The sequence below is a fragment of the Roseovarius aestuarii genome (assembly GCF_019966515.1).
In the GTDB taxonomy this organism is placed as follows: domain Bacteria; phylum Pseudomonadota; class Alphaproteobacteria; order Rhodobacterales; family Rhodobacteraceae; genus Roseovarius; species Roseovarius aestuarii.
On record NZ_JAIMIB010000013.1, the window covers coordinates 1 to 57,671 of the forward strand.

Genomic DNA, 57,671 nt, shown 5'->3' on the forward strand with positions numbered 1-57,671 from the left:
CCGGACACACGTCTGCTTCTGACCAGTGCCAAATTAGTTCAAAAAATGTCTTGCTATGCAGGAGCTATCCACACAGGCCATTCGGCCACTTCCAATTTCCTCTAATCGGTTTCCCAAAACCGGACCTTCATACATCCCGCAGCATTTTTCAGTGACTGAACGGTAAAGACGCAGACTTTGCCGACTTGTGCACATACAGCTATTGCTGACGCAGCATTCGTTCGCCCGCGCAGCACACCCATCGCAGCTTTCTAATCAAGTCACCAAACCGGCCATTGAAAGTCATACGGAGACGCCGCTTCCAAACCACTCCTTCGCTGCAACAGAGATCGACAATCGAGGCGCAGACAAAGCACCAATTCGCAGCATTTGTTTCCGATGGCCGCTTTCGGCTTACCGGGCATTTTGTTCGTCGAACGTTTGGCGATCAGCGATCCTTACTTTATGGTTCCGAAGTAAGTGAATTGGGATTTTTGACCCTTCATCGGTTATTCGTGGTGTTTGTCTGACTCAAGTGTCGCGGTTGCTCCTAAGTCAAATCTTCTGGCGACGGACATGCCAGATGCCACAGTGCGGCATGACTAACCGAGCCTTGATGCACAGCACGGAAATTTTTGACTAAAAGGAGCCCCTTCAGCGGCGTAAACAGTGAGGCCGCTGCGCCTCAACTTCACTTCTGATTTCCAAGATTAGCGGAAGTAGTCATATTGGTTTTCAATTGGCAGACAGTAGGGTTTAGCTTTCTCGGCGACGTTCCCAACTTAGCGATTTACCGGCAGAGATCCGATGACGCGTATTGAATGCGCTTCGAGCAACTGAAATCAGCATTATTCCTTTACTCGATACACCTCAGAAATACTGCTAATCTGTCCGAAGTGATGGGGACATTTTAATTTGAAAAAGTTTTTGAAATTTCGAATTCGCGCATATCTGGTCATGGCTTTTCTTTTGACCTCCGGACTACCGCTTGCGGTATTCTGGCTTTGGCCGCATTCGGCAGCCCTGCAAAGCCAAATCGACGCGGTGCACGAACGTCATCTGCTGATCGCAAAGAACTTGAGCTCGACGTTGCAGGTTTACCATCGTGATCTGACAACGGCATTTGGATCTTTCGCTCCCCAGATTTCCAGGGGGCAAGCGATCGAAGCAAAGGACGTTTTCGAAGCTCTTCACTTTCGGCACATTTGCGTTGCTTCTCCGGAAACGGGTGACGTCATACACGAGTATTTCGGCACTCAGTATGCCTGCCCGAAATTTATCCCAGAGGACCGGCTGCAGAATTTTTTACGCCTGGCGCCGCAAGAAGGGATAGGCATTTCGCGCGTGGTAGCGGTAGAAGGCGAGCCACCCCGAATATTCCTGGTAACGCGCGAAAACGGGTTGCTGGTTGTTGGGGCGATTCATACGACATACTTTAGAAACCTCCAGGCAGATATCAGTTTCGGCGAGCGGGGCCACGCGGCAATCGTCGACCGATCAGGGCATATTCTCGCCCATCCAAGCGCGGAATGGACCGATAAGGCGGCTGACCTTTCCAGCATTTCCATAGTCCAGCGGATCATGGCTGGCGAGACTGGTGTCGCCAGATTTTACTCTCCGGTCATGCAGACCGAGATGATTGCCGGATTTGCGTTTGCTGAAGGAACGGGCTGGGGCGTTATGGTGCCGCAGCCTGTTGACGAGTTGCAGGCGTTTGCCGATCATATCAACAAAAACGCGCTCCTGGTATTGATCGCAGGACTGTTGTTTTCGTGGTTGGTGGCGTTGGTTATATCTTCCGGACTTTCCCGCCGCGTTAGACATATTGAGCGAGCGGTGGAAGCTGTTGCGGATGGCAAGAGTATCCAACCGGCACTTCTCGGCAAATCGATAGCAAGCATCAGAGAGTTTGAAAATCTGGAGCAAGGTGTGGCCCGCACTGCTGCTGAAATTGCGGGCGCAAAGGCAGCGGAAGCAAAAAGGTCCGAAGATCTGGCTAATGCCAACGAACGGCTCCGCAACGAGATCAGCGAAAAACTCAAGGCCGAATCCGCTTTGGTCGAAAGCGAGAAACGATTCAAAAGCCTGTTCGAAAGCCAACCGATATCAGTCCGTGAAGAGGATTTTTCGAAAGTCAGGGAGACACTGCATGCTCTTCCAGTGACCAGCGCTTCAGAATTGTCGATGTATTTCAAGAAGCACCCCGAATTTGTTCTGGAGTGCGCGTCCAGAATTATCGTACGCAACGCCAATCAGAAAGCCCTTGAACTGCACGGATACCCGGACAAATCGGCGTTCACCGCATCGGTTACAAGAAATTTGAGCACCAGCGCGCAATCAGCGCTGAAAAAGATCTTTCTGGCCGTTTTTAACGGTGAAGGGCTTGTTGAATATGAAAGCAAAGTGGTTCGAAGGAGCGGTGAGGAACGGACAGTTATGGCCAGATGGTCAGTCGTATCGGGGTGCGAAGAAACCTATGAGCGGATCATTCTCACATCGATTGACATAACTGACTACCTGAAGGCTGAGGAGCGCCTGCGACAAGCCCAAAAGATGGAAGCAATCGGTCAACTTACTGGGGGTGTCGCGCATGATTTCAACAATTTGCTGGCTGTAATCTTGGGCAATCAGGAGATGTTGCGGGATCAGGTACAAAGCGATTCCCTGAGTGTTCCAGTTTCAGTCGGCCTGATCGATCGCACGGTCGAAGCGACGAACAGAGGGGCAGAGCTGACTCAGAACATGTTGGCATATGCTCGCAAGGCGCAGTTGGTCCCCGAAAAGATTGATCTCAACCAGGTCGTGAAGGAAACAGAGAACTGGGTTGGTCGAACAATCGAAAGCCGGGTCGAAATCGATACCATCCAACAGGACGATCTCTTGCCGACGATGGTCGACAGGGCTTCTGTACAAAGCGCACTGGTCAATTTGCTCGTAAATGCGCGCGATGGAATTGATGGCTCCGGTCGGGTGGTCGTAGAGACCAGCAACGTTCACATCGGTGTGGCTGGTGCCAAAGAACGACACAAGGACATACCACCCGGCCGGTACGTCATGCTGGCCGTAACGGATAATGGCAGCGGTATAGAGCCCGAGATTCTCGATCAAATATTCGATCCATTTTTCACGACAAAGACTGTTGGCAAAGGCTCAGGTTTGGGTTTGTCCATGGTGCAAGGATTCGTGAAGCAATCAGGTGGTGTCATCAGGGTCGAGTCGAAGCCGGGTGTGGGAACGAGCGTCAGAATTTATTTTCCTGCAGCAGAGGATAACCCTCTCAAAAGCAGTGCGCAGGACAAGGACGAGCCCATCTATGTCGCGAGTGAGCGATCCGGAAAGCGACTTCTTCTGGTGGAAGATCAGGAAGATGTGCTGGCCGTGATGGAAAAGACGCTGGTTGCCGGTGGATTTGAGGTGGTAACTGCCACCAGTGGCGATAAGGCTTTTGAGATTCTGTGTGACGACGATCAGTTTGACCTGGTTGTGACTGACATCGTCATGCCCGGGCGGCTTCAAGGTCCGTCTTTGGCCAGGGAGATTCGTGCTTTGAGGCCTGGAATACTGTTCATATTCGTTTCCGGGTACGCCAGTGAAACGACGGTTCAAGACAAAGACCTGAGACCCGATGATGTTCGGCTGATGAAGCCGGTGTCGCGCAAGACGCTGCTTAGAGCGGTCGAGACTGCCATTTCAGATCTGTGATAAGAACCTGCGTAGTTTTCTGGGCATATGTGCTTATCTGAGAGCCTCTTTCATAGCTCTTGCGAGTTGAGCGACTCGGAAGGGTTTGTTCAGCAGCACGCTGTCAGAGCCGAGAAAGCCGTTTTTCTTTGCGGCTTCAGCCGGATAGCCGGACATGAAGATGACCTTTATCTTCGGATAACCGGCCCTGAGTTCTTCCGCGAACTCCGGGCCGCTCGCACCTCCCGGCAATATGACATCCGACAACACGAGTCCGATCTCGTTTCGCCCAATGACAATTTGCCGTGCTTCATTCGCGTCTTCGGCGCAGATGACATTGTACCCCAGGTTCCTGAGCATCATCTCGGCCAGATTCCGAACTGCCGGATCATCTTCGATCACCAGAATGGTTTCTCCATTCCCGCGCGGCACGGCCTCGTCTTTGGGCTTTACTGTGCTTTCCGTTTCGGAATACGCCCGCGGCAGGTACAGCTTGACCGTCGTGCCCTTACCCTCTTCGCTGTAAATTGTAGCCTGACCACCTGATTGCTGGGCAAAGCCATAAATCATGGAAAGGCCAAGGCCGCTGCCCTTGCCAACCCCTTTCGTTGTGAAGAAAGGTTCAAAAGCGCGTTTGCGTACCTCCTCGGACATACCGACCCCGTGGTCCGATACCGAAAGTACCACATAGTCGCCGGCTGTGATCTCAGAGCCATCAATGTTGCTGTCTTCATCCAAAGTGACATTTGCGCATTCAATTATCAGTTTGCCACCATGTGGCATCGCATCCCGGGCGTTGATGCCCAGATTCAAGAGCGCGGCCTCTACCTGGCCAGGGTCGGCAAGAGCGCTCCAGGCGCCGTTTCGTGAACCCACCGAAACCACGATAGTTTCCCCAAGCATGCGCTGCAGAACATCGGACATGTCTGAAACAAGTTTGCGTGTGTCGATCACCTCCGGTCTCAGCGGCTGTTTCCTGGAATAGGCCAGCAGGCGCTGCGTCAGTTCGGCGGCGCGTTGCGAAGCATGGACGATCGCCGAAGTCATGGGTTTGGCGTCCTCGCCTGATTTCAGTTCCTCCAACAGTTCGGCATTGCCCTGAATCACCGCAAGAAGATTGTTGAAATCATGAGCGATACCGCCGGTCAGCTGGCCAATTGCCTCCATCTTCTGGGCCTCGGCCAACCGCTTTTCAGAGCGGCGCTTTTCTTCGCTCGCCTCGGTTCTGGTCTCGGCCATCAGTTTTTCAATCGACTTGTTGCTCTCTTCAAGGTCGAGCTTTGCCACGAATTCCGAGACGAATAGCTGTGCGTGCCGTTGGATGACCTGGAAGAAAATGAAGAAAAAACTGGCCGCGATGACAGAGAGGCCGATCGCCACTGGATTCGATGCCAGCACCATTCCAACCAGGGCGCCGACAGTAACCGGGCCGGAATAGGAGACGGCCGCGAGCGGAATGGGATAGAGCGTTATCGCACCGCCACATATCATTCCGGTGATCAACGCGGCTGTGAAAACCTGCGCTCCGCCGTCCACTGATGGCAGCACGAACATGCTCGGATAGACCCAAATCAGGCCGAACATGACCGAGCTGCGAACGACCTTGAGTATGGCGCGTCGGCTGACGGTCTCAGGCGCCGCCTTTCGGCGTTGGCGCAGGCTCTGAAGCAGCGTTCGTACCGAGACAAACCCAATCACCAAGGTCCAGATTGCGATCCCGAGAGTGAAATGCGCGGTGATGTAAAGCACCAATATCAATGCGGCAGCATTCACCAGGTTCACAATCATCAGCGCGGGCATCAATCGAGATAACGCATAAACCTGTTGCGCCCGGATGCGAGCGGGAATTCCAGAATGCTGAAAATTTGTCAAAGACCAGTCGTTCCTTGTCTAAAATGCGTACCCTGTTTTACCCAACTATGATTGAGTCACCTAGTCGCAATCACTGCGAATTGTTATCTTCACAATAACGGTTCTGTCGCGAATTTTGTTATCAGACCCAGATAGGCTAATCGTTCTACGATGATGTTGCCGCGCCATGCACCATTTCCGTTCATGCTGAACTAGATGTCAGCGTCCTTACACTGCTTGATCTGATTGGCATGCCGATCAAACTAAATTGCAAGTTCAATGATCGCTCTGTCACCCTTCAAAAAAGCTAACGCAACTTTCAATCCGGACCATTCTATTGGGGTTGCTCAGCTCATCATATTCAGACATTCGGACTTTTCGTAGCATTGGTCAGAATGGACTCGAAGCAGCCACTCGACCCGCGCCGGATTTCCCTCCACAATGCCGAAAAAACAGGAATCACACCATGACTCATCTCTGGGTTCGCGCCGAACAGCGACCGAACGAAGAACGCGTTGGGCTGACGGCCGAAGGGGCTACCGCTCTGATTGCAGCGGGGCTTAAGGTTACCGTCGAAGAAAGTCATGGTCGCGCGCTTCCGATTGGCGGCTACCGCGACGCGGGCTGCAACATCGCACCGGAAAACAGCTGGCCCGACGCGCCCGCTGACGCGATCATCTTTGGCCTCAAGGAACTGCCCGAAGACGGCACGCCCCTGCCGCACAGGCACATCATGTTCGGTCATGCCTTCAAGGGTCAGCACTCAGGCCGTGCCCTGCTGGAGCGGTTCAAGGCCGGTGGCGGGACGCTTTATGATCTGGAATATCTGGTAGATGACGGCGGTCGCCGCGTGGCCGCCTTTGGCTATTGGGCGGGTTATGCGGGGGCGGCGGTGTCCCTCAAATGCTGGGCTGCACAACAGCGCAGCGCCCCCTGCCCGCCGGTTACCACCTACCCCGGCAAAGACGCGCTTCTAAAGGAGCTCTCCAACGACCTCGACGGCACTGGTAAGCCTCGCCCCTCGGCCATCGTTATCGGCGCCCTCGGTCGCGTGGGCACCGGCGCGTCGGACCTTTGCACCGCGATGGGCATCACGCCGACCCGCTGGGACATGGACGAGACCGCCCACGGCGGCCCGTTCCCGGAAATCCTGCAGCATGATCTTTTCATCAACTGCATCTTCGCCCGACCGAGCACGCCGGTTTTCGTGCCTAAATCCGCATTAAGCACCCCCCGCAACCTCAGCGTCATCGGTGATGTCGCCTGCGACCCCGACAGCGATTACAATCCGGTTCCGGTATATGATGCCGCTACCACCTGGGACACGCCTGCCATCCGCGTCCATGAGACGCCGCCACTCGATGTGATGGCAATCGACAACCTGCCCTCGCTCCTGCCGGTCGAATCCTCCGAGGACTACGCGGCACAGCTTCTGCCTTCGCTAATGACCCTCGGGGACCTCGACACAGGCGTCTGGAGGTGCGCGTTCAAGATATTCCAGGACCACATCAAAGATATCTGAGCCGAGAACGGTTTCCCTCTGGCGACCCTTTGCGATAGGGATAACCGGTAACAAATATCACCGGACGACTGAGGGACACGAACATGACAATCCACTGGTGCGGCACCGGCCTTTCGGCCATCCCCGGGTTACGCAGGCTGATCGAGGCGGGCCATGAGGTCACGGTCTGGAACCGCACTCTCGACAAGGCCGAGAACGCGGTGGGCGACCTGACCAGACGGATCATGGTGTTTGACGCTGATGCGCTGGCAGCGGAGGTTCAGGAAGGCGATATCGTCGTCTCGATGCTGCCCGGTGACTGGCACGTGCCACTGGCCGAGATGTGCATCAACAAAGGTGCGCATTTCGTCTCGTCTTCCTATATCGCGCCCGAAATGCGCGAGTTGCACGCCAAGGCGCTTTTGCGCGGCGTGTCGTGCGTTAACGAGGTCGGGCTGGACCCGGGCATCGACCATCTGATGGCGCATCATCTGCTTGCCGATTATCGCGCCTCGGACGCCTTTGAAGCCGAAAATGACCTCAGCTTTATTTCCTATTGTGGCGGCATCCCGAAACATCCCAACCCGTTCCGCTACAAATTCAGCTGGTCGCCATTGGGTGTCCTGAAGGCGCTGCGCTCACCGTCAAAGTCGATCCGCAACTATACCGAGTTGAACGTCGCCCGCCCTTGGGACGCGATCAGCAGCTACATGGCGCCCCTGCCTACACCCGAAACATTCGAGGTTTATCCCAATCGCGACAGCCTGCCCTTCATGGAAGATTACCAGTTTGAACCCCACTGGCGGGTCAAGGAATTCGTTCGTGGCACCTTGCGCCTGAACGGATGGAGCGAAGCCTGGAAAGACGTTTTTGCCGAAATCGAAACGCTTGACGGCGCCACCGGTGACGCCCGCCTGAAAGAGATGTCTGATCAGTTCTGGGCCGAGAATGCCTATGACGAGGGCGAACCTGACCGCGTGGTGCTCTGCGTGGCGCTCAAGGCCGAGCGCGAAGGCTTGCCCGTCTGGCACAAGACCTTCGTCATGGATGCCTGGGGCGATACCCGTGGCACCGCGATGGCGCGGCTGGTCTCGGTGCCCGTCGCACTGGCCATCGAGGCGGTGATGAATCGCGAAATCCCCGCCGGTGTCAGCCCTGCCCCGCATGATCCCAAGCTGGTCGGCCGTTTCCTCGGAGAGATCGACAAGCTGGCGCAGCATCTGCAGGTGGTGGATCACCTCTGACCGGCGCCCTGATCATCGGCGAAATCCGACCCGGGAATTCGAATTGAATTGCCACCCCAGAGACTTTATCCAGCTTCCAACTCGCCAGCGAACAGCAATGCCGGGATCATAAATGTCCAATAAAAAGCAATCATGCATCCTGCACTTTGGCACCGCCAAGACCGGCACGACGGCGCTTCAATTCGGTCTGGCGAATTATGATGATGGCGAGACCACTTTTGCCAGGCTACCGATTGCCCCCGACAACCCAAACCAGAGCGAACCCCTTGTTCTGGCTGGTTTCGGTGAGGCCGATATTCAACAATGCATCGACGATTATCCCAACTGGATGGCCAGCGGCGACAAGCTGCGCTGGCCAAACTCGGTCCCGATGAAGTTCATGCTGCGCACGAAACGCCCGCCCGATGTGCAGATATACAAAACCGCCCTGACCAAGAGCATTACAAGCATGCCCCATCGCAGGCTGATCTACTCGGGCGAGGCGCTTTTCGGCAACCCCCGTTGCGCCGGCGGGCTGATCGGCCAGTTCCGGGAGCATTTCGACCGGATTGACGCGGTCTGCTATCTGCGCACCTGCGCCGGGGCCTTCCTGTCGAGATTCAAGCAACGCCTGACGGCCGCCGATCCGGTGATGTTCTACTCGGACGGGATGAGCCAGGACCTGAACGAGTTAATTTACCGGGATGCCTTTTACCTCAAACAGTGGAAAGAGGCTCTGGCGGATGAAAATCTCCACCTCGCCATATATTCCACTAAAGCACTGAAAAACGGTGATATTATCGACGATTTCTGCGACCGGATGAGCCTTGACGCCAGCCGCGTGCGCCGGATCAGAACCAATGTCAGCTTCGGGGCCGAAGCCACGGCCGTGCTGGCGACAATTTCATATTTCGGGGATGTGCCGGCGGACAATACTTATTTCGAGAGAAACAAGCGTTATTTCAATGTGTTAATGTCTCAATTCGGTACGGGAAAACTGTCACTTTCGGATGCGTTTGCCGACCGGTTGCACGATGCGAACAAGGATGCGCTGGACTGGATAGACCAGCAATGCGGGCAGGAATTTACCCGCGCCTACAGCAAAGGCACCCATGTTCTCGACAAGCATGAAGATCTGCTGGACATATGCCACGGCCTGATCCCGGAACTGACCGAATTTCTGGTCGCCCGCGCGGGCAGGAAGTTCAGGAAATTACCGCGCGATATCAAACGCTTCGGTGAGCATATGAGCCGAATTCTGAGCGAACCGGACCCGTTTCCGACCCGCCAGTTGCCGGATGATTTCAACGGCGCGCAGTACCTGGCGCTCAATCCCGATCTGGCGCGCGCGCAAGCAGATCCCGAGCAGCATTTTCTGCATCACGGATGCTTCGAGGGCAGGTTTTACTGATCCGTTTTATCCGCCGCGCGCTGATGCAGAGTTATGTACGACATGTACGTCCTGTACGCGGGTTACGTACGTTTCGCCCCGCGTGGCCATGTCCCGCCACGGGCTTTCGGCCCGGTCACACACTCCCCGCGACGCCGTGATCGGATGTGTGGCACCTCGGGGTGTTTGTTACAGCCGGTCATGCCCACATCAGTGTCATCGCAGGGCATACCGTTCTGCGGAAAGCACCGCAGCCCGGCATGGGCTGCCTGGAAAGGAGACACGCTATGATACGTGTAATTTTGCCAACCGTTTTCGCCTTTATAACGATGATGAGCCTTTGGGGCGTGATGTCAGTTGTGGCCTGAACGGCCCTCGTCAGCAAAAACCCGATGGGGGCGCTTCCGGCGCCCCTTTGTATTTCGAAAACCCGGGTGGTTCGCAATCCGCTGACCGGCCAGGTTTATGACCTGCCCGGCCCCGGGCCCGCAAGTCACCGCACTTTGTTCACGGTGACCATATCGCCGTTGCGGCCAAAGAAATATTCGGCGACGTCACGCCCATCTGCCTGACGCTTGACCTGCACCTGCACCCGGCCCGAGGTTGCCCCGATCTTTGCGTTCGGTCCGCCCTGGCAGGTGGTGGTGAATTCCTGGCGGACAAACCCCCAGCGGCGCTTGTATTTCTGCTTGCCCAGTTCGATCTTGCCGATCTTGCCGCTAGCGCAATCCTCGGCGATGAATTTCGAGACCCGCTTGAGCGAATAATGCGCCGGAATGGTCTGTCCGTTCTCTTTCAGCGCCACCTGCATCAGGCCGGTGACCGTGCTGGTATCATCCTTGAGGTAATAGGTTACCCAGACCCCGTCACGCTCCTGAGCATAGGCCGCACCGGCGAATCCAAACACCATGCAAACCACGGTCAACATATTTCCAAGACGCATCATGCACCCTCCTTCAGGTTGTTTGAGGCCCGAGTGATCACAAGCAAAAAGCGTCGTCAAGCAGAGAGTGAGGTGACGCGGGAGCAGGTGAAATCCGTCATTCCCGGATGATGGGGAATGCGTGGGTTTCGACCACCCACATCGACGGTTTCAGATTGGGGGGAATGCGTAAGGCCAAAACTTCGCCCGGGACGCTTGCGACACGGGCAGCGCCCGACTGCCCCCCACCACACCGCAGGTGTGCCTATGATCGTGGCGCCTTTGGCGCGACGGCGGGCGCTTCGCTTCCGCCCGCGGTCAGGCGATGCCCTTTGGGTGTAGTACGGTGCGCGCAAGCACACACTCTACGCTTGCTTCAAATGACAAAACCAATAGCGTCGATAGGTATGACTGCAGAGTCTTCCGTTTCGTCTTTTCCACCGAGTTTTTCCAATCCTGTTACGCACACGCCAACAACTTTGCCGTCTTTGCCGAGTGCTGGTCCCCCGCTCATGCCCGCCACTATAGGAGCATTGGTCAATATTCTACGTATTGAAGAAACAGTTCGAAATCCCACTGCGATACCGGGTGAAGCCACCGGTGTGTCGCCGTGACGAAAGTTGGGATGGCCCGCAACCAATAAATGATCATGATAGGAAATCGAATCGCCGGAGCCTTTTTCAAGGAAGGATGGATTCGGAAAATCAATCTCGCAAACTGCCAAATCTATTATTTCGTTTACAGACAATCTTTTGACAACAAATCTTTCGCTGGGGCTGTCATGGCGAAAGGCCCTAGTTTTTGGGCCTATCGAGTGTGCACAGGTAATCAACCCTACTCCCGACAGGTGAAAAGCGGTACCTTGCGTCGAGCTTTCTTCGCATTCCAGCACCCAAAGACTACGCGAAATATCTTGAATCTGAAAAATTGGCGGCTGAGGGAGCGCGAGTTGAACACGCTCTCTATTCTGTTTCAGTAGGTGGGGAACGCAATATTCATTCAACCAAAAAGCCGCTGCTTTTTGCATTGACCCCCAATCTGCAAAGTTTGAATCGCGTTGCCCGATGAATGTCATGGTCGACGCATCCGTAAGTCCATCTTGTGGGGATACAACTAGGCCATTTTTTGTGCTCGCACGCAGCCTCTCAAAATTCTTGGAAAAGAATTCAAGTTCGCCCCCCTTTGCATTGCCACCTGTGTGAATTTGCAGTTCCGGGCTGTATCGTACTTTGACCAAGAATTCACGTTCTGAGTGTAGATAGAAAACGTGGTGAATTTGCGCCCTAAGGTCGCTCAACCCAACCAATGATGGCGCGTGTTCCTCAAGTAGAGTCCTTGGGTGATTTGCTAGAGCTTGGGCAACATGGAACCCCCAGTTTGAGAGGTTGTCATGCTCAAATTCATGGGGAATTTCGAAATTGTGCTTCAAACATCCAACTCCTCCACGAACCGGGCGTTCTCCTGAATATACTGGAAGCGCAGTTCGGGTTTTTTGCCCATGAGGCGCTCGACGAGGTCTCCGGTTTCGCCGGGTTCGTCCTCGTCTATGGTGACGCGGATCAGTTTGCGGGTTTTCGGGTCCATCGTGGTTTCCTTGAGGTCCTTGGCGTCCATCTCTCCCAGACCCTTGAAGCGCTGCACGTCGATCTTGCCCTTGCCGCCGAGGCCCTTTTCCATCAGGGCGTTTTTCTCGGCATCATCAGCGACATAGACGCGTTTGGCCCCCTGCGTCAGGCGGTAGAGCGGCGGGCAGGCGAGGTAGAGGTGGCCTGCGTCAATGAGCGGGCGCATCTGGGTGAAGAAGAAGGTCATCAGCAGCGAGGCGATATGGGCGCCGTCGACATCGGCGTCGGTCATGATGATGATCTTTTCATAGCGCAGATCGTCGATGTTGAAGCGTGTGCCCATGCCGCAGCCCAAGCTCTCGCAGAGATCGGAAATCTCGGCATTCGAGCCCAGTTTTGACGAGGCCGCGCCGAGCACGTTGAGGATCTTGCCCTTGAGCGGCAAAAGCGCCTGGGTTTCGCGGTTGCGCGCGCCCTTGCCAGAACCGCCCGCGCTGTCGCCCTCGACAATAAAAAGCTCGGTGCCTTCGCGGGTTTTCGAGGAACAATCGGTCAGCTTGCCCGGCAGGCGCAGCTTCTTGGTGGCGGATTTGCGTTGGGTTTCTTTCTCCTGCCGTCGGCGCAGGCGTTCCTCGGCCCTGAGCACGAGGAAATCGAGGATCGCACCGGCGGATTTGGTATCCGCTGCCAGCCAGTTGTCGAAATGGTCGCGGACGGAGTTTTCGACCAGCCGCTGCGCCTCGGTCGTGGCGAGGCGGTCCTTGGTTTGGCCGACAAATTCCGGCTCGCGGATGAAACACGAGACCAGCGCGCAGCCGCCGGTCATCAGGTCGTCGCGGGTGATCTGGGCGGCCTTGCGGTTGTTGACCAGCTCGCCGTAAGCCTTGATGCCCTTGACGATCGCGGCCCAGAAGCCCGCCACATGGGTGCCGCCCTCGGGCGTGGGCACGGTGTTGCAGTAGCTTTGCAGGAAGCCGTCGCGCGAGGGCGTCCAGTTGATCGCCCATTCGACCTTGCCGGGCACCTGGAAGCGCTCCTTGAAATCCACCAGCCCGGAAAATGGCTGCTCCGCATAGGTGCTGGCCGATCCCATCGTTTCCTTGAGATAGTCGGTCAGGCCGCCGGGGAAATGGAAGGTGGCCTCGGTCGGTGTTTCGCCATCCTCAATCGCCGATTTCCAGCGGATTTCCACCCCGGAAAACAAGTAGGCCTTGGAGCGAGCCATCTTGAACAGCCGGGCGGGTTTGAATTTGAGCGAACCGAAAATGTCAGGGTCGGGGTGAAAGGTAACGGTCGTGCCCCGGCGGTTTGGCGCGGTTCCGATTTTTTCCAGCGGAGCCTGCGGGATGCCGCGACGGAATTCCATGGCATGGAGTTCCTTGTTGCGGGCAACCTCGACCCGCACGTATTCGGACAGCGCGTTAACGACAGACGAGCCGACGCCATGCAGGCCGCCGGATGTCTCGTAACTGTCGCCGGAAAACTTGCCACCGGCATTCAGCGTGCAGAAGATGATTTCGAGCGCGGTTTTGGACGGATCCTTGGGGTGGGGTCCGATGGGAATGCCGCGGCCATTGTCGCGGACAGTCACATGGCCGTTTTCGTGCAATTCGACCTCGATGCGGGTGGCGTGTCCGGCGACCGCCTCGTCCATCGAGTTATCGACGATTTCGGCGACCATATGGTGATAGGCCCGGTCGTCGGTGCCGCCGATATACATGCCGGGCCGGAGCCGGACGTGTTCCATATCTTCAAGAACTTCGATGGAATGGGCGTCGTAGTCGGAGGGGTCGGGCTGCCCGGAGAGGAGATCGTTCATACCGCTGCTCTTTGTTTTATTGATTATCGGGTATTATGGCAGAGCAAAGCGAAGTCGAAAAGCGGCTTCGGACAGAAGTTGACAGTATTGCGGTATAGGATTCGGCAAAAAGGAGGGGTGTATGCGCAGCTTTCGGGAGATTTTCGAGATCAGTGCCGGGCGGCATGGCGGGGCCGAGGCGCTGGAGGCGAAGTTGGGCAGACCGAAAAGCGCGGCGGAGCTGGCGGCCATACCCGAGGACCGCTGGCTGGCGGAGATGTCGAAATACATCTTTGCCACCGGGCTGAACTGGACGGTGATCGAGAAGAAATGGCCGGGGTTCGAGGAGGCGTTTCACGGGTTTGACGTGGGCCGCTGCGCGATGATGGATGATGTGATGTTCGACGGCCTGCTGACCGATACGCGGATCGTGCGGCACGGGGCCAAGATCGCCTCGGTCCGCGATAATGCCGCCTTTCTGCTGGAGCTGCGCGACGAGGGTGGCGTGGGCAAGGTGATCGGCGAATGGCCTTCGGCGGAGTTTGTGGCACTTCTGGAGATGCTGAAGAAGCGCGGCTCGCGGCTGGGCGGAATGACTGGCGCCTATTCGATGCGAATGCTGGGGCGGGACAGCTATATCCTGTCGAGGGACGTGGTGGCGCGCCTGATCGCGGAAGGGGTGATCGACAAGGCGCCGACCTCGAAAAGTGCGATGAACGCCGTCCAGGAGGCGTTCAACACATGGCAATCTCAATCCGGGCGATCGCTGACCGAGATCAGCCGGGTCCTGGCGATGAGTATCGGGTAGACCGCAATCGCTTTCTAGAGCTTGGGGCGGTTGTTGATAGTCGTTAACAACGGGTTCGCCTGCTGCAACGCCTGCCCGACGCGGAAAACCCGTGCGTCGTCCAAATGCCGTGCAACGATCTGAACGCTGGTCGGCAGCCCGTTTCCGCCGATACCCGAGGGCACCGACAAAACGGGGCAGCGGCCCAGCATGTTGAACGGATGGCAGAGCGTCCAGCCATACATCGGGTTGACGGCTTTGCCATTAATCGCAAGCCTGTCTGCCGGGTTCTGATCTGCCGGGATTTCATGGTGGCCGAGGGTCGGGCAGATGAAGGCATAGCAATCTTCCAGCACAATCCCGAAGGCGCGGCCCATCTCCATCTGCGCCTCGTAGGCATCGTAGAATTCAGTGCTGGAGGTGTTCTGATTGGCCTTGACACAATAGGCGGCCCAGGGCGAGGCCAGCGACGGATCGGTTTCGACAACCGATGCCATGTAGCCGCCGAAGAGGTGATCGAGATAAACCTCGACCGCTCGTTCCGCACGGGCCGTCCAGCTTAGGTCGACCTCCACCAGCTCTGCGCCGAGGTCTTTGAGAATATCGAGCGTGCGCAGGGTGTTGGTGCGAACATGGTCATCAATCTCGAAAAAATTCAGATCCATCGACCAGGCGATTTTCAATCCCTTCAGGCCCTTATGGGTCAGCGGCAGTTCATATTTCGGTCGAATCGACGCGTTATCAAGAGGATGCGGCCCGCACATGATGTTCTGCATCAGCGCCACATCTTCAACCGTACGCCCCATCGGTCCGACAACCGCATACATGTCATAGGCAAAGGCGGTGTTGTCGGGGTTGCGACCATAGGGCGGTTTATATCCCACGACCCCGCAACAGGCGGCGGGGATGCGGATCGACCCGCCGATATCCGAGCCGGTCGCCAGCGGTGTACTGCCGGCAGCCAGTGACGCGCCCGAGCCGCCGGAGGAGCCGCCGCAGGTATAGTCGAGCCCCCAGGGCGTGCGGGTGGTGCCGTGAATGCGGGAATCAGTGACCCCAGCACAGCAGAACTCGGGCGTTGTGGTCTGGGCATGATAAAACGCGCCCGCGTCGAACAGGCGTTGGGCGGCAAAATGTGTTTCGGTTGCCACCTCGTCCTTGTAATAGAGCGAGCCTTGCGTGACGATTTCCCCTGTCAGATCAACCTCGTCCTTGATGGCGACGGGCAATCCTTCGAGTGGACGCAGGTCACCCGTACCCTTCGCATACCGCGCTTCGGCCGACTTAGCCTGCACCATCGCTTTGTCGAAATGCGTGGCGGTGAAGGCGTTGATCCTGGGTTCGACCTCTTCCGTCCGGGCGATCAGATTGTCGAGATACTCCACCGGCGAAAGGCTGCGCGCACGGAACTTTGCCAATACGTCAGTGGCGGACATGTAGCACAGGTCAAGATCAGCTTTGTTCAGTGTCGTTACCATGGTTATATCCCTTTCCTCAGAGGTTGGGCCGACGCGCGGCGCAGTCAAAAAATGGCGTCACCTTTTCCAGCGCCGCGGCAACGCGGAAGACACGCGGATCGTCATAAGAGCGTCCGACGATCTGCACGCCCATCGGCAACCCGCTATCGGCTATGCCCGTCGGCACGGCCAGTGCAGGCAGCCTGTTCAGCATGTTGAACTGCGGCAGCAGATGAAATTCGTAATCGGTGTCGATCTCGCGCCCACCCACGGTCATCGTATCCCATAGCGCCTGGTCAGCGCGCACCTCGTGGGTGATGAAGACCGGGCAGATCAGGGCATGGGCGTCGTCCAGTACAGGCGCGAGGCTGGCATACATCTCGCAAGCCAGTTCCTGCGCGCGATAGACTTTTTCGGCAGTTGCAGTCTTCGACCGTTCAGCCAGGAATTTAGTGTAGTCACAGACCAGATCGGGATGCGCCTCGATCTCTTGCCTCAGGTAGTGGCCGAGGCCGAAGTCCAGGTAGTCACGAGCGGCATAGGTCGTCTCGCGTGTCCAGCCCAGATCGACATGTTCGATGAGGGCACCCTGCCCCGCCAACCGGTCCAGCGCCTGCATCGTATGCGCCTTGACATCATCGGCCAGCACCTCGTTGCCGACATCCAGCGTATAGGCGATTTTCAACCCCTCCACGCCGTCATGTCGCAGCGGGATATCCATTCGGTCGCGCAGGCTGGCGATGTCACCCGGGTGGTGACCCGAGATGACATTCTGCATCAGCGCGCAATCGGCGGCATGGCGCGCCAGCGGGCCAACGGTGTTGTAAGGGTCAAGATTGAACGGCGGATCATCCGGCACCCGGCCATAAGGCGGCTTGTAGCCGACAACACCACAGGCGGCGGCGGGGCCGCGGATCGACCCCGCGATATCCGAGCCGGTGGCAAGGCTTGATGTGCCCGCCGCCAGTGACGCCGCCGACCCACCCGAGGAGGACGAACAAGTGTAATCCCGATGCCAAGGGTTCGTGGTGGTGCCGTGCAGACGGCTGGAGGTCACCCAGGCACAGCAGAATTCAGGCGTCGTGGTGCGGGCGTGGAAAATCGCTCCTGCCGCGCGCAGACGTGCTGCGACAGGATGATCCGTTGTCGCAAGCTGATCCTTGTAGATCAGTGACCCGCTGGTGTTGCGCTGCCCGGCGACGTCCATTTCATCCTTGATGCCCACGGTCAGCCCCTCCAGTGGGCGCGCCTCATCCGGGCGGTTTGCATAGGTTTCTTCCGCCGCGCGGGCCTGTTCCCGGGCCTGATCAAAAAACGTCTCGGTAAAGGCGTTGACGACCGGTTCAACGGTCTCAGCCCGGGCGATCTGCGCATCCAGCACCTCGACCGGTGAAATGTCGCGGGCACGAAACATCTCGATCTGCCGGAGGGCCGGCAGGTAACAAAGTTCCAGATCAGACATGCTAAAGCCTTACTCCGTTTCAGAAAACTCAGGTAATTCGTGTTGCGAAGCGGCAATCAGCGCGCGCGTGTAATCATGCTGGGGCGCGTCGAAAATCCGGGCGCAGGGGCCGGTTTCCACGACCTCGCCTTTCAGCAGGACAACAACGCGATCGGCGCAATGACGCACGACGCTCATGTTGTGGGTAATGATCAGGATCGACACGCCTGTGCGCTCCTGAATTTCATTGAGCAGGTTCAGAACCTCGCCCTGAACGGAGACATCAAGCCCGGCGGTAGGCTCGTCCGCGATGATCAGTTCCGGGTCAAGCGCCAGCGCCCGGGCCACGCCGACGCGCCGCGCCTGCCCGCCCGAAAGCTGATGCGGATAGCGACTGGCGAAACTCACCGGCAGGCCGACATTTGTCAGGAGCCGGTTGAGCGTCTCCCGGCGATCCAGATCGCGGCGGCCCTGCACAATCAGCGGCTCAAGGATCTGTTCGCCGATGGTCACCCGCGGGCTGAGCGAGCCGACCGGGTCCTGAAACATCATCGAGGTGCAGGCGCGCACGGATTTCAATACCTGACTGTTGCCACGATCCACCGTGCGTCCGGTGACCGTGACCGAGCCGCTGTCAGCACCGACCAGCCCCAGAACCGAGCGTGCTATCGTCGTCTTTCCCGAGCCGCTTTCGCCGACCAGCGCCAGGGTTTCGCCCTTGCGCACCGACAGGGAAACATCGCGCACCGCGCGGATAAGCTGTGGCCTGCCGCCCAGCCATTTGGGCAGCATGTCGGGCTTGGTGAAATTGACGCAGAGGTTGGCCACATCCAGCACCGGTGCCTGATCAGCTTTCACCCGGTCCTTTGGGCCCGAAACGATTTTAACCGGTTTCGCCAGATCGTCGGCCATTGACGGCAGGCGGCGGGTGGGTTGCTCGATCCGCGCCGGGTCGCAGCGCAGCAGCATCCTGGTGTAGTCATGCGCCGGGTTGGCGAAGACCTCCGGCACCGGGCCAGCCTCGACAATGTCACCGTGGTTCATCACCAGCACGTCGTCACAGAGGCTTGAGACGACGCCAAGGTGATGGGTGACGAAGATCACCGCGCTTTCGGTCTCGTGCTGCAACCGGCGCAGCAGGTCGAGGATTTCCACCTCAAGCGTGGCATCAAGCGCGGTTGTCGGCTCGTCCGCGATCACCAGATCGGGTTCCAGCATCAGGGCCATCGCGATCGAGACCCGCTGACGCTGCCCGCCCGACAGTTCGTAAGGGTACATCTTCATTCGCGCCGCCGGGTCCGGCAGGCTGACCCAGTCGAGCGCGTCGATACAGCGCGACCATTTCTCCTTCTGGCTCCACGGCTCGCGATAAAGCACATCCATCATCTGCTGACCGATGGGCAGCGCCGGGGTCAAGGCGCTCATCGGATCCTGAGAGATATAGGAGATCCGCGTGCCGCGTAATCTTCGCAACTGATCGGGGGGAAGCCGCAACAGATCCTGCCCTTCGAAATACACCGAGCCGCTAGTGATCGTCGCGACATCCGGCAACAGCCGTGTCAGCGCCCAGATCAGCGTCGATTTGCCCGAACCGCTTTCGCCGACAATGCCCAGCACGCGGTTGCGTTCCAGCGAAAAACTGGCCCAGTTGACCGCCGGCAGTGACCCGTATCTGACCGCCAGCTCGTGCACTTCCAGAAGGGGTTCCTCCGCCATGACTCAGACCCCCCGGCGCAATTTGGGGTCGAAGGTGTCGCGCAGCGCCTCGCCCAGAAAGGTGAACCCCAGCGTGGCGGTAATCAACGGCACGGATCCCGCGATCACCAGCCAATAGGTCTGGCGAATGAACTTGTAGCCGTCATCAAGGATCAGCCCCCAGCTTGATTGCGGCGGCTTGACGCCCACACCGAGAAAGCTCAGCCCCGCCTCTGCGGCGATGAAAACAGGGATGTCCATCGAGGCCAGGATCAGGATCGGGCCGATGATATTGGGCAGGATGTGGCGCGCCAGAATGCGTGCGCGGCTCATGCCCATCGCCATCAATGCCTCGACATAATCCGCTTTTGACGCCGCGATAACCGAGGTGCGCACGATCCGGCCATAATAAGGCACCGAAGTGACCACCAGAATGCCGATGACGGTATTCAACCCCGCGCCAAAGATCGGGCCAACCGCCAGGGCAAGGATGATCACCGGATAGGCACGCACCGTGTCGAAAGCCAGAACAATGGGATTATCCAGCCATTTCGGACCGAACCCGGCAATCATGCCCAGAATGACGCCAAACCCTACCGCCAGCGCGGTCGAGATCAGCGCCACGCTTAGTGCAATCTGGCCGCCGTAGAGCGCGCGCGACAGCACGTCGCGGCCCAGCTGATCGGTGCCCAACCAATGTTCCCAAGAGGGCGCCTGCAGCTTGGATGGCACGTCTATGGCCGCCGGATCATAGGGGGACAGGACACCGGCGAATACGGCCGAGAGTACCAGTAGCGTGACAAGCACCACGCCAATCGCGCCCATTGGATCGGACATCAGGCGCAGAAACCCGTCCAGAAACGCGCCGCGCTCGGCGGGAGGGTTGGTCTCGGTGACACTCATTCGCCCGACTCCATGAACCGCGGGTCGATGAGGGCATTGAGGATATCTGAAATCGTGGTCGCCACGATCAGGACGCCCGACGCCGCCAGCACCGCCCCCAGAGAAACCGGGTAGTTGCGCAACAGCACCGCCTCGTACATCAGCTTGCCGATGCCGGGGCGCGCAAAGACGATCTCGACAAACACCGCGCTGCCCATCATCACGCCGACACCGATGCCAATGACGGTGATCGTGGGAGCGACGGCGATGCGCAGGGCGTAGCGGTAGATGATGCGGCGTTCCGGCAGACCGAAGGCGCGAGCGTTGCGGACGTAATTGGCCGACAGCACCTCGATCATCGAGGCACGCACCAACCGCGCGATATAGCCGACCCAGCCGATGCCCACGGCGATGGCTGGCAGGATGAGGTGGTGCAGGAGGCTCAGCAGTCCTTCATCCTCGCCCGCGCCGATGGCTGGTACCCAGCCCAGCCCGGCAGCAAAGATCAGCATGCCGAAGATGGCGATGATCACGGCGGGCACTGCGATCACGCTGACCGACAAGAGCCCGATAGCGCGATCAAAGAGGCTGTTACGGCGCACCGCGGCAATGCTGCCCAGCGGAATACCGATCAGCGCCGCCACCAGCACCGAGGCACCGAGTAGCTCCAGCGTGCGCGGCAGATGAATTTTGAGCGTGTTCAGAACCGGCTGTTTGCTCTTCAGATCGGTGCCCAGGTCTCCTTGCAGCACGCTGATCAGGTAGTTGAAGACCTGAACCGGCATCGGCTGATCCAGCCCCAGCTTCTCGGTGATCGCGGCCTTTAGCGCAGGTGTGGCGCGGGGCCCCAGCATGGCGCTGGCCGGATCGCCCGGTGCAGCCTGGATCAGCATATAAAGGCTCGAAATCGCCAGTATCAGGACCAGGATGCCAAGACCGATGCGCTTCAATGAGTAGACAAGCATCTAAAGAGCTTTCGCGGGGGTGAAGGGGGATCAGGATGACCGGGCGCAGGGGGAGATTGCGCCGCGCCCGGTCAAGGGTTTCGCGGTTACTTCACCTTGCGAAACGCGTGGAATACCGGACGGCCATCGGGCAGGATACCGGGCTCAAGCGTATCGCGATGCAGGATCACCGTCGGCTCCTGCGAGACAAAGACAAAGCTGCCGCTATCCTCGAGCATGGCCTGCATCTTCTTGTAGATCTCACCGCGCGCCGTATCATCGACGGTGATCCGGGCCTCGTGCAGCAGCGCCACATAATCGTCGCTGGCATAGCCTTCCCAGTTCCAGTATCCGATCTGGTCTTCGACGAAATACTGCATCGTATAGTAGCCGTCGGGATTGCCGGTCCAGGCTTTCAGGTGCAGCTGAAGATCGGCGGCGCGGATTTCATCGAGGCTCCAGAACGTCCCTTCATCCTGACCATTGAGTTCCAGCGTGATGCCGGCCTCGGCCAGGTTGGCCTGCATGATCTGGGCGGCGGTGTCGCGCTCGGTATTGTTGACATAGTCAAGCCGCACGGTCAGCCCTTCGGCACCGGCCTCCGCCAGCAGGTCACGCGCCTTGTCGAGATCGCGCGTCAGCGCCTCGCCATCGCGATGGCCGACCAGACCTTCGGCCACAAAGCCCGTCGCCTGTTTGCCGTAGCCGCTGGTTGTGGCCTGAATGACAGTGGGGATATCCAGCGCCAGCTGGATCGCCCTGCGTACCTTGATGTCAGACAGTTTTTCGTTTGTCTGGCTGATCCCCAGAAAGAGCGGATCAATGGTCTGCGCCAGCTTGACCACGGCACCCTCGGGTGGGTTTGCCACCAGCGTATCGTAGTTCCCGGCGGAGGAGCGGGTATAGTCGATCTCACCTGCGGCAAAGGCCAGTTCCGCCGCGTTCTCGTCGCCAATCGGCAACAGCACGATCTGGTCGAAATCCACCGGCTCGCCAGTCCAGTCGGGGTTCAGCTCGAGCACCAGCTTGTTGCCCGGCTCGAATGTGCCCAACTTGTATGGCCCCGTGGTGGCAACCGGTGTGGCTTCGAAATAACCACCGGCTTCCTCGGCCGCTTTCTTCGAGATGATCGCGCCACTGGTATAGACGAGAGTGGACGTCCAGAAAGTCGTCGACGGCTCGCTGAGATGGATGATGCCGGTATAGGTTCCGGTCACTTCGACATCTTCCAGCAGCTCGAATTCGGTCACAACACCCGATTCCAGATCGGGATCCAGGTGCCGCTCCAGCGAAAACTCCACATCCTCGGCGGTCAGTTCGCCATAGCCACCGGTCCACATGATCCCGGGCTTCAGCTCGAATTTGATATGCTGTGGGTCGCTCAGGTCAACCGATTTCGCCGCGTCGAGTTCGATTGTCCATTCGTCACCGGGCGCATATTTGGCAAGGCGTGGATAAAGATTGTCGATCAGGAACTGATCAACGGTCGATCCCCAATAGGCCGGATCAAGATACCCCGGGTCGGATGGCACCGCGATGCGCAGTGTTTCGGCGGACGCCCCCACAAGACCCGTCGCCCAGACACAGCTTGCGACAGCGACCGTCCGCGCCGCCCGCTGGTATGATTTGGATAACTTACCAATCTTCGAATGGAACATGATTTTCTCCCGGCTGAATGGTTTTCGATTTTGATTACCGGGAACGCTAGGGGGTCGCGCCGCAATTGAACATTGAAAACACGCCTCAGAAATTGCGCTTGTTGACTGCAATTAGCATAAAGTGGCATAAAAAACCATGTCATCGGAGCATATCCACGAAAACCTGCGCCTATTGTGCAGCTATGGGAAATCCACGTCAGACATCTGTCGGCGGGCCGGTTTCAATCGCCAGCAGTTCAATAAATACCTCAATGGCCACGCGCAACCATCGCTGGCGACATTGCGCAAAATCTGCGACTTCTTCGGCGTCGACGATCATGAAATCCTGCTACCACATGACGCGTTCAAGGCCATCGTCCGGCTGCGCCCGCCGAAGCTGGGCGTAAAACGGACCCATTACGAGGCGGTGCTTGCCAACCTCACCCAGAGCTCTGAGACCAACCATGAACTGATGGAGCGGCACGCCGGATATTACCACGCCTATTTCGCGCCCGAACCGGCGCGGAACATTCTGCTGCGCACCCTCGTGCATCTTTATCGTGAAAACGATGCCTGGCTGACCAAAACCATTGACCGAAAACTGGACGAGGCGTTCTTTGTGCCCTCTCGCGTCAAGTATCTCGGCGTTGCAATGGAAGCGTTTCAGCGCATCACCATCTTTGAACGCGAGGTTGGCAGCGGGCGCAGCATCTGGGCGATGATGCTGTATTGTTCGGAACAGGAGACACCCAATTACCTTTCAGGTTTGTGCATGTGCGTGGAAACCGAAGCCCGCCACGATATCAGTTGCATTCGAGGTGTCTGGCAGTATCTGGGAAAGAAACCCGATCTGCGGCGGGCGCTGAAAACCTGCGGGATCGTGGATCAAAGCGTTGAGACGGTCCCCGACATCATCCTTGAAGGTACGGACAATTCCCGACGGGAAGGCGAGTTGATCCTGTTTCCGCGGATTTGAAGAAACCCCGAAACGGCGCGATGACCGGCCTTAGCCTGCGTCGGTCTTGCCGCGCCGGTCGAGCCTAAGGGCGGCGTAGAGGACATGGGTGCGCCAGCGGCCGTTGATCTGAAGATAGCTCTGGGCCACGCCCTCGTACTTGAAACCGCATTTTTCCAAAAGCGCGCGCGAGGCCTTGTTTTCGGGCAAGCAGGCCGCTTCGACCCGGCTTAGATCAAGCCGTTCATAGGCGTAATGCACGACGCTCCGGATTGCTTCCTGCATATAGCCCTGCCTTGCATAGGCTTCGCCCACCCAATAACCCAGCGTACCCGCCTGCGACGGGCCGCGCCGGATATTGTCGAGGGTGATCGCCCCCAGCAGGTTCTGATCGCTGCGCCGTACAAGAAACAGCGGCACCGCCGAGCCGTTGCCGATGGAGCGTTGCGCCCAGTAAACCCGGTTGGTGAACCCCTTGCGCGACAGGTGATCGCTGGCCCAGACCGGCTCCCACGGGGTGAGGAAGGTGGAGGATTGTTCGCGTAGAGTGCTCCACGCCCGGAAGTCGCTCAGGATCGGTTGGCGCAATGTCATGCGTTCGGTTTCGATCTTGAGCTTCCGGCGGGGCATGAACATCAGGCAGCGCGCCTTTCCTGCAATGCCTCCAGTGTCGGCGCGGCCTCAACCGGACCATAGAGCGCCATCGCCGCCGGGGCCTTGCTGGCAAGCTGTTCCGCCAGTGTCCGGACATCCGCAAGCGTCACCGCGTCGATATTGGCCACGACCTCATCCAGACCGGGCACCCTGCCCCAGATCTGCAGCATCCGCGACAACCGTTCCGCCCGGTTCGAGGGGCTTTCCAGCCCCATCAGCAGCCCCGCCTTCATCTGGGCGCGGGCGCGTTCAACCTCAACCGCGCTCAGATCTCCGGCAGCGCGCTTCATCTCGTCCACGGTGATATGCGCCAGATCGGTCATCTGTTCAGCAGACGTGCCCGCATAAATCGTGGTCATCCCAGTATCGGCATAGGCCCCCGCCTGGGCGTAGATCGTATAGCAGAGCCCGCGTTTCTCGCGCACTTCCTGAAACAGGCGCGACGACATGGAGCCGCCAAGCGCGCTGGCATAGATCTGCGCCGTATAGATTGCCGGGTCGCAATAATTAGGGCTTTCAAAGGCCAGGGCGAAATGCGCCTGTTCCAGCTGTTTCACATGGCGGCTTTCGCCACCCGAAAACCGTGCCTCGGCCGCCTGGATCGTGGGCGTCGCGGCCATGTCGCCGAAAAGCGCCTCGGCGGCCTTGACCAGTGTCGCGTGATCCACCGCCCCGGCTGCCGACAGAATCATCTGACCGGGTCGGTAATACTGCCCGACAAAGCCCTCCAGATCGGCGCGCGAGAACGCCCTCACCCGTTCCTCGGGGCCCAGAATGGTGCGGCCCAGCGGGTGATCTGGGTAGGCTTTCTCCTGCAGCCAGTCGAAAATGATATCGTCGGGCGTATCGAGCGCCTGGCCGATCTCCTGCAGGATCACGCCGCGTTCGATCTCGATCTCGTTTGCATCAAAGACCGGGTTGCGCAGGATATCCGCAATCACATCGAGCGCCAGCGGCACATCGTTCTGCAACACGCGGGCGTAATAGGCGGTTACCTCGCGACTTGTATAAGCGTTGATGTAACCGCCAACATCCTCGATCTCTTCGGCAATCTGCAACGCGCTGCGCCGCTTGGTCCCCTTGAAGGCCATGTGCTCCAGAAAATGCGCGATGCCGTTCTGGGCCACCTCTTCGTGGCGCGCGCCGGCCAGCACCCAGATGCCGATCGAGGCTGATTGCAGCCCGGGCATATGTTCGGTGACGATGCGAAACCCGTTTGAAAGTGTCGTAAGGTTGACGGTCAATTCCCGGTCCGTTCCCTGATAAGTGTCTCAATGGCCCCCAAATCATTCGCAACCCGGGTAATCCGTTCCTCTCGCTCATACAGGTCCGACATGGCAGGCGGCAAGGGGGGATGGAGGCCGCTGGCCGTTTCCACTGCGTCAGGGAACTTGGCCGGATGCGCCGTGGCAAGCGTGATCATCGGCGTGGCCGCATCGCGCTGCTCTTCCGCCACCTTGACGCCAACGGCGCCGTGGGGGCACAGCAACTCTCCGGTGCGCGTATAGGCGTCGCGGATCGTGGCACGGGTTTCATCCTCGTCGCACCGCCCGCTGTCATAGTTTTCGCGCAGCGCCTGCAACGCGCCTTGCGAAACATTGAAGGCCCCTGCCCCAAGCTCCTCCATCAACTGGCTGACGGCGGCCCCGTCGCGGTCGTAAGCCTCGAAAAGCGCGCGTTCGAAATTGGAACTCACCTGAATGTCCATCGACGGGCTGATCGAGGGGATCACGCCATCGGGTTTATACTCCGATGTGCTGAGGCAGCGATGCAGGATGTCGTTCTGGTTCGTGGCCACCACCAGCCGATCGATGGGCAGGCCCATACGTTTGGCGATGTAGCCCGCGAAGATATCGCCGAAATTGCCGGTGGGCACGGTGAAGCTGACCTTGCGATGCGGCGCACCCAGACTGACCGCGGAGGTGAAGTAATAGACCACCTGCGCCAGCACCCGCGCCCAGTTGATCGAGTTGACGCCGGCAAGCCCGACGGCATCGCGAAACTCGAAATCGTTGAACATGTCTTTGACTCGCGCCTGGCAGTCGTCAAAATGCCCGTCAAGCGCGATGGCGTGTACATTGTCTTCCGACGGTGTCGACATCTGGCGGCGCTGGACCTCGCTGACGCGACCATGCGGATAGAGGATGAACACGTCCACGGCTTCAAGCCCGCGAAACGCCTCGATCGCCGCGCTACCGGTATCGCCGCTGGTGGCGCCCACGATGCAGACACGTTTGCCCGAGCGTTTCAGCGACGCCTCGAAAAGCTGACCGATGAGCTGCATCGCGAAGTCTTTGAACGCCAGCGTTGGGCCGTGAAACAGCTCCAGCAGGAAATGACCGCTATCGAGCTGCTTGAGCGGCGCGCGGGCGGCGTGACCGAAACCGGCGTAGGCCCGCGCGATGATGGCGCGGAATTCGTCTTCGGTGAACGTGTCACCGACATAGGGCTGCATGATCCGATAGGCCGCTTCCTCGTAGGAAACGCCAACCAGTGCCGCGATATCTGCCCGGCTCATCTGGGGAATGATCTCGGGCAGGTAAAGCCCGCCATCGCGCGCCAGCCCGGTCAGCATCGCCTCTTCGAAACTGAGGATCGGGGCCTGCCCCCGTGTCGAGATATATCTCACGTCTCATCGTCCTTCGGTTTGCGGGTGGTCCGCCAGAGGAAATATCCGGTCATCACCAGCCAGATCGCAGCCAGTGAAAACCATGTGATTGCATAGCTCAAGTGATCGTTGGGAATGGCGGCCGTGTCCACTGGCAACGGCGTCGCGACAGGGTCTGTTTCCGACGTGTTGCGCACAACCAGCAACACCGGTTCGGCACCAAGCATCCCTGCCATCTCATCGACATCGCGCGCGAACCATATGTTCCCCGCAACATCGTTTTCGGGTGTAGAACTATTGCGGTCATCCGGCCAGTTCAGATTGCCGGTAACCGTCACCGGCGCATCGGTGAAGGCGGGGATGGGCTGATCCACCTTGATAAAACCCAGATCGACGAGGATCGTACGCTTATCCGTGCTGAGCGTCGTGATCAGACGGTACCCCGCACCAATCTGTTTCCGGCTGACCAGAACACGCAACGGCGGCTGGCCCAGCATTCCGGTGATCCTGACCGGCAAGTATTGATCGGCGTCTGGATTGGGGTTCTCCGGCATCAAAACCGGCTCCGCCGCGATCCGTGTCTCGATACCCGTCAGCACACCTTCCTTCCAGGCCAGCCGCTGCACCTGCCAGACCCCCAGCGAGATCAGCATGGCAGCACCTGCAAGGCCGAATATCAGCGGAATAAGAATGCGGCGCACGGGCCTGCTCCGTCAGAAAAGGAAAAGCGCGCGAGATCTCCGCGCGCTTAGATTTTAACGTAGGATGGGGTTTCACCCCTCCATTCAGCCGCCCCAGATATAGACCGCGGCGAAGAGGAACAGCCAGACCACGTCGACGAAGTGCCAGTACCAGGCGGCGGCCTCGAAGCCGATGTGTTTCTCGGGGGTGAAGTGGCCGCGATAGACCCGCATCAGGCAGACAAACAGAAACACAGTTCCGATGATCACATGCGCGCCGTGGAAGCCGGTGGCCATGAAGAAGGACGCGCCATAAATGTTGCCCGAGAAGCCAAACGCCGCATGGCTGTATTCATAGGCCTGAAAGACCGTGAACAGCGCACCAAGGGCGATCGCGATGATCAGGCCCCATTTCATGTCTTCGCGGTTGTTTTCATGCACCAAAGCGTGATGCGCCCAAGTGGCGGCACAGCCCGAGCACAGCAGGATCAACGTGTTGATAAGCGGCAGGTGCCACGGGTCGAATGTCTCGATACCAACCGGGGGCCAGACCGCATCCTTGATCGGGCTTTCCGGACCCATCGGATACATGGCGTGTTTGAAGAAAGTCCAGAACCAGGCCGAGAAGAACATGATCTCGGACATGATGAACATGATGAAGCCGTAGCGCAGGCCAATCCGCACCACCGGTGTGTGATCGCCCACCTTGCTTTCGGTCACCACATCGGCCCACCAGCCATACATCACGTAGCAGACCCCGACGAAGCCCATCAGGAACACCCAAGGCTGGTTGTTGTCGATCCGCGGAGAAATCCACAGAACCGCGCCAAAGAGCATCACGAACCCGAAGAGCGCACCCAGGAACGGCCAGAGTGAGGGGTTCAGAATGTGATAATCGTGGTTTTTTTCATGTGCCATCTTGGGTTCCCTCGCAGGCGATCTTAGTTCTTGTTTTTATCGGTTTTGACGTCCTGCGCAAGGGCGGCGTGCTCTTGCGGCAGGTCGATTTCGTAGAAAGTATAGGACAGTGTGATCGTGTGGGTGTATTTCGCGTCCCGGTCGGTGACGATTTCCGGATCGACATAGAAGCTGACCGGCATTTCCACCCGCTCGCCGGGCTGCAGCACCTGCTCGGTAAAGCAGAAACAGTCGATCTTGGTGAAAAACCCGCCGGCCTCGTAAGGCGTCACGTTGTAGCTTGCCTGCCCCGCAATCGGCTTGTCGGTCGGGTTGTAGGCTTCGTAGAAGGCCAGCCCGGTCTCGCCGATGCGCATTTCGACTTCGCGTACCACGGGTTTGAACTCCCACGGCATGCCGCGTTCCTTGCTGGCGTCAAAGCGTATCTTGATCGTCTGGTCCAGCACCGTATCGGTGCCTGCGCTGGCGACGCCCGGCGTGCCGCCAAAGCCGGTGACGCGGCAGAACCAGTCATAAAAGGGCACCGAGGCCCAGGCCAGCGCGCCCATCGTCACCACCACACCCACAAGGCGCGTCACGGTCTTGATTTTCGGGTCCATCGCCATCAGCCGTCCGCCTCACTGCTGGGCACCGCGAAATCCTCGTTCGACACCTTGGCGATGGTCAACCCAAAGACGAGTGCTACAAATCCGGCAAGCACCAGTCCCAGACCCAGATTGCGGCTGAACCGGCGTTTGTGCATCTCATGCTGCTTCGACAGGCTCATCCCCAACCCCCGATACCGTAGGGCGCGAGCACAGATTGCAGCAGGATCGCGGTGAAATGGCCGAAGAGATAGAAGAGCGACAGCGCAAAGACCTTCTTTTCGGTCCGGTACTTGTCGGACTCGGCCTGCACCTCATCACGGCGCCAGATGTCCCAGGCACCTTTCAGGAAAAGGGCGTTCAAAACCAGCGCCACCGCCAGATAAATCGGTCCGCCGATGCTGGTAAACGCTGCACCAATCGCGATCGGTGCAAGAAGGATCGTGTAGACCAGTATATGTTTGCGGGTCGATCTGCGGCCATGGGTGACGGTCAGCATCGGCACGCCGGCCTCTTCGTAATCGGATTTCATGAAGAGGCACAGCGCCCAGAAATGCGGCGGTGTCCACATGAAGATCAGCGTGAACATCAGCACGCTTTCGACGCTGATGCCGCCGGTTGCCACCGCCCAGCCAATCATCGGCGGGAAAGCCCCCGCCGCGCCGCCAATGACGATATTCTGCGGTGTCCAGCGCTTCAGCCACATCGAATAGATCACGACATAGAAGAAAATCGTAAAGGCCAGCAGGCCAGCAGCCACGAAGTTGGTTGCCAGCGCCAGCATCACCACGGACATCACCGACAGGGTCATGCCAAAGGCAAAGGCTTCACCCTCGCTTACTTTACCCGCGGGGATCGGACGGCCCTTGGTGCGTTTCATGACCCGGTCGATATCGGCGTCCCACCACATGTTGAGCGCGCCTGAGGCACCACCGCCCACGGCAATGAACAAGATCGCGGCCAGACCGACAATCGGATGCACGCCCACCGGCGCGGCCAGCAGGCCGACCAGCGCCGTGAACACGACCAGAGACATCACCCGTGGCTTCAACAGGGCGAAGAAATCGCCAAAACCGGCGTCGCCGGTTTGCGCTGTCGTATTGTTGAGGCTCGCGTCGCTCATTGATTTCCCCGGATGGTGGAGACACCCCCACCCTACAGCAGATTGGCAGGGCGGGCCTTCAGCCCACCCCTGTCACTTTATTCAGCCGAGGCCAGCTTGACCGCATCCGGCAGCGTCGACGGATCGCCGGCATACTCGTCAATCGCGCCCTTCAGCCATGCGTCATAGGCTTCTTCGCTGACCACCTTGACGGTGATCGGCATGTAGGCGTGGTCCTTGCCGCAAAGCTCGGAACACTGACCGAAATACACGCCTTCCTTTTCAGCCTTGAACCAAAGCTGCGCCAGACGGCCCGGTACAGCGTCCTGCTTCACACCGAAGGCGGGAATAGTCCAGGCATGGATCACGTCCGCACCGGTCACGGTCATCACGACGGTCTTGTTGACCGGCACAACCACGGCCGTGTCCGTGGCCAGCAGAAATTCATCGCGGGTGTAACCGGCGGCTTCCAGCTCGGCCACGACCTCGTCATTCAGCACCTTGCCTTCGCCAATGAGGAAGCTTTCAAAGCCGAACTCGTGGTCGGTATATTCATAGCCCCAGTACCACTGGTAGCCGGTCACCTTGATGTTGATCTCGCCCTCGGGGATTTCCTGCTGCTTGAACAGAACCGGCAGGGAAAAAGCGCCAATAAAGACCAGCACCACGATCGGGATGATCGTCCAGGCCACTTCGATCGGTGAATTATGGGTAAATTTCGCGGGCTCGGGGTTGGCGCGGCGGTTGAAGCGCACGATGGCAAAGGCCATAAGCGCGGTCACAAACAGCGAAATCGCGGTGATGATGATCAACACCATGTTGTCCAGCCACACAATATCGCGCATCAATTCAGTAACTGCGGGCTGAAATCCAAGCCCACCTTCTTCCGGTTTTCCAATGATTTCAAGGCCTTCCTGCGCCGCGGCAGGGAGGGCGGAAAAGGCGGCCAGTGCGGCCAGCAGCTGAGAGGTAAGTCGCATATTGCACCCTGATCGGTTGAAGCGGCTCCGGCACATCTGTACGGATAATTCCACACAGATATCGGAATCCCTTTGTTTCGTCGCCGCTAGAAACCATATTCTGGCAGATGAGACAAGAAAGACCATTGCGGCAAACGGACGCTTTTCTTGATTTAGATCAAAAAAATGCTCCGCAACAATGTAGGAAAGCCCCTTATGAGCGATGACAGCTTCCGCCCCTTTGAAACCACGCTGGATCGTGAGGCCGCGCTGGCACAGCTGCGCGAGGCCACACGCGGCGCCGAGGATGGCGAACTTTTCCTTGAACGCCGCCGGGCCGAGGGGCTGCTATTTGACGATGGCCGGGTGAAAACCGCAAGCTACGACGCCTCGGAGGGATTCGGTTTACGCGCCGTGCTGGGCGAGGTCACGGGCTATGCTCATTCTTCCGAGATTTCGGAAGCGGCGCTGACCCGCGCAGTCGAGACCGCCCGCCTTGCGGTTGGTGATGGCGGCGGCACCCTCGCCGATGCACCTGCCCGCACCAACAAGCGCCTCTATACAGATGCCGATCCGATCACCGGGGCCGAATTTCCTGTCAAGCTTGACACCTTGCGCCAGATCGACGCTTTCTCCCGCGATCTCGATCCCCGCGTGGTGCAGGTTTCCGCCTCGATCGCCGCCTCGCATCAGGAAGTGACGATCCTGCGCCCCGACGGCTCCGAGGTCCATGACAGCCGCCCGATGACCCGCGTAAACGTCTCGGTGATTGTCGATCAGAACGGCAGGCGCGAAACCGGTTCCGCCAGCGGCGGCGGGCGCATCGGCCTCGATGGGCTGCTCGATCCGTCGGACTGGCAGTCCAAAGCGCGCGAGGCACTGCGCATTGCCGTGGTCAACCTCGATGCCGTCCCGGCACCTGCGGGGGTGATGGATGTGGTGCTTGGTCCCGGGTGGCCCGGCATCCTGCTGCACGAGGCCATCGGCCACGGGCTGGAGGGTGATTTCAACCGCAAGGGCAGCTCGGCTTTCGCCGGCCTCATGGGCCAGCGGATTGCCGCCCGGGGTGTGACCGTGCTGGATGATGGCACGATCCACGATCGGCGCGGCAGTATCACCGTTGATGACGAGGGCACGCCCTCGGGCAAGAACGTGTTGATCGAGGACGGTATCCTCGTGGGCTATATGCAGGACCGGCAGAATGCGCGCCTGATGGGGGTGAAGCCCACCGGCAACGGGCGCCGCGAAAGCTATGCCCATGCGCCTATGCCACGCATGACCAACACCTACATGCTGGGCGGCGATACCGAACCGGCGGACATGGTTGCCGATCTGAAGGACGGCATCTACGCCGTCGGCTTCGGCGGCGGTCAGGTCGATATCACCAACGGCAAATTCGTTTTTTCCTGTACCGAGGCCTACCGCGTCGAAAACGGCAAGGTCGGAGCGCCGGTGAAAGGTGCCACGCTGATCGGCGACGGCGCTACCGCGCTCAAACAGATCCGCGCGCTTGGCAATGACATGGCGCTTGATCCCGGGATGGGCAATTGCGGCAAGCAGGGGCAATGGGTGCCAGTCGGCGTCGGCCAGCCTACGGTGATGATCGGCGGGCTGACCGTGGGCGGTTCGGCCTCGTAGGGTCAGGCAAGGCTTATGCCACCGACACCAGGTGATTATCCCAGGCCACCCACTCGGATGCCATTTGCCGCGATGTGCCTGCGTCCTCCAGAACCAGTCCCTGCCCCGTTGTAAAGACGAAACCCGATGCGCCCGGCGCGGCGCCGCAGATATCGGGCTGCTCGATCAGTCTCTGGGGTTGACCGCTGGCATCGGTGATCAGGGCCACACCACCCCGTGGCCCGGTGACCGCGATCTCAGCGCCTGAGCCGGAAAACGACACACTGCCAAGATACCCTTGCATGTCGCGCCAGATGTCGGTGCCCGGGTCATGAAAGGCAAGATTCTGACCACGGCGATGTGTTGCCAGCAGCGGGGGCGTATCGGTCGGATTGCCCTGCCATTGGCAGGCGATCGCCACAAGCCCGTCCTTGCGCAATGCCAGATGGCGGATCGAGTTCTGGTGCCATTCAGGCGGCGGTTGGTGTTGGTCCAGCGTCGCCCCATCCAGCGAGACATAGCTGAGATTAGGGCGCATCTCCGGCAGGTTGAGTTTTTGGCGGCCTGCATCTGGATGGGTTTCAATGCCGCCATTGGCGACCACCAGCGTCTCTCCGTCGGGCATCAGGCGTAGCTCATGCGGGCCAATGCCGCCCGACGGAATCGCGCCCAGCCGCGCAAAGCCGTTGCGCACATCCCAAAGCCCGATCATTCCCCTTGCGTTATTAAAATCGTTTTCGCTGGTGCATAAAACCGACCCGTCCGCCGTGAACGTGCCGTGGCCGTAGAAATGAAACCCCGGTGGGGCGTCCAGCCGTGTCTTAACCGTGCCATCAGCGCAATTGATCACCAGTGCAAACCGGCCGGGGCGACGGGCAAACGCCACCGCCAGCGGCTGGCTTGGATGCGCGGCCGCCGCGTGCCCACGCCCGGGCAGCGGTATTTCGAACACCACCTGCCCACCAGCGTTCAGCCCAAAGAGCGCATAGGCGCCCGACGGCAGGCGCGCGGCCGAGAGATATGCCGGGCTTCCGGCATCCGCCCAACTGGCCCGGGGCGCCACCCCCGACGCCAGCAATCCGGCCAGGAACATGCGGCGCGACGGCATCTCAATCACCGTCCAGCGCGTTGAAACCGGCTGACACGCCCAGATGTGGCCCCAGTTCCTGATCAACGATCCGGCGGATCGCCTCAAGATCCTCGCGCAGTGCCTCGATGCGTATCCGGCTTTGCGGCGCGCTCACCCCGGCAAACACGGGATCGTCCAACTCGGCGGCGCGGGCCTCGAAGCGCCGCAGTTTCCGGTCAAGCCGCGCCGACAATGCCGCATCACCCGCTGACAGGCGCAGGGCAAGGGTGCCGCTGCCACGCACGGCTTCGGTCAGCAAATGCAGGCTCAGGCGCGACCGCCATGCCTCGGCCCGTTTCGGGCGCGGGTTTTCGAATGTCCCGAGGGGGCGACCAAGGCGCAGCTCCGCGCTGAACTGAAGCCCGGCGGAGGCGGCTTTGAACAACTCTCGCAAAACCTCGTCTTCGGTTCGGTAAACGCCGTCAGGTGCGGGGTCCGTCAGGTTGGGTGCAAATGCCGACCAGCGATCATCCAGCTGTTGCGCGGTCGTGGCAATGTCGCGCGTCACCGCCTGAACAAGCGCGCAGTGATATTCCGCCATGCCCGCCGATTGTATCGTGTCATCGAACAGCAGGAGGTCCAGCGCATAAAATCCACGGGCGGCCACCGACATTTCCCCGAACTTGTCTGGCGACAGAAGGTCGGTATCCGATGTTGCAAGCAGCTTTCGCAGCGATTTTGGCGTCTGCCCGCGTGGGTCAGGCCAAAAGGCCAGTGCGAAGGCAAGGTTGTCTTCTTCCGACGGGCCAAAGCGCAGATGACTGACCCGCGCCCATGCGGAAAACGCGGCAACGTAATTGTACCGAAAATCCGGATGTTCGCAGGACAGTTCGGCCCAGCCCGCCATGCGGGCACCCGAGCGGGACAAGGCGGCAAAACCGGGCAAGACCTCCTGGTCAACGATCTGCCGGATAAGTGTCGTGCGTTCGCCGGTCCAGCCCATGACGGGCAGGCACATCGCCACAAGACCGGCAAGCATCCATCTCATCACAGGCTCTCCAGAAACCGGATCAGCGCGGCGCGATCCCCGGCTGGCATGTCAATTACGGCGTCGCGCGTTGCCTGCGCCTCACCACCATGCCACAGGATCGCCTCAAGAAGCGATCGGGCCCGACCGTCATGCAGAAAATAGCTATGTCCCGATACCTGTTCGGTCAACCCGATCCCCCACAGCGGCGGCGTGCGCCATTCGCGCCCGGTGGCGCGGGCCTCGGGTCGGTGATCGGCCAGACCATCACCCATGTCATGCAGCAGCAGATCGGTATAGGGCCAGATCAACTGGAAGCTCTGCTCGGGCTGATCTTCCAGCCGATGGGTCACGTAGGATGGTACATGGCACGATGCGCAGCCGGTGGCGTGGAACAGCTCTTTGCCGCGCAGCACCTGGCGGTCGTCCACGTCCCTGCGGGCGGGCACGGCCAGGTTGCGGCTGTAGAATGTCACCAGATCCAACCCTTCGCCGTCGATCTCGTAAACGCGATCATCCCGGTCGCCGTGGGGCGCGGCGCGGCAATCGGATTGCCTTGACGTGCATTCGCCCCAGGGATCGGTAAAAAGCGGGTTGGAAATGCCGATATCCCCGGCAAATGCCCCGGCGGATTGGTGCCGCACCGTGGGCGCCCCGGCCTTGAGCCCGAACCGGCCCAGCATCGGCATGTCGAATTCCGCCGACCAGACGATATTGGCTCGGCCCGATATACCGTCGCCATCGTCGTCATTCGGGTCGGTATGGGCCAGGATATCCGCTGCCGGGATCGCCTCCAGCAGCCCCAAACCGATCATCTGCGGCGCGACGCGGGGGCTGAGCATGGCCTCATCATGTAATGGCCCATATCCCAGATCAGCGGCGGTATAGGTCGGGCGGCGCAAGGTCGCGACCTCGCCATCCGACAGCGCGACGGTGACGTCCTCATACTCGATCTGCAGCCGGTATTCTGCCGCGTGACCGGGCAGGCTGAAATCCTGAAGCTGGGTGCCGTAGGTCGGCTCCGGCGCGGTGGCGATATAATCTGCAATCTCGGCCATCGCACCTGGGTCACCGCCAGGGATCGACACGCGCAGGAACATCGAAATTGCATTGTCATCCGGGCCTTCGGGCGGATGGCCGCGCCCGTCTTTCAGATGACATCGCTGGCAGGAGCGCGCGTTGAACAATGGCCCCAGCCCGTCCGAAGCCAGTGTCGACGACGGCGAGGACACCCACAGTTTGCGAAACAGCCCATTGCCCACCTTGAAGTCCAACTCGTCGGCGAAGGGCATGTTGGCCGAGGGTTGCGAAAACGCATCGGCCGTATCGCGCGCCCGCACAGTAGCGGCACCGGCGGGCATCTCTTCGAACGGCTGCGCTACACTGAAATCAGCTGGCGGAGACAGAATTTTGTCGATCCGGACCTGCTCGCTCACGGTTCTGGGAATGATGTTCAGATGCGGCTCGTCCAGCGGGCCCGGCATAGCCGCTGCGGGGATCACGGCCAGTAAGATTGCCAGACTACCGGGCCGCATCCAACTGATAACGGCCCGAGGGTTGAGATCTGCAGTATTCTGACAGTAGCCGACGATCATGGTTCTCCTCAGAATGCATAGGCGAAGAGCGTACCGACTGTATGGCTCTCCTCGCCGCCTTCATCTCCATAGCGATAGCCGATGGCGGCGGTGAAATTCTCGAACAGTTCCATCTCGGCCGTCACGGTGGCCAGATGGTCAGTCAGCATGGTCTGCACGTCGCGAACCGAATAGACGGCGGACACCGTCACCGGCCCGACCGGCGCGGCGATACCGAGCGTGCCGTAGGTGGCCGAATTGCGGGAGCCATCGAAATCATCGAACCAGGCGACCTCGGCCAGGAGTTCCAGCGGGAAGGATCCGGCCTCAACCGCATGGGTGGCGCCCAGCACCACACCGGTCTGATCCGCCGCATCGCCGCGACCGCGCGCCTGATGCTGAACCCCCAGATTGTACGCCGTCGCGCCGAATTCGCCCGCAAGCGAAAGCGCGAAAGACTCAAGACCGCTGGTGTTGGAGACACCGCCCGCCGGCAGGCTGCTCTGACCACGCTCGGTAAAGGCTGAATCACTCAGGAATGTCCGGTCGGCCTGAAAAACGGCCAGCGACAGTTCGTGCTCCCCACCAGCAGCAGCAAAGGGAATGATCACGGCGGCGCCCAGCTTTTCGGCGATCTCGTAATCCTCGGCGAAATCAACACCATAAATGCCGGGTGCTGCATCCCAGGCCACGCCGAAGGCCGGGTTGAACTTGCCCAGCACCACCTCGGTCCTCCCAAAATCATGGGCAAGGAATAATTCCTCGGCATATAGCCCGTGATCCTCCAGGAAACTGTCGCTTGTCGGGTCGATAACCTGCTCAAAAACCAGTGTCGCATTCACCGACGTGCGGTCACTGAAGGCGTAGGACAGCCCGCCCTCGATCGTGGCGAAGGTGTTGTCGATCTCAGCCGCCGGATCGGTTGAATCGTAGGTGAAGTCGCTTTGCAACTCCACCGAAATATCCGCTGAAAACGGGCCTCTGCTCGCTTCTTCGTCAGCCTGCACGGCTGTTGCCAGGCCAAGCGCCATCGCGCTGGCCATGAATTCCTTGATGTTCATGTCGTCTCTCGTTGTCTTGGTATAGCTGGCTGACATCAGAACGATCTGGCGCGCTTTCTTGTTGTGATAACCGCGCCCGTGATCCGGGCGCGGCGATATTGGTCATTATTGGAAAACAGCCCCCGGATCATCGAGGCTGTCGGACCCTTCGATGTTGACGGCGTTCAGGCCAAGGGCCGCAACCACGCGTTCAATCGAGCGCGTCTGGTCGATCAGCCCGTTGACACCCCCCATCACCAGCGCTTCACCGGCTTTGTTGCCCGCTGCAAGCATCTGGTCATAGGCAAACCCGGCCTCGGCCGCCGTTTTGATCCGCCCGAGCGCCATCATCGTCGCCGACAGCTTGCTCTGCATCTCGGCATCCAGATTAGCATCGGTCGCGGCCACCAGATCGGACAATGACGTGCCGGAAACCAGCGAGCCGTCAACGCGAATGTATTCACCCAGATAAACGTTTTGTATGCCAAGCCCGTCATAGTAATGGCTGTTATGGGTGTTGTCGGAAAAGCAATCATGCTCTTCTTCCGGATCGTTCAGCATCAGGCCAAGACGCATACGCTCGCCTGCTTGTTCGCCGTAAGACAGCGATCCCATGCCTGTCAGAATGGCGGTGATGCCCGCATTTTCGTCTGCGATAAGCTGGGTGCGGGCGGCGCCCCCTTCCTGCCATTGCGCTGTCATCCATTCAAGATCCGACACCAGCAAGTCTGCTGCCGCCGTCAGATAGGCCGCGCGGCGGTCGCAGTTACCGCCTGTGCAGGCATCATCCTGGGCGAAATCGGTCCAGGGGCGATTGCCGGCACCCGGGGCATGACCGTTCAGATCCTGGCCCCAGAGAAGAAATTCGATAGCGTGATAGCCGGTGGTGACATTCGCCTCGATCCCGTCTGCCTCGTGCAGCGTATCCGACAGAAGTGCGGGCGTAATCTGCGCCGCGTCAACGGCTTTGCCAGACAGCTCAAAACGTGGATTGGCCACGACATTCAGTGCCGCAAAGGCGTTTTCATCGGACGGGCCGCCATAGGCAGTGTCTACGTAATCGATCAGCCCTTCGTCCAGCGGCCAGGCATTCACCCTGCCCTCCCAGTCATCGACAATGGCGTTGCCGAACCGGTAGACCTCGGTTTGCTGATAAGGCACACGGGCCGCCAGCCACGCCGCGCGCGCAACCTGCAATGCCTCGGCAGAGGGCGACGCCACCAGCACCTCGACCGCGGCTTTCAGCGCCTGCGCCGTGATCAGGCTGTCCTGGTATTTCGCCGCGGCGATGTCGGCGTAGGTATTCAGGACGCGGGCCTTATCAACTTGTTGAGCGATCAGAGCGGTGGCGCCGCAGCCGATACTCAACGCCAGAACGCTGGTGGAAAACATGCGGGATATCATAAATTTGTGTTCCTTCGTTAATGCGACAGTGCCGGGTTTGGTTGGATTGCAGCGCGTTTGCCGGCCCGTATCGACAGGCGTTTCAACGCCATACCAAATTCTTCTGCCAACCCCGCCAGCGCGCCGGCCATATCGGGCCGAACCATGTTGGCCGCCAGCAGCAATGCATCTTCGCGCGCGCCCTCACTGGCGTAGCCGATCAGGTTGGCAAAACAGGATTCGTCAGCCCCCACGCATTCGCAGGTCACACTGTGCCGCATCAACGGGCGGCGACCGTATCGCGCGCAAAGCTCGCATAGCGCTTCGAACGATTTCAGTGCCTCCCGCCCACATGAGGGCCCCAACAACGTGGCGAAATCATTCCAGACCTGGCCTTGCGCCTCGGGACCGTCAGCCCAGAGCCGAAGATAAAGAACCGCGCCGGTTTCAATCGGTCCGAGTTCGGCCAGATGCCCGACGGGGGCGCCACCTCGATATGTTTGCTGCGTGCTCATTTGGTCAAGATCAGCTTGCCTGCGCGGGTGATCCGCAAGGTGTAGATCTGATCGTGGTGACAAATATGGGCAAGCTGTCCGTTTTTCGTCAGATCACTGGCGAAATAGGCAGGGGTGGTCGTATCGGTCGAAACGTCAACCTGACGCGGAGCCGCATCCACGCCTTTGAGTGTCGTGGGAAATGTCACAGACATGTCTCTCTCCGATTATGCTGTTCGATGGCATCCAGCAGCCACTCAAGCTGCATGAAAGACGAAACATCAGATTGGAAAATCCTACTGAAAATCTCTGAGCGTTCTTCGTTGGAAGTAGCGGTGTCCGCGACCTTTTGTTGACTGGTTTGCATCTGCCGCTCCGACGAATATCTGGCATGAAATTGGCTTGCCCGAACGCATTGGGTGGCTGATATCTTATATCTGAGTTATTTAGTCTGATATGTCAACTTGACTTTTTTAGTCAGCTTTAATATCAATTGAAATCCATGCGCCACGGCGCCGACGATATCCCGATTCCATAGCGGCGAGCGCCGCCAGAGCACTGATCGCAAAGGCAGGCAATCACCTGGCCCGATCCTTCGCGTTGGCACAACAACTGCCAACGGGTCGCCGCAATGGTTGCAAGCTATTGAAATGTCTGACAACAATCTTTCAGCAACTGCGGTACAGCAGGGCATGCAGGGCGTTTACCATATGGCGAAGATTGAACATGTGTATCAATATACGGGTCGCTCGGCTTTCGTCAGCGCAGCAGATAATCAGCAATTGTCATTGGTTTGCGAAACCACGCACGCGCAGCAGCCCGACCAGTTTCTGACCGCCTGCACCCGCGATCCGCAGGTCACGGCCCGCGCCCTGCGCGCCGTATCTGAAATTGTTGGCTCACGGTTCTACGTGCCGCCCGCCATGCTTGCGCGCATTCTGCGAGAAGCGGATCCGGTCGCCACGGTCAGTCCGGAAGCGGTTCGATTCGAGGGGTTCTCGGCCTGTTGCAGCGCCTACATCCGGCTGGACATCGGGGATGGCGCGCTGGAGGTTGCACATCGCCGCAACGGCACCACCAATGTCGATTTCGGCGCGGAGCTGCGGGCGGCACTTGCGAAGGTGACGCCGGACAGCCGGATGGAGATCACAATCGGGTCAAAGGCGGTCGGGATATCGCATGAGCGCGCGCGTGTGGTGGAGCGTAAAGTGCCGCTTCCGGTTCGGTGGCTGAAGGGATTTGGGAATGTGCAGGTCCATCTGGCGGGCATGCAGCCCGCGTTTGCCCTGCCACGAGTGGCTGCACAGAGATTTCTGCGTACCCTGCCCCGGTCAAAATCCGATCACGAGATCTGGGTGTCGGCCTCGTCAAATGCGGTCCGGACCACCTCACGCGCCATGCCGGGCAGCGTGCCGTTGCGCGGCGGGCACCGGCTGCGGGTCTTAGAACCGCTTGTCGCAAAAGCCCGGGAATTGCAGGTCTATCACAACGCGACCCTGGGCAGTTCGGCCTGGATCCTGGATTTTGAAACACAGCGGTTGGTTCTGGTGCTGAATGCCGAACCCTGGCGCGGGTTTTCCGGCGATGGCGCGCTTCTGTCTGATCTGGCGATGCCTGCGGCGGACATTGCGGCGGTGCGGGCGCATTTGAACTGGCAGGACAGGCTTGACCCATCGGCACTTTCGCAGGCGACCGGCAAGACGCCGGATGAGCTGCAACGCACCATGTCTCAACTTGCTGCTCTCGGGCTTGTTGGCTTCGATCTGGCGCAAGGGGCCTGGTTTCACCGGGTACTGCCCTTCGACATGGACCGCGTCATTGCGTTGAACCCGCGCCTGAAAGCTGCCCGGAAACTGGTCGACAATGGCGCGGTGACCCTGGGGGGCGGCAGTGCAGATGTTGAAAGCGAAAACGTCGTTCACCGTGTCCGGATGACCGACGACAGCTATAGCTGCACCTGTCCGTGGTACATGAAAAACAAGGCCGCTCGCGGCCCCTGCAAGCACGTCCTGGCTGTCGAAATGGCGATGGAACGGATCACATGACCGAACAGGAATTCCAGAAGCTTATCACTACGAATAGCGCAGGCGCAGTCATGAAGCAGTTGGCAAAAATGCCGGAAAAGGAACGCCGCGCCTATGCCAAGACGGCCCACAGATGCTTCAAGGCATATGGCAAAGCGCTGTGGGATAGCCAACTGGCGAGAAAACCCATCCCAGTGGAGCTTGCAATAGATGGCGAAGCGCTGAAAATCGCTGTGCTGGCGACGGGCATGCCGTCGAAATTAGCAAGGGAAGGATGGAGGGTCCTGCCATCGGATATTCCTCTTGGAGAGATATTCAAGGCATTGAAACCCAGCTGGATTGGCCGTTGGGCAGAGATGACGGTCGAGGCCAATCCGCGTTTGTTCGATACGGTTCGGGAGTTGCATCAGCAAGGGCTGTGTCAAATTCCGAAGTCCGACGGATATATACTGGGATATTATGCACATCAAAGGTTCACGTCCGATCTGGTTGATGAAAACTTCCTGAGAACAGATGTCTGGCGCTTCTTCGAAGTGGAAGGCGGCGGTGAATTCAGTCTTGCGTCGCATGATAAATATGCCAGCGGCGAAAATACCTGGTCTACGGTCCTGCTGAAGCTGTGTGCCGATGGATTGCTGGACAGGGATCGGCTTCTCGATGCCTCGCTGGATGCGCTCGAACGCGACTTCGGGCAGTTTCGGGCCAGCTGGTATTCACGATTTCATGCAGCCTTAGCACCAACGCCCGAAGAATATGCGGCCCGGACCGACCGCTACCTTCATTTGCTGGGTAGCGCGGTGCCACCCACGATGTCCTTTGCCCTGAAAGCGCTCCGGCACATCGACAAGCTGGGCGATCTTTCCCCTAAAGCGCTTCTGGCTGCGATCGAACCCGCGTTGCAGGCGCGTCAGAAATCCAGCGTTAAGGCAGCGCTGCAACTTTTGAAGAACTGCGCAAAAAAGCACCCCGACCATGCGGTTGAGATTGCCAAAACCGCTACCGCAGCGTTGATTTCAGAAGCCGGAGAAACACAGGAACAGGCGTTGGATCTGATTGAACATCTGAATCAGTCGCAAAATCCCGCCATTTGCGCATTGCTCGCGGAGTATGTCGATACGGCGGCCCCCGGCACACAAAAACGGCTCTCCAGCATGTTGGGCGTTCAGGCCACACCGCAAGATGCAAGTTTGGATTATCCGATCCCAGAACTGCAGGCGATCAATACTGTTGCGTCGGCAGAAGAGGCCGTTTCCGTGTTTCTGGAGCTACTGGAAGACGGCCGCGATCCGTTTCTGATGGAACGGGCCATGGCAGGTCTTGCGCGATATGGGGCGGCAGCGCATTCTCTGTTGTCGCCTGTCGGCAAGCGCGCGAAGCAGATCAGAAAGCGAATTGCTAACGACGGATACCGCACCGCACCCTACTTTTTGCGGCCAATCTCAGCCACCGCGTTGGCTTGGGTGAATGGTACGGATGTGAAGACCGAACTGCGCCCTTTCCTTGAGCCGCGATATCCCGGGCATCAGCCAATCCAAATCAGTGATCATAGTTTTGAGGGCCTGTTTCTCGCCCGGTCCGAAGAATTGCTGGGTTTCGCAAGGGCTGGACATTCGGTGCCGATGCTATCGATGCCGACCGATAACCGGGGGTATCTTGATGCCGCGCGGCTTATCGACCGGCTGAAAACGTATCGCGCGCTTTCGTTGCAACCCGGCGTTGCCGATTTCAAGCTGGCGCTGATGCGCCTGGCGCCGGAAGGCCGTGAAAAAGCGCTGGCCATATGGCAGCCGCAAACCGAGGCCGAGCGCGCACTGGCCTACGCTTTGGGTGCCGATTTTGCCCCTGAAGACGATAAGCAACTCTGGGTCGTGGCATGGTCGTCGCGGTTGCCCCTCAACTCCGATCCGCAAATTCACACGCTGGTCGGGAAAGAGATCGCCGGCGCCGGCACGCCGATTACGTTTGAATTCGATGCCATCGTGCATCGCAGCGATGAATATTTCTGGCCGGCACCTGTTGTAACGACCTCTCCCGAACCTTCGAAAGACCTGGAAGGCGCCATCGCTTTCGGGATTCCCTGGAAAAGCGAACAGACTTATATATCCGGCCCCCATCCCAGTTGGATGTCGAAACCCTGCGAATGGTGGGTATCGGTTCTGCGACCTGCGCATTCCGAGTTGGTTTTCGCAACGGGTATCCTCGAGCTCTATCTCGATCAGATACTGGCCGACCATCATTGTCTGACCTTTCTGGAGCCGTTTTTCCGCCCGGGATTGCAGCCGGGGGTCATGGCGCACGCACTGTTGGCTTGGTATCTTGCGGCAGCCGACGGCGCGGTTGGCGCCCGAACCCAAGATGCAATTGCCACGCTTGTCGCCCAGCAGAATTTCTCTCCGGCGCAGTTTGCCGACGCGGCGCAAAAACTCATATTCAAGGCCGGGTTGCCCCTGCGCGGGTGGACCAAGCGTGTCAGGGAAATTACCACATTCTCGCCGGATCACGCGAGTGCCATTCGCGACGCGCTGAGTGCCATATTAACCGCAACACCAACGGAGCCACCCCGCGACCTGGGCGGCATTCTGGAGCTTCTCTACGAGCTTCATGTGGCATCAGGCACCGCGGTGACCTGCCCCGATCTGCTAAGTGCGTTGAGCGGGGTTCGGGCTGGCGGGAAAATCGGCAAGTTCTCAAAGAAACTCGCAGCGCTCAAAGGGCAGTAGTGCCGAATTCCTGTTCTGATGTTCTTCAGCCAAGACGTCCGGACGCAGATTGCAGCAGATATCGCGCGCAGCCTCGCAGAGCAGCGAAATCATCGTCCACCAGCCGGATGGGAATCTCCCGCATGATTGGCGTGTAGGGGCCTTTGGCCGTGAAATGCTCAAGGAATCCAAGTGCGGCGAGATATGGTGCCACGGCGCGGGCGGTGCCGCCGATGAAATAAAGCCCACCCATGGGCAGATGCGCCAGCGCGATGTTGCCGGCTACAACCCCGAGGATCTCGGTAAAAAGCGCCAGGGCGTCAGTGGCATCGATATCACCGCGTCTGTGGCAGTCAATGATCTCGGCGGCGGGCAGTGTATCGCCCGAGAGATACCGAAAGATGCGCGACAGGCCGGGGCCGGACAGCGCGGCTTCGATTGGTTTGTGATAATGGGTCTGGGAAAGATGTCCGATCAGCGCCCCCGCATCACCCTCCATGTAAGGCAGGCTGGTATGACCGGTTTCGGAGGGCGGCACCCGCAACCCCTGCGCCGTTCGGTGCACCACCGCAATATTGCAGCCGGTGCCAAGGCCCATCACCAACCGGGTGGCACCTGCCGGGGCGACAGCACCTTTAAAAAGAGAGATCACGCTATCGGAGGGAAGATCGTCCAACGCATAGCCCTGCACCTGCAGGTCATTGAACAGATGCACGCTGCGGGCACCAGTGGCCTCTTTCAGCTCTTGCCCGTCGATGAACCAATCGACGTTGGTCAGTTGCGCATGCCCGTCACGCACCGGACCGGCCACACCGGCGCAAACCGCCGTTACCGGGCCGGGGAACTGCCCGATATAGGTCGCGACTATCGAGCTGAGGCCGGAATGGTCCGCGTTGCGAAAGCTCTGGACGCTGACAGGATCAAGACCCTGCGCACCGCCCAGCCCGACCCGCGTATTGGTGCCACCTACATCAGCCAGAAGAAACCTGTCAGCCATCGCGCCAGCGTTCCCGCAGGGATCGCGCGGCGGTCGCCAGCATCACGACATCGATCCCCACGGCCAGGAACTGCGCCCCCCAATCGCGGTAGGTAAGCGCGGTGTCGTGATCCACTGCCAGGATACCCGGCGCCTTGCCCGCCGCACGGATAGCTGAAAGAGCGTCTTCGATCGCGGCCTGAACCTCGGGACGGGAACTATCGCCCAGATGGCCCATATCAGCGGCCAGATCGGACGGTCCGATAAAGACGCCATCCACGCCATCGACGCGGGCAATCTCCTCCAGCGCTGCTATCCCGGACACGGTTTCGACCTGCACCAACAGGCACATCTGATCATTGGCGGTTGCGACATAATCTGGGATGTCAGAAAAGCGTGACGCCCGGGCCAATGCTGCGCCCGAGCCGCGGATACCCTCGGGCGGATAGCGCATGGCGCGCACCAGATCGCGGGCCTCGGCGGCGCTTTCCACCATCGGGATCAGCAAGGTCTGCGCGCCTACATCCAGCACCTGTTTGATAAGCCAGGCCTCGCCCATCGGCAGGCGCACGATTGGCATACTGGATTTGCCATCCATCACCTGAAGCTGCGCCATGATGCTGCGCAGGTCGTTCGGGGCGTGTTCCCCGTCGATGACCAGCCAATCGAACCCGGCCGTAGCGAGTATTTCGGTCGCATAGGGGTCGGCGAACCCGGTCCAACAGCCGTAGAGCATTTTACCCGAGGCGAGTGCAGACTTGAACGTGTTTTCAGGGGCGGGCATCGCGGATCCTCCTCGGTCTACCTGAGCATAAACCGGTACTGCAGAAAAAGGCAGGGGCGGATGATCCAGTTTGAGCGATCTGCACCAGGACGGTCATCAGGCGCCCGCATGGCCGGTTATTACGGCAGCGTGAATCGGGCCAGAATTCCGCGATGGTCCGAGCCCGCATTCGGACGCAGCCGCGCCCTTCCGGTGGAATGCTCCGGCACCAGAATATTGTCGATATGCAGCGGAAGCCAGCGGCTGCCCAGCGCATAAGTGTTGCGATAAGCGCCAAGATAGCGGGTGCCCGAAGCCTCTTTTATACGGTGCATACTTCCGCCCCAAGGAACCATGTTGAAATCACCACCGATCAGTTTCGGCCCTTCAAGGCCCGCGATCTTGTTGGCAATCATTTGGCTCTGATCGTATTGATCAAATGGAAAGGGCCATGGAAAATGGATCGACAGCGCCCAGGCGGATTTACCGTTCGGCAGTTGAACCTGGACCCCTGCCAAGCCGGTGCCTGGCAGACAAAATTCCGATCCCTCGACGACTGGCAGCGAGGTAAGTACAGCAACATCCTGCCCGGGCCTGAACTTGCAGATCACCGAAAAACCGTAATGTTCGTAAATGTTGACCATGTAATGCCGGTTGTGGCTGGAGACCTCTTGCAGCGTGACGATTTCAGCACCCGAGGCGATGATGTCATCGGCCAGCTGATGACGCGGCCAAGCCTGGCTGAGCAGGTTCTTCTGATAAATGGTAAGGCAATCGTCGATGCAGCGCTTGCCTACGTTGGCGAAAAAGCCCGGCGCGACCGAACCGATTGCCAGGGTCGCCGCTGCCAGAGACGCGAATGCGAAACGCCGCGCTTTCATCACCCAAAGCAGGGCGGCCCAGGGGATCAGGAAGGCCCCTACCTGTGGACGTATCACCGCCGCTGAATCGCCCAGCGCCAGGTAACGACCGCTGAACCCGAGCAGCACCCACGCGATCAGGAGGATCGCGACACCCACGGCCAAACGGCGCAGCACCGATTTAAGTACCGTTTTGTAAGAGGTCACGGGAGATTCGGGTATTCTGGCGTCTGTCAATCTTTGTATTCCCGTGTGCCCATCGCCTCAGTTACCGGTTATATTGTTATTCAGGATGGATCACGCAAGCCTGATCAAACTGATCTGGTGCCGCTTTCCTGCAAGTTACCCGGGGAATTCGTGGACCGACGCCAAAGCCTGTTGCTTCATAAAATGAAAACTAACTACTACGAAGCCGGTCCGGAAACGACTATGCAGATTTTTTGATCGGATCGCAATGTTTATGCCAGTTTTCGTATCTGAAATTTCTACATAAAAGGTGAATAGCGTCCAATCGTTCCTGCACCGGAACCCCTTAATGGGCCTCCGGGCAGAGTTGCGGGCCGAAGCCGGCGGTCGCAGATTCGGGTTCATCCTTGCATCAGATGGTTGGTCAGCTCGACCCGGCTTCGCACAACATGCGCGCAAGGTATTGCTGAAAATACCACACCGTTCGCTCCTTCGGTGACAGCCTGCCCGGCGCAGCGGCCAGAGCGGAAGCATTTTGAGCGATCGAGCCGATGATCGGTTTATCCTCGTCATTGATCACGTCGAACCCGGCCTTCAGTTCTTCAGCATAGGCGGCGCGTGCCTCGGGGTCTTCAGGCACGGAGCCGGGATAGACATCCGCACCCCAATGCACCTTGACCTTATCCGTGCCATAGGGCTGCAGGGACAGCCAGAAGGTCCGTTCCGCCACGACCGAGACGACATGACAGGGAAAGACACCAAAAAGGACGGCCTTGTTTTTCTCGTCCTCGGTCAGTTGCGGATTGTCCACCTGCATATCCGAGCTGCGTTCGTAAGACACACCTTCGACGCGGCCTTGTTCATACAGACTGTAGCCTTCACCGCCATGCATCGCATTCGCCAGCCTTGTCGGCATGGCCGGTTCGATCGTCTTGGCGTGGGCAACAAAGAGGTGATAGCCCTCGGTAAAATTCTGCACCAGGATCTTCCAGTTCGTGTCCCAGACCTCCTCGGCGCGAAAAAGTGTGGTATATTCCGGCAATCGGTAGTTTTTCAGCCGTTCGGTCAGGGGCTCCAGCCGGGGCGCCAACGGGGTCGCATCCGGATCGAGCGAGACATAGACCCAGCCACTCCAGACCTCGACCTGAAACTGCGGCAGACACACCCCTTTCTTGTCGAAATTGTCGCGCATATGCGCGGCGCCGATCAGTTGACCGTCAAGATTATAAGTCCAGGCGTGATAGGGGCAGGTGATCCGCCCTTTCAGGTTGCCTGAACCGTGCAGCAAGGTGGACATGCGGTGGCGACACACGTTCGACATCGCCCTGAGCACCCCGTCGCGATCACGCAGGATGATTACCGGATCGCGCCCGATCCGCATGGTGCGATAATCCCCCGGATTGGTGAAATCGTCGATCCGCCCGACACAGCACCATTCGTGGTTGAAGATCTCGTCGAGTTCCAGTTCAAGAAATTCAGGCGAGGTATAGACCTGCGGCGGCGTGGCTTCGGCCAGCTCGTCCGGCAATTCGGCATTACGCTTCACGGCGCCGAGCAGCTCTTCAATCGACATATGGGGTTTCATGGCGACGGTCTCCTCTGTGCTCTGGCATCCCGGCGCCTATCTGACGGCGATCCCGTATTGCGTTGCGGTTTCGACAAGAAGTTCCCACAGCGACACGGCAAAGCTGCGGGGAACGAGCAGCGAATACCCTGCTTCCTCACGCCACAGGGTGATACCGACGTGATGGAAGGCGGTCGAGGCGACAGATCCCGGTGGGAACGCCCCGTCGCGCAGATCGAGGGGGAGGAAATGATTCAGCAAGGTCTCGGATTTGTCACCACTGACCCTGATCCATGTTCGGGAATGCGACAGGTCCAGCGCAGCACCCTGCGTATCCGCGATCTTCGGCGGTGCGACGTCCGGATCAGGCGAGATCAACCACCATTTCAAAGGCTCGACCCGCAGCAAAGCGCCCGCGCTGCCGATCATCGCATGACCAGGATCAGGGGCGCTGGCACACCCGATCTGTTTCGCGGCAACCGCACCCGCCTTTGCCATCGTGTCGGGCCAGGCAGCGATCTGGTGCAGCGAGAACGGAAAGACGTCTTCAAGCATGATGGTCGCCCCGACAGGTGCGTCGGGGGTTTTCATGCCGTTGAGTGCTGACAGGGACTTATCCATACATCCGCTCTCCTTTGGGGTCGTACATGTGGGGCGAGACAATTTCGACCTCGACATCGCCCTTGCGCACCGGGTCCGTAGCGATCACTGGCTTGCCGGCCCATGCTGCATGCCCGCCCACAATGTAGCCAAGGCCAATCCAGTGCCCCAGGGCCGGGGAATGGGTGACGGCGGTGACCCACCCCTCGCCATGCCCGGTGTCTTCACCCGGCACGGACAAAAGCGCGCCGCCATTGAACGCCTGGGAACGATCCTTGGGAAAGATGCCAACCAGCTGCGGGCGATCAGCGCGCGTCAGCTCGGGTCTTTGGCGCAGGACATTTCCGATAAACGGTTTCTTGCTCGATGCCATCTTGCCCAGTCCTGCATCATCCAGCGTCATGCGACCATCCAGTTCTGCCCCGGTAACATGTCCTTTTTCGATCCTGAGCGCCCCAAGCGCCTCAAGCCCATAAAGACAGCCGCCAACCGGTTCTGCGGCACCCCAAAGCAGATCCATCATCGCCACACCATATCCGGCAGGCACGTAGACCTCGTAGGCCAGTTCACCGGAAAAGCTGATCCGCGCGATCAGGCAGGGGATATCCCCTTTTAGCCGGGCAGACGCTACGCCCATGAAAGGCAAGGCCTCGTCCGAAATGATCGCCGCGCCCTCAAGGCAGTCCGCGATCACGGCGCGCGATTGCGGCCCGGCAACGGCGGCTCCGCCCCATTGGTCGGACACCGAGGTGACATGCACCCGCAGATCAGGCCACCGCGTCTGCAATAGTTCTTCCAGCCAGACCATGACCTTGCCCGCGTTGGTGGTGGTTGTGGTCATCAGGAAGTCATTATCCGCCAGACGCCAGGTGGTGCCGTCATCCATCACCATCCCGTCATCGCGTAGCATGATACCGTAGCGCGCCTTGCCGATCGCCAGCTTGCCGAACCCGTTGACATAGATGCGGTTCAGAAACTCGCCCGCATCTGGCCCTTGTACCGCGATCTTGCCCAGTGAACTGACATCGCAGATGCCGACGGTTTCGCGCACTGTAGTCGCCTCGCGGATATAGGCCTCGGTGATTGTCTCGCCCGAACGGGCGAAGTACCACGGGCGATGCCAGAGGCCCGCATCGGTCATGATCGCGCCCTCTTTAAGTTTCCAGTCATGCAAGGGCGTTCGGCGTAGCGGTTTAAAGTGCCCCTGTACGTTGCGCCCCGCCAGCGCGCCGATGGCGACCGGCGTGTAGGGCGGGCGGAACCTTGTTGTGCCCACTTCAGGAATATCCTTGCCCAGCGCCTCGGCCATCAGTGCCAGCCCGATTATGTTGCCCATCTTGCCCTGATCGGTCGCCATGCCCAGCGTCGTATAGCGCTTCATATGCTCGACCGACACGAAGCCTTCCTGATGTGCCAATCGCACATCGACACTCGTTACGTCGTGCTGTGGATCGACAAAAGCCTTGGGTTTCGTGTCCGGCAGCCGCACCTCGTAAAGTGGCTTGATCGGTGCTTGCCAGCCGCCCGGTTCAGGCAGGGTTGCTGACTCTCCAAAAGCGGTTTTGGTCACGGCGATGCCCGAGGCTTCGCAAGCATCCACGTTCCAAATCCCGGCGGCGGACCCGGCGGCAAAGACCGCCTCATCAGTTGGCCCGGGCAGGAAACAGGCATTTTCTGCATTCCAGACGGGTTTTGCGCCGCGATGCGACAGCAGGTTCACCACCGGCGACCACCCACCGGACACCAGAAGAAGATCACAGGATTCGGTTTCTGCTCTCCGCCAGGCGCCATCCCTATGCTGCGCCAGTTTCACACCGCTCACCGACGCGCCACCAAGCACCTGCAACGGCGCGACACCGCTGCGTACGCTTATGCGGTCACGCCTTGCAACATCGCTGCGCGCATCTGCCAGCACGACCTGCGCGCCCGCCATTGCCAGTTCATCAGACGTCACATGCGCACTGTCATTATTGGTGGCCACGACGATCCGTTCTCCCGGCAGGATACCGTATCGGTTCAGATAGGTGCGCGCGGCACTGACTGTCATCACGCCGGGACGGTCGTTATTTCCAAACGCCACGGATCGTTCCAACGCCCCGGTCGCCAGTATCGTAGCCCCGGCGCGCACGGTCCAGAACCGTTGGCGGGGTTGATGCGCTGCCGGGGCCGGCAGATGGTCGCTGACCCGCTCCAACAGACCCGCAGTGCCGTTATCGTAAAGCCCGAAGGCGGTGGTGCGTGTCATGATCTGCACACCCGCCTTTTCGGCAGCTGCGATCAGCGACAGCCGCCTTGTCTCGGCCTCGGGGCCGGGCTGGTTCAGGAAATCCCCACCCAATTCGAAATCCTGTTCGACCAGCAGAACGTCCCTGCCCGCCTCTGCCGCCGTGACCGCTGCATTCAGGCCTGCCGGACCGGCCCCGACAACCAGCACATCACAAAACCCGTGGGCATGATCATAGCAATCCGGATCGGCCTCGCGCGAGGCAGCACCCATCCCGGCAGCCTTGCGGATCAGCTTTTCGTACTGCATCCACAAGCCAGTGCCGCGCCCCCATTCAAAAGGCGGCAGCCCCATGAAGGTCTTGTAGTAGAACCCGGCCGAGAAGAACCGGCTAAAAAGCCCCGATACAGCACCGATATCCCGGCGCACATTGGGCCAGGCATTCTGCCCGCGCGCTTCCAGCCCGTCGTAAAGCTCCTGCATGGTGGCCTTGATGTTGGGATCGGTCCGGTTTCCACGGCCAATAGTGACGATCGCACCGGATTCCTCGACCCCCGCAGACATGATACCGCGCGGCCGGTGATATTTGAAACTGCGGCCCAGCACTCGCTGATTGTTGGCCATCAGGGCCGAGGCCAGCGTATCACCCCGGAACCCGCTAAGCGACTTGTCGTCCCAGGTGAATGAGATCGGCGTTGTGCGATCGATCCGCCCGCCGCTTTCCAGACGCCGCGCGCTCATTGCTCTGCACCAAGTGCTGCGGCCATGCCGGGATGTGCTGACCTGACCGAATGGATTTCATGGGTCATCGTATCGCGTTCGACCAGCAGCCACATGCGGCAGCCATTCACATGCTGCCAAGTTTCGATCTGCACGCCGCAAATATTCTCACGCAGGAAAACGGCATCGTGCCATTCCTGCATTGGGGCATCGAGCGCGGGATAGGTGATCGAGCCGTCGCCGCCATAGCTGAATTCGCTATGATCACGGGGGCCGCAAAACGGACAGGAAATTCTGATCATCTTTTGTCTTTCTAGCCGTGCAGTTTCGGGTCGGGTCCCGCGCCGCGTTCATCGATCTGGAGACCGCGCTCGAATCGTTTGAGGTCGAAATTTTCGATCATCTTGTGGGGCCGGTCGTTGGCAATGAGATCGGCCAGATACCACCCTGATGCCGGGCTGGCCTTAAAGCCCCCATAGTTCCATCCGGCGTTCAGGTAGAGATTGTCGAGCGGCGTCTTGCAGATGAAATGCGAGCCGTCCATTGACATGTCCATCACCCCCGACCAGTGGCGCAACAGCCTGACCCGGCCAAGGCAGGGCAGCACCGACATCGCGGCTTCGGCCACGTCCTGCACCATCGGCAGGTTGCCGCGTTGGGCGTAGGATTTATACCAGTCCAGATCGCCGCCAAAGACCATCCCGCCCTTGTCAGATTGCGAGATGTAGAAATGCGCGCCGCCGACGCCAAAAACCACGACCTGATCTAGAAGCGGCTTGAGCGGTTCTGACACAAAAGCCTGCAGCTTATGGGATTCGATCGGCAACCGGCCCAGCCCCGCCATCTGCCAAAGCCGCGAAGTATTGCCCGCCACCGCGAACGCGACCTTTCCGGCGGTGATCTTGCCGCGCGAGGTTTCAAGCGCGGTCACCTTACCGCCGTCGCGGATAACGCCCGTCACCGCGCAGTTCTGGATGATGTCTACACCCCGGCTGTCCGCCGCCCTTGCATAGCCCCAGGCCACCGCATCATGGCGCGCAGTGCCAGCGCGTTTCTGCACGGCGGCCCCCATGATCGGAAACCGGGCGTCGGGGGCATAGTTGAGGTGCGGTACAGTTTTCTTTAGTTGATCCAGCCCCCAGATTTCGGCATCGGGCGCACCGGTGCGGCGCATGGTGTTGTAGTTGCGCGAGGCTGCGTCAATCGCCGCCGGGCTGTGCAACAATGCGATATGTGAACGCTGGCTGAACATCACGTTGTAATTCAGCTCGTGGCTCAGGTTTTCCCAGAGTTTCAGCGAATGTTCATAGAATTCCCGGTTGCCGGGCCGACCATAGTTTGATCGCACGATCGTGGTATTGCGCCCGGCATTGCCGCCGCCCAGCCAACCCTTTTCCAGCACGGCGATATTCTTCATACCGTGGTTCTTGGACAGGTAATAGGCCGTGGCCAGCCCGTGCAACCCGCCGCCTACGACTATCACATCGTAATGTGACTTCGGTTCCGGGTCGCGCCACTGACGGGTCCAGCCCTTCTGGCCGGTCATACCCTGCCAGAAGACATTCCATGCGGTGAAACGGGTCATGTCAACTCGGGGACCTTTAAATCGCTGATCTCGCGCAGATGCTTGCCCGGGTGCTTGAAAATCTGTCCGTAGCCTTCCAGCTGATCCATGATCCCCGCGCGCCGCAGGCAGCTCCACATCTGCGCCTGATTGGAGGTTACAACCGGCTTGCCCGTCGCCTGCTCGATTTCTTCTACCGCTTCCAGCGTACGGACACCGCCACAGCTTAGGAAAATGACATCCGCATCCGGGTGGTCGATCTCAAGCGCGAATTTTTTCCAATAGGCGGGCGTGACCAAACCCATATCCCAGCCGCTGGCGATATTGAGGCCCTGAATATCAAGTACATCGAACCCGCGCTTCACCAGAAATTCCGCCTCGGCAGTGTTGATCTCATCTAGATAGGGGGTTCCGACGACAAGCTTTTTCGCCCCCAGTTCGTGCAACGCATCCAGCACGCCCTGTACAAGGCACATCGGCTGCGCCCAGGGCGCGCCTTTCCTGATCTCGGCCATGACGCGGTCTTCACCGATCACGATGGACCCGGAGGTGCAGCTATAACTGACAACGTCCGGCCTGGCCTCGGGCTGAATGCGGCTGGCGGCATCAGCCATATGATCGATATGGCGCGACAGGGTTTCGTTGGTGGTGTGATCGTCTGTCTTCAGGCGGGTGACGTAAACAGCGACACCTTCCGGCGCCATATCGTTGAAATCGCTCTCGGCGGACGGATCGGTGGACATCAGGATGAAGCCCAGTTTCGCACGGTGATGGCGGCCCGCATCCATCTCGGGGGTGCGAGGGGTGGACTGAACGGTTTGACCGGGTTGAAACATCAGAGAATAACCTCCTCAACGGATTTAGGATGATGGGTGAGCGGCTCCCAGCCGTCTTCGGTGATGATGAAACTGTCGCCGACCTGTGCCCGGAACGTCTCGACCGAGACCGAGCCATCCACCGCCAGAACCATACCCGGCTGAATGATGGTCGTGTCGCCGGTTACCAGTTGCGGCGCCTCAAGGAAGCTGAAGCCTGTCGCACGACCACAGCGGAACGGGTATTCATAGTCCGCGCCCTGAATGACCTCGGCATATTCGGCGTGAATGCTTTCGGCGGTGACGCCGGGCCTGAGCGCCGCCAACGCGGCCTTCTGGCTGGCCACCGCAACCTCGTAGACGGCGACCTGATCATCGGGCGCGTCACCAATCCAGAAGGTGCGGTCAAAGCCCAGCTTGAACCGGTGAAAGTTGGTCATCCCGCAAAAGCACAGGAACACCGGATCGCCCGCGCGCATGACCCGTGTCGAGGCGCGGTGATGGGTTTTGATGATATCGCTGCCCGAGGCCATGATTTGCAGGAAATGGGTATTGGGCGACATATCGGCATCATCGTAATGAGTTGCCAGCAGCTCTGCCGCCTTGCGTGTACCGGCCTGAGACGTGGCAATCGCGACCTCGAATTCAGGCACGCCGTCACCAATCGCCGCCCGGCCCGCCTTCATCATCGATGTCGCGACCTCACCGGCATGGCGGGCAAGCTGCAATTCCTGCGCCGATTTGATCATCCGCATGTCGTTCAGGATCGGCGTGGCGCTGGTCAGCCTGTCGGCGTCCACCAGATCATTGACATAAGCCCGCACAGGCGGCGGCATGTGACCCGGTTCAATCGCAACCCGTGCGACCCCCTTTACCGCCGCCGGCAATTCTTCGCGCCACTCGTTGCCCATCCCGTCATTCCATGCCGCGATCCGGTCAACCTGCGCTGCCGCCTCCGCCGAGTTCAGATCAATCGTCGGTGTGATCAGCAGCGTGTCGCCATCCTTCGGCACCACCAGAATGGTCGGGCGGCCAAATTCCATATGCAGATAGTCATAGTAGCCGGTCAGGTAATAGACGTTGTCATCATCGGTGATCAGCGCCACATCAATGCCGCTCTCGGCAAGTTTCGACTGAAAGCGGCTCAACCTTTCACGAAACATCCACGATCCCCTCTCCATGACATTTCAGAGGCGTTGAGGCCGCGCCACACCGCACCCGAATTATTGCCCGCAGGTTAATGCCAATAACAGCCGTTTCAAAGTGACATTTGATATCGCATCATGATAACCGGTTGTTATGAAAAAATTTCGCAACACCCTGCCGCCGCTGGACTATCTTCTGTTTTTCGAAGCGGTTGCACGTCATGGCAATTTCACCCGCGCGGCGGAAGAGCTGAACGTGTCTCAGGCGGCGGTCAGCAAACGCGTCAAATCGCTGGAAATGCGGCTCGGGCTTGATCTTGTGAGCCGCAATGGTCGTGCAGTCAGCCTGACCCGTAATGGCCAGAAACTGGCACTGAGCACCTCCGAAGCGCTCGATTTCCTGAGTTCAAGTGTGACACAGATCAAACAAGCCAACCCAGAAGGGCTTTCGCTGGCGGCGAATGTATCGATCTCACAGTTCTGGCTCACGCCGCGTATCAATGAATATCTGATCGGACGCAATGCGGTACCGATCACGCTGACCGCCTCGGACCGGGATGCGGACCTTTTAGGATCCGAGAATGACGTGATAATATATTACAGCACAGACATTCCTAAAGGTTGGGATGGCACGGTGCTGTTCGAAGAGGTCTGGCTGCCGGTCGCCATGCCGGATCTGGTGGCGGGGATACGCGATATCACCTCACTCACCCTGTTAGATTTCGAAAAACTGACGCCCAAATGGTTCAACTGGCGCGACTATATCGCGCAAACCGACCATGCCGGTTTTGCGGCGGCCGAGCGGGTGATTTTAGGCTCCTATGGCAGTTCGCTTGATGCGGCGCTACGCGGCAAGGGAGTTGCCCTGGGATGTCCCGATGTCCTGCACCATGAGATCGAGGCGAAACGGCTAGCGCCATTGAACGACTATCAGATCAATACTGGACGCAATTATTTCGTGGTCTGGAAACCGGGGCACATGACGCCACGGATCCGCGATCTGCTCAAAGAGATAGATATCCGGATTTGATGCAACGGTCGTCAGGCACCTATGCTGTCGTCTGCATTGCTTACCCCTTGGCGTCGTCCCCGGGCTTGTCCGGGTCGGCTTGCCCCACACCTTTGAAGATAAACTTGAACGGTATTGCCCAAAGGAAGCCCAGCACCACGTAGACCAGCAATTCAACCCAGATCGGCGGGCGGTCGAGCATGTTCACCACGCTCACCGCCACCACCACATAGACCGGTAGACCAATCAGCAGAATGATCAACGCCCAACGGCGGCGGGCTTTGTAGCTGAGCGCCATCGCGTCAATCCGCGAACGGGTCGGTGACAAGGATGGTGTCTTCGCGTTCGGGGCTGGTTGAGACCATGGCGACCGGGCAGTCGATCAGTTCTTCAACCCGGCGGACATATTTGATCGCGTTGGCGGGCAGCTCGGCCCAGCTACGCGCGCCTTCGGTCGATTCGGACCAGCCGGGCAGTTCTTCGTAGACCGGCGTGCAGCGCGCCTGTTGGTCAGCGGCGGTGGGCAGGTAATCCAGCCGCTTGCCGTCGAGATCATAGCCGACACAGACCTTCAGCACATCGAACCCGTCCAGAACATCCAGCTTGGTCAGCGCGATCCCGTTGACACCGCTCGTGGCACAGGTCTGGCGCAGCAGGCAGGCATCAAACCAGCCACAGCGGCGTTTGCGCCCGGTGGTGACGCCAAATTCGTGGCCACGACGGCCCAGACGCTCGCCATCATCATCCAGCAGTTCAGTCGGGAACGGGCCTTCGCCGACGCGGGTGGTATAGGCCTTGACGATGCCCAGCACATAATCGACCGCGCCGGGGCCAACGCCAACGCCGGTCGCGGCCTGTCCGGCAATCACATTCGATGAGGTGACAAAGGGATAGGTGCCAAAATCAATATCCAGCAGCGCGCCCTGAGCGCCCTCAAACAGGATACGTTTGCCGGATTTTCTCTTTTCTTTCAGAACTTTCCAGACCGGGGCGGCATATTCGAGAACCTTGGGCGCGATTTCTTTTAGCTGGGCGATCAGCGCGTCGCGGTCGACCGGTTCGATCCCCAGCCCCTTGCGCAGCGGATCATGATGCTGCAGGGCGC

48 protein-coding genes (1 of these 48 running past the window's edge) are annotated in these 57,671 nt (G+C 59.3%); 10 read left to right on the top strand and 38 right to left on the bottom strand.

Translation table 11 applies throughout. The annotated features are described in order from the left end of the window. Positions 1-894 precede the first annotated feature (894 nt). Positions 895-3,681, top strand: a complete 2,787-nt coding sequence (locus LC334_RS15045; protein ID WP_085801260.1) for an ATP-binding protein — start codon at positions 895-897, stop codon at positions 3,679-3,681. 33 nt (positions 3,682-3,714) lie between these two features. Here the strand turns inward: LC334_RS15045 and LC334_RS15050 are convergent, their stop codons facing one another. Next, positions 3,715-5,448, bottom strand: a complete 1,734-nt coding sequence (locus LC334_RS15050; RefSeq protein WP_176237720.1) for an ATP-binding protein — start codon at positions 5,446-5,448, stop codon at positions 3,715-3,717. 529 nt (positions 5,449-5,977) lie between these two features. Here LC334_RS15050 and LC334_RS15055 point away from each other — a divergent pair. The 3 genes from LC334_RS15055 (at position 5,978) to LC334_RS15065 (ending at position 9,646) form a co-directional block, all read left to right on the top strand. Further along, entirely contained in the window at positions 5,978-7,033 is a 1,056-nt protein-coding gene (locus LC334_RS15055) for a saccharopine dehydrogenase (protein WP_085801262.1), read from the top strand. 83 nt (positions 7,034-7,116) lie between these two features. Next, positions 7,117-8,256: a saccharopine dehydrogenase family protein gene (locus LC334_RS15060; protein ID WP_085801263.1), complete on the top strand. Its 1,140-nt coding sequence runs from the start codon at positions 7,117-7,119 to the stop codon at positions 8,254-8,256. Positions 8,257-8,368: 112 nt separating this feature from the next. Beyond that, the gene (locus tag LC334_RS15065; RefSeq protein ID WP_085801264.1) at positions 8,369-9,646 is read left to right on the top strand and encodes a hypothetical protein; all 1,278 of its coding nucleotides are present in this window, start codon (positions 8,369-8,371) and stop codon (positions 9,644-9,646) included. 472 nt (positions 9,647-10,118) lie between these two features. On the opposite strand, the gene LC334_RS15070 is transcribed toward LC334_RS15065, so the two are convergent. The 3 genes from LC334_RS15070 to parE form a co-directional block, all read right to left on the bottom strand. Beyond that, the gene (locus tag LC334_RS15070) at positions 10,119-10,568 is read right to left on the bottom strand and encodes a hypothetical protein (protein WP_139836445.1); all 450 of its coding nucleotides are present in this window, start codon (positions 10,566-10,568) and stop codon (positions 10,119-10,121) included. 355 nt (positions 10,569-10,923) lie between these two features. Continuing rightward, positions 10,924-11,976: a S1 family peptidase gene (locus LC334_RS15075; protein ID WP_085801266.1), complete on the bottom strand. Its 1,053-nt coding sequence runs from the start codon at positions 11,974-11,976 to the stop codon at positions 10,924-10,926. Continuing rightward, positions 11,973-13,931 (bottom strand): DNA topoisomerase IV subunit B, encoded by a 1,959-nt coding sequence (gene parE, locus LC334_RS15080; protein ID WP_085801267.1) that lies wholly within the window; start codon positions 13,929-13,931, stop codon positions 11,973-11,975. Before parE ends, LC334_RS15075 begins: the two co-directional genes overlap by 4 nt. Before the next feature lie 121 nt (positions 13,932-14,052). Between parE and LC334_RS15085 the strand changes: the two genes are divergently transcribed. Beyond that, the gene (locus tag LC334_RS15085; RefSeq protein WP_085801268.1) at positions 14,053-14,718 is read left to right on the top strand and encodes a DNA-3-methyladenine glycosylase I; all 666 of its coding nucleotides are present in this window, start codon (positions 14,053-14,055) and stop codon (positions 14,716-14,718) included. Between the two features lie 14 nt (positions 14,719-14,732). Here the strand turns inward: LC334_RS15085 and LC334_RS15090 are convergent, their stop codons facing one another. The 6 genes from LC334_RS15090 to LC334_RS15115 all read right to left on the bottom strand — a co-directional run bounded on the left by LC334_RS15090 (position 14,733) and on the right by LC334_RS15115 (position 22,774). Beyond that, on the bottom strand, positions 14,733-16,175 hold the full coding sequence (locus tag LC334_RS15090; protein ID WP_085801269.1) for an amidase: 1,443 nt from the start codon (positions 16,173-16,175) through the stop codon (positions 14,733-14,735). Positions 16,176-16,191: 16 nt separating this feature from the next. Further along, on the bottom strand, positions 16,192-17,616 hold the full coding sequence (locus LC334_RS15095) for an amidase (RefSeq protein ID WP_085801270.1): 1,425 nt from the start codon (positions 17,614-17,616) through the stop codon (positions 16,192-16,194). A gap of 9 nt (positions 17,617-17,625) precedes the next feature. Further along, positions 17,626-19,311 (bottom strand): dipeptide ABC transporter ATP-binding protein, encoded by a 1,686-nt coding sequence (locus tag LC334_RS15100; protein WP_085801271.1) that lies wholly within the window; start codon positions 19,309-19,311, stop codon positions 17,626-17,628. 3 nt (positions 19,312-19,314) lie between these two features. Beyond that, positions 19,315-20,193 carry an ABC transporter permease gene (locus LC334_RS15105; RefSeq protein ID WP_085801272.1) on the bottom strand — a complete coding sequence of 293 codons (879 nt, stop codon included), beginning with the start codon at positions 20,191-20,193 and terminating at the stop codon, positions 19,315-19,317. Then, positions 20,190-21,137, bottom strand: coding sequence for an ABC transporter permease (locus LC334_RS15110; protein ID WP_085801273.1), 948 nt, complete (start codon positions 21,135-21,137; stop codon positions 20,190-20,192). Before LC334_RS15110 ends, LC334_RS15105 begins: the two co-directional genes overlap by 4 nt. 86 nt (positions 21,138-21,223) lie before the next feature. Continuing rightward, positions 21,224-22,774: an ABC transporter substrate-binding protein gene (locus tag LC334_RS15115; RefSeq protein ID WP_085801274.1), complete on the bottom strand. Its 1,551-nt coding sequence runs from the start codon at positions 22,772-22,774 to the stop codon at positions 21,224-21,226. Positions 22,775-22,910: 136 nt separating this feature from the next. On the opposite strand from LC334_RS15115, the gene LC334_RS15120 reads away from it, so the two are divergent. Next, a complete protein-coding gene (locus tag LC334_RS15120; protein ID WP_085801275.1) occupies positions 22,911-23,729 on the top strand; it encodes a helix-turn-helix transcriptional regulator in 819 nt (272 codons plus the stop codon). Between the two features lie 30 nt (positions 23,730-23,759). Here the strand turns inward: LC334_RS15120 and LC334_RS15125 are convergent, their stop codons facing one another. From LC334_RS15125 to coxB, 9 genes are all read right to left on the bottom strand, one after another. Continuing rightward, positions 23,760-24,344 (bottom strand): GNAT family N-acetyltransferase, encoded by a 585-nt coding sequence (locus LC334_RS15125; RefSeq protein WP_176237721.1) that lies wholly within the window; start codon positions 24,342-24,344, stop codon positions 23,760-23,762. Continuing rightward, positions 24,344-25,606 (bottom strand): M16 family metallopeptidase, encoded by a 1,263-nt coding sequence (locus LC334_RS15130; RefSeq protein ID WP_085801277.1) that lies wholly within the window; start codon positions 25,604-25,606, stop codon positions 24,344-24,346. Before LC334_RS15130 ends, LC334_RS15125 begins: the two co-directional genes overlap by 1 nt. Next, positions 25,603-26,991, bottom strand: coding sequence for a threonine synthase (gene thrC, locus LC334_RS15135; RefSeq protein ID WP_085801278.1), 1,389 nt, complete (start codon positions 26,989-26,991; stop codon positions 25,603-25,605). Before thrC ends, LC334_RS15130 begins: the two co-directional genes overlap by 4 nt. Then, positions 26,988-27,671: an SURF1 family protein gene (locus LC334_RS15140; protein ID WP_085801279.1), complete on the bottom strand. Its 684-nt coding sequence runs from the start codon at positions 27,669-27,671 to the stop codon at positions 26,988-26,990. The genes thrC and LC334_RS15140 overlap by 4 nt, the downstream gene beginning before the upstream one ends. A gap of 84 nt (positions 27,672-27,755) precedes the next feature. Continuing rightward, positions 27,756-28,568, bottom strand: a complete 813-nt coding sequence (locus LC334_RS15145) for a cytochrome c oxidase subunit 3 (RefSeq protein ID WP_085801280.1) — start codon at positions 28,566-28,568, stop codon at positions 27,756-27,758. Between the two features lie 23 nt (positions 28,569-28,591). Then, the gene (locus tag LC334_RS15150) at positions 28,592-29,173 is read right to left on the bottom strand and encodes a cytochrome c oxidase assembly protein (protein ID WP_085801281.1); all 582 of its coding nucleotides are present in this window, start codon (positions 29,171-29,173) and stop codon (positions 28,592-28,594) included. Further along, entirely contained in the window at positions 29,173-29,334 is a 162-nt protein-coding gene (locus LC334_RS15155) for a hypothetical protein (protein WP_176237722.1), read from the bottom strand. The genes LC334_RS15150 and LC334_RS15155 overlap by 1 nt, the downstream gene beginning before the upstream one ends. Then, positions 29,331-30,275 (bottom strand): heme o synthase, encoded by a 945-nt coding sequence (gene cyoE / locus LC334_RS15160; protein WP_085801282.1) that lies wholly within the window; start codon positions 30,273-30,275, stop codon positions 29,331-29,333. The genes LC334_RS15155 and cyoE overlap by 4 nt, the downstream gene beginning before the upstream one ends. Positions 30,276-30,352: 77 nt before the next feature. Next, a complete protein-coding gene (gene coxB, locus LC334_RS15165; protein WP_085801283.1) occupies positions 30,353-31,234 on the bottom strand; it encodes a cytochrome c oxidase subunit II in 882 nt (293 codons plus the stop codon). Positions 31,235-31,429: 195 nt separating this feature from the next. Here coxB and tldD point away from each other — a divergent pair, with 195 nt between their 5' ends. Then, entirely contained in the window at positions 31,430-32,851 is a 1,422-nt protein-coding gene (gene tldD, locus LC334_RS15170) for a metalloprotease TldD (protein ID WP_085801284.1), read from the top strand. Positions 32,852-32,864: 13 nt separating this feature from the next. On the opposite strand, the gene LC334_RS15175 is transcribed toward tldD, so the two are convergent. The 7 genes from LC334_RS15175 to hemP all read right to left on the bottom strand — a co-directional run bounded on the left by LC334_RS15175 (position 32,865) and on the right by hemP (position 39,632). Next, entirely contained in the window at positions 32,865-33,938 is a 1,074-nt protein-coding gene (locus LC334_RS15175) for a DUF1513 domain-containing protein (protein ID WP_085801285.1), read from the bottom strand. Between the two features lies 1 nt (position 33,939). Beyond that, the gene (locus LC334_RS15180) at positions 33,940-34,947 is read right to left on the bottom strand and encodes an imelysin family protein (protein ID WP_085801286.1); all 1,008 of its coding nucleotides are present in this window, start codon (positions 34,945-34,947) and stop codon (positions 33,940-33,942) included. Then, positions 34,947-36,410, bottom strand: coding sequence for a di-heme oxidoreductase family protein (locus LC334_RS15185; protein WP_139836455.1), 1,464 nt, complete (start codon positions 36,408-36,410; stop codon positions 34,947-34,949). Before LC334_RS15185 ends, LC334_RS15180 begins: the two co-directional genes overlap by 1 nt. Before the next feature lie 119 nt (positions 36,411-36,529). Next, complete coding sequence (locus tag LC334_RS15190) at positions 36,530-37,597, bottom strand: hypothetical protein (protein WP_223413022.1); 1,068 nt, start codon at positions 37,595-37,597, stop codon at positions 36,530-36,532. A gap of 69 nt (positions 37,598-37,666) precedes the next feature. Further along, positions 37,667-38,932: an imelysin family protein gene (locus tag LC334_RS15195; RefSeq protein ID WP_139836446.1), complete on the bottom strand. Its 1,266-nt coding sequence runs from the start codon at positions 38,930-38,932 to the stop codon at positions 37,667-37,669. A 29-nt stretch (positions 38,933-38,961) separates the two neighbouring features. Further along, positions 38,962-39,438 (bottom strand): hypothetical protein, encoded by a 477-nt coding sequence (locus tag LC334_RS15200; RefSeq protein ID WP_085801289.1) that lies wholly within the window; start codon positions 39,436-39,438, stop codon positions 38,962-38,964. Further along, positions 39,435-39,632: a hemin uptake protein HemP gene (gene hemP / locus LC334_RS15205; RefSeq protein ID WP_085801290.1), complete on the bottom strand. Its 198-nt coding sequence runs from the start codon at positions 39,630-39,632 to the stop codon at positions 39,435-39,437. Before hemP ends, LC334_RS15200 begins: the two co-directional genes overlap by 4 nt. A gap of 435 nt (positions 39,633-40,067) precedes the next feature. Here hemP and LC334_RS15210 point away from each other — a divergent pair, with 435 nt between their 5' ends. Next, positions 40,068-41,462, top strand: a complete 1,395-nt coding sequence (locus LC334_RS15210; protein WP_085801291.1) for an SWIM zinc finger family protein — start codon at positions 40,068-40,070, stop codon at positions 41,460-41,462. Continuing rightward, the gene (locus tag LC334_RS15215) at positions 41,459-44,161 is read left to right on the top strand and encodes a DUF6493 family protein (RefSeq protein ID WP_085801292.1); all 2,703 of its coding nucleotides are present in this window, start codon (positions 41,459-41,461) and stop codon (positions 44,159-44,161) included. The genes LC334_RS15210 and LC334_RS15215 overlap by 4 nt, the downstream gene beginning before the upstream one ends. 25 nt (positions 44,162-44,186) lie before the next feature. Here LC334_RS15215 and LC334_RS15220 read toward each other — a convergent pair whose 3' ends face one another. The 10 genes from LC334_RS15220 to LC334_RS15265 form a co-directional block, all read right to left on the bottom strand. Continuing rightward, entirely contained in the window at positions 44,187-45,137 is a 951-nt protein-coding gene (locus LC334_RS15220) for a glucokinase (protein ID WP_085801293.1), read from the bottom strand. After that, entirely contained in the window at positions 45,130-45,900 is a 771-nt protein-coding gene (locus LC334_RS15225; protein ID WP_085801294.1) for an aldolase/citrate lyase family protein, read from the bottom strand. Before LC334_RS15225 ends, LC334_RS15220 begins: the two co-directional genes overlap by 8 nt. A 119-nt stretch (positions 45,901-46,019) precedes the next feature. Beyond that, positions 46,020-46,946 (bottom strand): endonuclease/exonuclease/phosphatase family protein, encoded by a 927-nt coding sequence (locus LC334_RS15230; RefSeq protein WP_085801295.1) that lies wholly within the window; start codon positions 46,944-46,946, stop codon positions 46,020-46,022. Positions 46,947-47,349: 403 nt separating this feature from the next. After that, positions 47,350-48,510 carry an aromatic ring-hydroxylating oxygenase subunit alpha gene (locus LC334_RS15235; protein WP_085801296.1) on the bottom strand — a complete coding sequence of 387 codons (1,161 nt, stop codon included), beginning with the start codon at positions 48,508-48,510 and terminating at the stop codon, positions 47,350-47,352. 36 nt (positions 48,511-48,546) lie between these two features. Beyond that, a complete protein-coding gene (locus LC334_RS15240; protein ID WP_085801297.1) occupies positions 48,547-49,110 on the bottom strand; it encodes a sarcosine oxidase subunit gamma in 564 nt (187 codons plus the stop codon). Continuing rightward, a complete protein-coding gene (locus tag LC334_RS15245; RefSeq protein ID WP_085801298.1) occupies positions 49,103-52,054 on the bottom strand; it encodes a sarcosine oxidase subunit alpha family protein in 2,952 nt (983 codons plus the stop codon). Before LC334_RS15245 ends, LC334_RS15240 begins: the two co-directional genes overlap by 8 nt. Continuing rightward, positions 52,051-52,335 carry a sarcosine oxidase subunit delta gene (locus LC334_RS15250; protein WP_085801299.1) on the bottom strand — a complete coding sequence of 95 codons (285 nt, stop codon included), beginning with the start codon at positions 52,333-52,335 and terminating at the stop codon, positions 52,051-52,053. The genes LC334_RS15245 and LC334_RS15250 overlap by 4 nt, the downstream gene beginning before the upstream one ends. 11 nt (positions 52,336-52,346) lie before the next feature. Beyond that, positions 52,347-53,618, bottom strand: a complete 1,272-nt coding sequence (locus tag LC334_RS15255; protein WP_085801300.1) for a sarcosine oxidase subunit beta family protein — start codon at positions 53,616-53,618, stop codon at positions 52,347-52,349. Continuing rightward, positions 53,615-54,433, bottom strand: a complete 819-nt coding sequence (locus LC334_RS15260; RefSeq protein WP_085801301.1) for a maleate cis-trans isomerase family protein — start codon at positions 54,431-54,433, stop codon at positions 53,615-53,617. The genes LC334_RS15255 and LC334_RS15260 overlap by 4 nt, the downstream gene beginning before the upstream one ends. After that, entirely contained in the window at positions 54,433-55,575 is a 1,143-nt protein-coding gene (locus LC334_RS15265) for a M24 family metallopeptidase (protein ID WP_085801302.1), read from the bottom strand. The genes LC334_RS15260 and LC334_RS15265 overlap by 1 nt, the downstream gene beginning before the upstream one ends. Positions 55,576-55,711: 136 nt before the next feature. On the opposite strand from LC334_RS15265, the gene LC334_RS15270 reads away from it, so the two are divergent. Beyond that, entirely contained in the window at positions 55,712-56,587 is an 876-nt protein-coding gene (locus LC334_RS15270; protein WP_085801303.1) for a LysR family transcriptional regulator, read from the top strand. A gap of 40 nt (positions 56,588-56,627) precedes the next feature. On the opposite strand, the gene LC334_RS15275 is transcribed toward LC334_RS15270, so the two are convergent. Together LC334_RS15275 and LC334_RS15280 are read right to left on the bottom strand one after the other, a co-directional pair. Further along, entirely contained in the window at positions 56,628-56,864 is a 237-nt protein-coding gene (locus LC334_RS15275; RefSeq protein ID WP_085801304.1) for a DUF2842 domain-containing protein, read from the bottom strand. A gap of 4 nt (positions 56,865-56,868) precedes the next feature. Continuing rightward, positions 56,869-57,671, bottom strand: partial view of an adenylosuccinate synthase gene (locus tag LC334_RS15280; RefSeq protein ID WP_085801305.1) — the 3' portion only. It continues 493 nt past the right edge of the window; only the last 803 of its 1,296 coding nucleotides appear in the window; its start codon lies beyond the right edge, outside the window; it ends in the stop codon at positions 56,869-56,871.

Bases quoted from the DNA above. Each gene is read 5' to 3' on its own strand.
- LC334_RS15125 (WP_176237721.1), bottom strand. From the start codon at position 24,344: ATGTTCATGCCCCGCCGGAAGCTCAAGATCGAAACCGAACGCATGACA.
- LC334_RS15050 (WP_176237720.1), bottom strand. From the start codon at position 5,448: ATGATTGTGAACCTGGTGAATGCTGCCGCATTGATATTGGTGCTTTAC.
- LC334_RS15195 (WP_139836446.1), bottom strand. From the start codon at position 38,932: ATGTTTTCCACCAGCGTTCTGGCGTTGAGTATCGGCTGCGGCGCCACC.
- LC334_RS15240 (WP_085801297.1), bottom strand. From the start codon at position 49,110: ATGGATAAGTCCCTGTCAGCACTCAACGGCATGAAAACCCCCGACGCA.
- LC334_RS15250 (WP_085801299.1), bottom strand. From the start codon at position 52,335: ATGATCAGAATTTCCTGTCCGTTTTGCGGCCCCCGTGATCATAGCGAA.
- LC334_RS15210 (WP_085801291.1), top strand. From the start codon at position 40,068: ATGTCTGACAACAATCTTTCAGCAACTGCGGTACAGCAGGGCATGCAG.
- LC334_RS15070 (WP_139836445.1), bottom strand. From the start codon at position 10,568: ATGCGTCTTGGAAATATGTTGACCGTGGTTTGCATGGTGTTTGGATTC.
- parE (WP_085801267.1), bottom strand. From the start codon at position 13,931: ATGAACGATCTCCTCTCCGGGCAGCCCGACCCCTCCGACTACGACGCC.
- LC334_RS15265 (WP_085801302.1), bottom strand. From the start codon at position 55,575: ATGTTTCGTGAAAGGTTGAGCCGCTTTCAGTCGAAACTTGCCGAGAGC.
- LC334_RS15145 (WP_085801280.1), bottom strand. From the start codon at position 28,568: ATGGCACATGAAAAAAACCACGATTATCACATTCTGAACCCCTCACTC.
- LC334_RS15225 (WP_085801294.1), bottom strand. From the start codon at position 45,900: ATGCCCGCCCCTGAAAACACGTTCAAGTCTGCACTCGCCTCGGGTAAA.
- LC334_RS15060 (WP_085801263.1), top strand. From the start codon at position 7,117: ATGACAATCCACTGGTGCGGCACCGGCCTTTCGGCCATCCCCGGGTTA.
- LC334_RS15155 (WP_176237722.1), bottom strand. From the start codon at position 29,334: ATGAGCCTGTCGAAGCAGCATGAGATGCACAAACGCCGGTTCAGCCGC.
- LC334_RS15150 (WP_085801281.1), bottom strand. From the start codon at position 29,173: ATGGCGATGGACCCGAAAATCAAGACCGTGACGCGCCTTGTGGGTGTG.
- LC334_RS15090 (WP_085801269.1), bottom strand. From the start codon at position 16,175: ATGGTAACGACACTGAACAAAGCTGATCTTGACCTGTGCTACATGTCC.
- cyoE (WP_085801282.1), bottom strand. From the start codon at position 30,275: ATGAGCGACGCGAGCCTCAACAATACGACAGCGCAAACCGGCGACGCC.
- LC334_RS15115 (WP_085801274.1), bottom strand. From the start codon at position 22,774: ATGTTCCATTCGAAGATTGGTAAGTTATCCAAATCATACCAGCGGGCG.
- coxB (WP_085801283.1), bottom strand. From the start codon at position 31,234: ATGCGACTTACCTCTCAGCTGCTGGCCGCACTGGCCGCCTTTTCCGCC.
- LC334_RS15085 (WP_085801268.1), top strand. From the start codon at position 14,053: ATGCGCAGCTTTCGGGAGATTTTCGAGATCAGTGCCGGGCGGCATGGC.
- LC334_RS15105 (WP_085801272.1), bottom strand. From the start codon at position 20,193: ATGAGTGTCACCGAGACCAACCCTCCCGCCGAGCGCGGCGCGTTTCTG.
- LC334_RS15120 (WP_085801275.1), top strand. From the start codon at position 22,911: ATGTCATCGGAGCATATCCACGAAAACCTGCGCCTATTGTGCAGCTAT.
- tldD (WP_085801284.1), top strand. From the start codon at position 31,430: ATGAGCGATGACAGCTTCCGCCCCTTTGAAACCACGCTGGATCGTGAG.
- LC334_RS15200 (WP_085801289.1), bottom strand. From the start codon at position 39,438: ATGAGCACGCAGCAAACATATCGAGGTGGCGCCCCCGTCGGGCATCTG.
- LC334_RS15095 (WP_085801270.1), bottom strand. From the start codon at position 17,616: ATGTCTGATCTGGAACTTTGTTACCTGCCGGCCCTCCGGCAGATCGAG.
- hemP (WP_085801290.1), bottom strand. From the start codon at position 39,632: ATGTCTGTGACATTTCCCACGACACTCAAAGGCGTGGATGCGGCTCCG.
- LC334_RS15180 (WP_085801286.1), bottom strand. From the start codon at position 34,947: ATGAGATGGATGCTTGCCGGTCTTGTGGCGATGTGCCTGCCCGTCATG.
- LC334_RS15110 (WP_085801273.1), bottom strand. From the start codon at position 21,137: ATGCTTGTCTACTCATTGAAGCGCATCGGTCTTGGCATCCTGGTCCTG.
- LC334_RS15065 (WP_085801264.1), top strand. From the start codon at position 8,369: ATGTCCAATAAAAAGCAATCATGCATCCTGCACTTTGGCACCGCCAAG.
- LC334_RS15270 (WP_085801303.1), top strand. From the start codon at position 55,712: ATGAAAAAATTTCGCAACACCCTGCCGCCGCTGGACTATCTTCTGTTT.
- LC334_RS15245 (WP_085801298.1), bottom strand. From the start codon at position 52,054: ATGAGCGCGCGGCGTCTGGAAAGCGGCGGGCGGATCGATCGCACAACG.
- LC334_RS15185 (WP_139836455.1), bottom strand. From the start codon at position 36,410: ATGCCGGGCCCGCTGGACGAGCCGCATCTGAACATCATTCCCAGAACC.
- LC334_RS15190 (WP_223413022.1), bottom strand. From the start codon at position 37,597: ATGTCAGCCAGCTATACCAAGACAACGAGAGACGACATGAACATCAAG.
- LC334_RS15215 (WP_085801292.1), top strand. From the start codon at position 41,459: ATGACCGAACAGGAATTCCAGAAGCTTATCACTACGAATAGCGCAGGC.
- LC334_RS15260 (WP_085801301.1), bottom strand. From the start codon at position 54,433: ATGTTTCAACCCGGTCAAACCGTTCAGTCCACCCCTCGCACCCCCGAG.
- LC334_RS15255 (WP_085801300.1), bottom strand. From the start codon at position 53,618: ATGACCCGTTTCACCGCATGGAATGTCTTCTGGCAGGGTATGACCGGC.
- LC334_RS15100 (WP_085801271.1), bottom strand. From the start codon at position 19,311: ATGGCGGAGGAACCCCTTCTGGAAGTGCACGAGCTGGCGGTCAGATAC.
- LC334_RS15055 (WP_085801262.1), top strand. From the start codon at position 5,978: ATGACTCATCTCTGGGTTCGCGCCGAACAGCGACCGAACGAAGAACGC.
- LC334_RS15275 (WP_085801304.1), bottom strand. From the start codon at position 56,864: ATGGCGCTCAGCTACAAAGCCCGCCGCCGTTGGGCGTTGATCATTCTG.
- LC334_RS15220 (WP_085801293.1), bottom strand. From the start codon at position 45,137: ATGGCTGACAGGTTTCTTCTGGCTGATGTAGGTGGCACCAATACGCGG.
- LC334_RS15175 (WP_085801285.1), bottom strand. From the start codon at position 33,938: ATGCCGTCGCGCCGCATGTTCCTGGCCGGATTGCTGGCGTCGGGGGTG.
- LC334_RS15235 (WP_085801296.1), bottom strand. From the start codon at position 48,510: ATGAAACCCCATATGTCGATTGAAGAGCTGCTCGGCGCCGTGAAGCGT.